The organism is Micromonospora sp. SYSU B005, assembly GCF_055362685.1.
This window is the reverse complement of sequence record NZ_JAXCFU010000022.1, coordinates 4,028-52,206: the sequence shown is the minus strand read 5'-3', so window position 1 is coordinate 52,206 and position 48,179 is coordinate 4,028. Positions and strand designations below refer to the sequence as shown.

The 48,179-nt window shown below is 72.1% G+C and carries 46 protein-coding genes, 1 other RNA gene and 2 pseudogenes; 30 read left to right on the top strand and 19 right to left on the bottom strand.

The genetic code is table 11. The annotated features are described in order from the left end of the window. Nucleotides 1-148 precede the first annotated feature (148 nt). Together SM452_RS28770 and SM452_RS28765 are read right to left on the bottom strand one after the other, a co-directional pair. Nucleotides 149-706 (bottom strand): hypothetical protein, encoded by a 558-nt coding sequence (locus SM452_RS28770; protein ID WP_357209469.1) that lies wholly within the window; start codon nt 704-706, stop codon nt 149-151. Between the two features lie 135 nt (nt 707-841). Beyond that, the gene (locus SM452_RS28765) at nt 842-1,600 is read right to left on the bottom strand and encodes a helix-turn-helix domain-containing protein (protein ID WP_355508217.1); all 759 of its coding nucleotides are present in this window, start codon (nt 1,598-1,600) and stop codon (nt 842-844) included. Nucleotides 1,601-2,134: 534 nt separating this feature from the next. Here SM452_RS28765 and SM452_RS28760 point away from each other — a divergent pair. Beyond that, nucleotides 2,135-2,353: pseudogene (locus SM452_RS28760) on the top strand (hypothetical protein). Next, nucleotides 2,350-2,589, top strand: a complete 240-nt coding sequence (locus tag SM452_RS28755; RefSeq protein ID WP_402811431.1) for a hypothetical protein — start codon at nt 2,350-2,352, stop codon at nt 2,587-2,589. Before SM452_RS28760 ends, SM452_RS28755 begins: the two are co-directional and overlap by 4 nt. 4 nt (nt 2,590-2,593) lie before the next feature. On the opposite strand, the gene SM452_RS28750 is transcribed toward SM452_RS28755, so the two are convergent. The 4 genes from SM452_RS28750 to SM452_RS28735 all read right to left on the bottom strand — a co-directional run bounded on the left by SM452_RS28750 (nt 2,594) and on the right by SM452_RS28735 (nt 8,068). After that, nucleotides 2,594-3,103 carry a DUF3592 domain-containing protein gene (locus SM452_RS28750; RefSeq protein WP_357209471.1) on the bottom strand — a complete coding sequence of 170 codons (510 nt, stop codon included), beginning with the start codon at nt 3,101-3,103 and terminating at the stop codon, nt 2,594-2,596. Between the two features lie 132 nt (nt 3,104-3,235). Then, on the bottom strand, nt 3,236-4,987 hold the full coding sequence (locus tag SM452_RS28745; RefSeq protein ID WP_463841081.1) for an ABC-F family ATP-binding cassette domain-containing protein: 1,752 nt from the start codon (nt 4,985-4,987) through the stop codon (nt 3,236-3,238). Between the two features lie 201 nt (nt 4,988-5,188). Beyond that, nucleotides 5,189-7,036, bottom strand: coding sequence for a glycoside hydrolase family 15 protein (locus SM452_RS28740; RefSeq protein ID WP_355508209.1), 1,848 nt, complete (start codon nt 7,034-7,036; stop codon nt 5,189-5,191). A 75-nt stretch (nt 7,037-7,111) separates the two neighbouring features. After that, a complete protein-coding gene (locus SM452_RS28735; RefSeq protein ID WP_463841080.1) occupies nt 7,112-8,068 on the bottom strand; it encodes an NAD(P)/FAD-dependent oxidoreductase in 957 nt (318 codons plus the stop codon). An 80-nt stretch (nt 8,069-8,148) separates the two neighbouring features. Between SM452_RS28735 and SM452_RS28730 the strand changes: the two genes are divergently transcribed. Beyond that, complete coding sequence (locus tag SM452_RS28730) at nt 8,149-8,733, top strand: helix-turn-helix domain-containing protein (protein ID WP_091421325.1); 585 nt, start codon at nt 8,149-8,151, stop codon at nt 8,731-8,733. A gap of 56 nt (nt 8,734-8,789) precedes the next feature. Next, nucleotides 8,790-9,587 carry an alpha/beta fold hydrolase gene (locus SM452_RS28725; protein WP_355508205.1) on the top strand — a complete coding sequence of 266 codons (798 nt, stop codon included), beginning with the start codon at nt 8,790-8,792 and terminating at the stop codon, nt 9,585-9,587. Between the two features lies 1 nt (nt 9,588). Here the strand turns inward: SM452_RS28725 and SM452_RS28720 are convergent, their stop codons facing one another. Beyond that, nucleotides 9,589-11,016 (bottom strand): MFS transporter, encoded by a 1,428-nt coding sequence (locus SM452_RS28720; RefSeq protein ID WP_463841079.1) that lies wholly within the window; start codon nt 11,014-11,016, stop codon nt 9,589-9,591. Nucleotides 11,017-11,090: 74 nt separating this feature from the next. Continuing rightward, a complete protein-coding gene (locus SM452_RS28715; protein ID WP_355508202.1) occupies nt 11,091-11,549 on the bottom strand; it encodes a MarR family winged helix-turn-helix transcriptional regulator in 459 nt (152 codons plus the stop codon). Nucleotides 11,550-11,653: 104 nt separating this feature from the next. Between SM452_RS28715 and SM452_RS28710 the strand changes: the two genes are divergently transcribed. From SM452_RS28710 to SM452_RS28690, 5 genes are all read left to right on the top strand, one after another. After that, nucleotides 11,654-12,529, top strand: coding sequence for a universal stress protein (locus tag SM452_RS28710; RefSeq protein WP_355508200.1), 876 nt, complete (start codon nt 11,654-11,656; stop codon nt 12,527-12,529). A 442-nt stretch (nt 12,530-12,971) separates the two neighbouring features. Beyond that, entirely contained in the window at nt 12,972-13,703 is a 732-nt protein-coding gene (locus tag SM452_RS28705) for an NUDIX hydrolase (RefSeq protein ID WP_355508198.1), read from the top strand. Then, nucleotides 13,700-14,854 carry a 5'-methylthioadenosine/S-adenosylhomocysteine nucleosidase family protein gene (locus SM452_RS28700; protein WP_355508196.1) on the top strand — a complete coding sequence of 385 codons (1,155 nt, stop codon included), beginning with the start codon at nt 13,700-13,702 and terminating at the stop codon, nt 14,852-14,854. The genes SM452_RS28705 and SM452_RS28700 overlap by 4 nt, the downstream gene beginning before the upstream one ends. Further along, a complete protein-coding gene (locus SM452_RS28695; RefSeq protein WP_355508194.1) occupies nt 14,854-16,875 on the top strand; it encodes a hypothetical protein in 2,022 nt (673 codons plus the stop codon). Before SM452_RS28700 ends, SM452_RS28695 begins: the two co-directional genes overlap by 1 nt. A gap of 153 nt (nt 16,876-17,028) precedes the next feature. Then, entirely contained in the window at nt 17,029-18,243 is a 1,215-nt protein-coding gene (locus tag SM452_RS28690; RefSeq protein WP_355508192.1) for an ROK family transcriptional regulator, read from the top strand. A 195-nt stretch (nt 18,244-18,438) separates the two neighbouring features. On the opposite strand, the gene SM452_RS28685 is transcribed toward SM452_RS28690, so the two are convergent. Both SM452_RS28685 and SM452_RS28680 read right to left on the bottom strand, forming a co-directional pair. Further along, the gene (locus tag SM452_RS28685; RefSeq protein ID WP_463841078.1) at nt 18,439-19,371 is read right to left on the bottom strand and encodes a phosphotransferase family protein; all 933 of its coding nucleotides are present in this window, start codon (nt 19,369-19,371) and stop codon (nt 18,439-18,441) included. Nucleotides 19,372-19,412: 41 nt separating this feature from the next. After that, nucleotides 19,413-19,988 (bottom strand): dihydrofolate reductase family protein, encoded by a 576-nt coding sequence (locus tag SM452_RS28680; RefSeq protein WP_463841077.1) that lies wholly within the window; start codon nt 19,986-19,988, stop codon nt 19,413-19,415. Between the two features lie 92 nt (nt 19,989-20,080). Here SM452_RS28680 and SM452_RS28675 point away from each other — a divergent pair, with 92 nt between their 5' ends. Together SM452_RS28675 and SM452_RS28670 are read left to right on the top strand one after the other, a co-directional pair. Beyond that, nucleotides 20,081-20,659: a TetR/AcrR family transcriptional regulator gene (locus SM452_RS28675; RefSeq protein WP_463841076.1), complete on the top strand. Its 579-nt coding sequence runs from the start codon at nt 20,081-20,083 to the stop codon at nt 20,657-20,659. A gap of 74 nt (nt 20,660-20,733) precedes the next feature. After that, nucleotides 20,734-21,879: a polysaccharide pyruvyl transferase family protein gene (locus SM452_RS28670; protein ID WP_114921088.1), complete on the top strand. Its 1,146-nt coding sequence runs from the start codon at nt 20,734-20,736 to the stop codon at nt 21,877-21,879. A 9-nt stretch (nt 21,880-21,888) separates the two neighbouring features. Here the strand turns inward: SM452_RS28670 and SM452_RS28665 are convergent, their stop codons facing one another. Next, nucleotides 21,889-22,095 carry a hypothetical protein gene (locus SM452_RS28665; protein WP_355508184.1) on the bottom strand — a complete coding sequence of 69 codons (207 nt, stop codon included), beginning with the start codon at nt 22,093-22,095 and terminating at the stop codon, nt 21,889-21,891. An 85-nt stretch (nt 22,096-22,180) separates the two neighbouring features. On the opposite strand from SM452_RS28665, the gene SM452_RS28660 reads away from it, so the two are divergent. Continuing rightward, nucleotides 22,181-22,702 (top strand): DinB family protein, encoded by a 522-nt coding sequence (locus tag SM452_RS28660; RefSeq protein ID WP_355508182.1) that lies wholly within the window; start codon nt 22,181-22,183, stop codon nt 22,700-22,702. Nucleotides 22,703-22,706: 4 nt separating this feature from the next. Here the strand turns inward: SM452_RS28660 and SM452_RS28655 are convergent, their stop codons facing one another. Continuing rightward, the gene (locus SM452_RS28655) at nt 22,707-23,567 is read right to left on the bottom strand and encodes a carbohydrate kinase family protein (protein WP_357209482.1); all 861 of its coding nucleotides are present in this window, start codon (nt 23,565-23,567) and stop codon (nt 22,707-22,709) included. 86 nt (nt 23,568-23,653) lie between these two features. Here SM452_RS28655 and SM452_RS28650 point away from each other — a divergent pair, with 86 nt between their 5' ends. Further along, nucleotides 23,654-26,920, top strand: coding sequence for an SNF2-related protein (locus SM452_RS28650; protein WP_463841075.1), 3,267 nt, complete (start codon nt 23,654-23,656; stop codon nt 26,918-26,920). Further along, nucleotides 26,917-27,888: an SWIM zinc finger family protein gene (locus SM452_RS28645; RefSeq protein ID WP_463841074.1), complete on the top strand. Its 972-nt coding sequence runs from the start codon at nt 26,917-26,919 to the stop codon at nt 27,886-27,888. The genes SM452_RS28650 and SM452_RS28645 overlap by 4 nt, the downstream gene beginning before the upstream one ends. Before the next feature lie 20 nt (nt 27,889-27,908). Here the strand turns inward: SM452_RS28645 and SM452_RS28640 are convergent, their stop codons facing one another. Next, on the bottom strand, nt 27,909-28,166 hold the full coding sequence (locus tag SM452_RS28640; protein WP_018787065.1) for a DUF3040 domain-containing protein: 258 nt from the start codon (nt 28,164-28,166) through the stop codon (nt 27,909-27,911). 446 nt (nt 28,167-28,612) lie between these two features. Between SM452_RS28640 and SM452_RS28635 the strand changes: the two genes are divergently transcribed. The 5 genes from SM452_RS28635 (at nt 28,613) to SM452_RS28615 (ending at nt 34,880) form a co-directional block, all read left to right on the top strand. Further along, complete coding sequence (locus SM452_RS28635) at nt 28,613-30,661, top strand: DUF1800 domain-containing protein (protein WP_355508174.1); 2,049 nt, start codon at nt 28,613-28,615, stop codon at nt 30,659-30,661. A 14-nt stretch (nt 30,662-30,675) separates the two neighbouring features. After that, nucleotides 30,676-32,049 carry a DUF1501 domain-containing protein gene (locus SM452_RS28630; RefSeq protein WP_355508451.1) on the top strand — a complete coding sequence of 458 codons (1,374 nt, stop codon included), beginning with the start codon at nt 30,676-30,678 and terminating at the stop codon, nt 32,047-32,049. Continuing rightward, the gene (locus SM452_RS28625; protein WP_366621221.1) at nt 32,046-33,461 is read left to right on the top strand and encodes a ferredoxin reductase family protein; all 1,416 of its coding nucleotides are present in this window, start codon (nt 32,046-32,048) and stop codon (nt 33,459-33,461) included. Before SM452_RS28630 ends, SM452_RS28625 begins: the two co-directional genes overlap by 4 nt. A gap of 13 nt (nt 33,462-33,474) precedes the next feature. Further along, on the top strand, nt 33,475-34,071 hold the full coding sequence (locus SM452_RS28620; protein ID WP_357210383.1) for an FMN-binding protein: 597 nt from the start codon (nt 33,475-33,477) through the stop codon (nt 34,069-34,071). Nucleotides 34,072-34,148: 77 nt separating this feature from the next. Beyond that, complete coding sequence (locus tag SM452_RS28615; RefSeq protein ID WP_463841082.1) at nt 34,149-34,880, top strand: FAD:protein FMN transferase; 732 nt, start codon at nt 34,149-34,151, stop codon at nt 34,878-34,880. A 429-nt stretch (nt 34,881-35,309) separates the two neighbouring features. On the opposite strand, the gene SM452_RS28610 is transcribed toward SM452_RS28615, so the two are convergent. Beyond that, nucleotides 35,310-35,981, bottom strand: a complete 672-nt coding sequence (locus tag SM452_RS28610) for a bifunctional DNA primase/polymerase (RefSeq protein WP_135241424.1) — start codon at nt 35,979-35,981, stop codon at nt 35,310-35,312. Nucleotides 35,982-36,230: 249 nt separating this feature from the next. On the opposite strand from SM452_RS28610, the gene SM452_RS28605 reads away from it, so the two are divergent. The 7 genes from SM452_RS28605 (at nt 36,231) to mctP (ending at nt 42,900) form a co-directional block, all read left to right on the top strand. Then, nucleotides 36,231-37,460 (top strand): helix-turn-helix domain-containing protein, encoded by a 1,230-nt coding sequence (locus SM452_RS28605; protein WP_355508168.1) that lies wholly within the window; start codon nt 36,231-36,233, stop codon nt 37,458-37,460. Beyond that, nucleotides 37,457-38,038 (top strand): flavoprotein, encoded by a 582-nt coding sequence (locus tag SM452_RS28600; protein ID WP_355508166.1) that lies wholly within the window; start codon nt 37,457-37,459, stop codon nt 38,036-38,038. The genes SM452_RS28605 and SM452_RS28600 overlap by 4 nt, the downstream gene beginning before the upstream one ends. A gap of 95 nt (nt 38,039-38,133) precedes the next feature. Next, nucleotides 38,134-38,991 (top strand): Nif3-like dinuclear metal center hexameric protein, encoded by an 858-nt coding sequence (locus SM452_RS28595; RefSeq protein WP_120568674.1) that lies wholly within the window; start codon nt 38,134-38,136, stop codon nt 38,989-38,991. Beyond that, complete coding sequence (locus SM452_RS28590) at nt 38,981-39,718, top strand: zinc ribbon domain-containing protein (protein WP_114921079.1); 738 nt, start codon at nt 38,981-38,983, stop codon at nt 39,716-39,718. Before SM452_RS28595 ends, SM452_RS28590 begins: the two co-directional genes overlap by 11 nt. Before the next feature lie 5 nt (nt 39,719-39,723). Then, nucleotides 39,724-40,878: a bifunctional RNase H/acid phosphatase gene (locus SM452_RS28585; protein WP_463841073.1), complete on the top strand. Its 1,155-nt coding sequence runs from the start codon at nt 39,724-39,726 to the stop codon at nt 40,876-40,878. 127 nt (nt 40,879-41,005) lie between these two features. After that, entirely contained in the window at nt 41,006-41,248 is a 243-nt protein-coding gene (locus SM452_RS28580) for a DUF3311 domain-containing protein (RefSeq protein WP_013475661.1), read from the top strand. Next, on the top strand, nt 41,248-42,900 hold the full coding sequence (mctP, locus tag SM452_RS28575; RefSeq protein ID WP_463841072.1) for a monocarboxylate uptake permease MctP: 1,653 nt from the start codon (nt 41,248-41,250) through the stop codon (nt 42,898-42,900). The genes SM452_RS28580 and mctP overlap by 1 nt, the downstream gene beginning before the upstream one ends. A gap of 54 nt (nt 42,901-42,954) precedes the next feature. On the opposite strand, the gene SM452_RS28570 is transcribed toward mctP, so the two are convergent. Further along, the gene (locus SM452_RS28570; protein ID WP_355508160.1) at nt 42,955-43,422 is read right to left on the bottom strand and encodes a MarR family winged helix-turn-helix transcriptional regulator; all 468 of its coding nucleotides are present in this window, start codon (nt 43,420-43,422) and stop codon (nt 42,955-42,957) included. Between the two features lie 56 nt (nt 43,423-43,478). Here SM452_RS28570 and SM452_RS28565 point away from each other — a divergent pair, with 56 nt between their 5' ends. Then, nucleotides 43,479-44,702, top strand: coding sequence for an MFS transporter (locus SM452_RS28565; protein ID WP_355508158.1), 1,224 nt, complete (start codon nt 43,479-43,481; stop codon nt 44,700-44,702). Between the two features lie 11 nt (nt 44,703-44,713). Here the strand turns inward: SM452_RS28565 and SM452_RS28560 are convergent, their stop codons facing one another. Next, the gene (locus SM452_RS28560) at nt 44,714-45,475 is read right to left on the bottom strand and encodes a sulfite exporter TauE/SafE family protein (RefSeq protein ID WP_463841071.1); all 762 of its coding nucleotides are present in this window, start codon (nt 45,473-45,475) and stop codon (nt 44,714-44,716) included. A 124-nt stretch (nt 45,476-45,599) separates the two neighbouring features. Between SM452_RS28560 and rnpB the strand changes: the two genes are divergently transcribed. Continuing rightward, nucleotides 45,600-46,008: RNase P RNA component class A (rnpB, locus tag SM452_RS28555), an RNA gene on the top strand. Between the two features lie 27 nt (nt 46,009-46,035). Here the strand turns inward: rnpB and SM452_RS28550 are convergent. After that, nucleotides 46,036-46,380 carry an Imm1 family immunity protein gene (locus SM452_RS28550; RefSeq protein ID WP_355508154.1) on the bottom strand — a complete coding sequence of 115 codons (345 nt, stop codon included), beginning with the start codon at nt 46,378-46,380 and terminating at the stop codon, nt 46,036-46,038. Between the two features lie 176 nt (nt 46,381-46,556). Between SM452_RS28550 and SM452_RS28545 the strand changes: the two genes are divergently transcribed. Further along, nucleotides 46,557-46,883 (top strand): DUF6331 family protein, encoded by a 327-nt coding sequence (locus SM452_RS28545; protein WP_135241414.1) that lies wholly within the window; start codon nt 46,557-46,559, stop codon nt 46,881-46,883. Between the two features lie 71 nt (nt 46,884-46,954). Here SM452_RS28545 and SM452_RS28540 read toward each other — a convergent pair whose 3' ends face one another. Continuing rightward, on the bottom strand, nt 46,955-47,287 hold the full coding sequence (locus SM452_RS28540; protein WP_135241413.1) for a zinc finger domain-containing protein: 333 nt from the start codon (nt 47,285-47,287) through the stop codon (nt 46,955-46,957). 64 nt (nt 47,288-47,351) lie between these two features. Between SM452_RS28540 and SM452_RS28535 the strand changes: the two genes are divergently transcribed. Continuing rightward, the gene (locus SM452_RS28535; RefSeq protein WP_135241412.1) at nt 47,352-47,747 is read left to right on the top strand and encodes a VOC family protein; all 396 of its coding nucleotides are present in this window, start codon (nt 47,352-47,354) and stop codon (nt 47,745-47,747) included. 162 nt (nt 47,748-47,909) lie between these two features. On the opposite strand, the pseudogene SM452_RS28530 reads toward SM452_RS28535, so the two are convergent. Further along, nucleotides 47,910-48,179 (bottom strand): annotated as a pseudogene (locus SM452_RS28530) (hypothetical protein); the annotation flags it as partial.

Below are 48,179 nucleotides of genomic sequence, written 5' to 3'. Positions count from 1 at the left end.
ACTTCCCCGACCAGCACAACCCGGCCACCCGCGAGGCAGGCCCAGGACGAGCGACCGCAATCACCCCGGCAGTTGCCGGTTACTGAGACACGCTCCTAGGCGATGTACGAGGGCAGCGTCGGCCGTCGCGGTGCGGTGTGGTGACGGGTCAGCGGATGCCCGCGGCGTGGAGGCGCCGGGTGGCGTCCGGGTCGATGCTGGTCCGCACGAGCGAACCGGGTGCATCCGCGGAACCGGTACTGAACGCGCTCACCACCAGCACGACGGACAGGACCGGCATGAACAGCGTCCGGACCAGCATGGCCCAGCACGCCTTGACGCCGATCCGTCCGCCGTCCTTGGCCCGCACGAGCTGCGTGCCGGTGAGGACGCCGCCGAGCGCCCGGCCGTTGCCGTAGCAGAGGCCGTAGAGCACCGGCACCAGTACGAACAACGCGAGCACCGCCCCGGCGAGGGCGCCGCCGGAGAGGGTTACCGCACGGTCCACCACGGACAGGGCGACGACACCTACCGCGACAGCGAACAGGCACACCACGAAGTCGATGAGCCAGGACATGACCTGCGCCATCGTGCCGGCCTTGACATACAGCGTGCCGTTGCCGAACATCGCGATCCGCTTGGCCTTCCGGGCACCGAGCACGTGCTCTGCCTGCGCCTGGGCGGCTTCCAGTCGGGTCAACGGCCGGCCCATGGCGCGGACTGTCACAGCGTTCTCCTGTTGTCGTCGCGAGCACGATGTGCGCCTCGCCTGGATGCGAACACCCTGCCGTGCCGCATTCCGCTGCAGAGTAGTCGACACGAACACCGTTCACGCCCGCCAGCCGAGGCGATGGTGCGGCCTCTACGTCGCTGACGTGTTGTACCGGTCCAGCGTCGCCTTGGAGGTCGACGCGTCGCGGAAGACGAGCTCCCACGGGCCGGTGTTCACGGCCATGTCCTTGCCGAATCCGACCCACTTCCCAGCCATCCGTCGGCCCGTCGGCTCGGCCAGAAGCTGGATCGCCCCGTGATAGCGGGCGCCCCGGTAGTAGCCGGCCGGGTCGGTCTGCTCCACCCACGTGCCGGTGATGACGGCACCGTCCACGGTCAGGTCCAGCGACAGAGACGAGGACGCCGATCCGGGCAGGCTGCGCGCGGTTAGCCTGTCGCCGTGCTGGAGCAGGACGACGAAGTGTTGTCCGGCGAAGGACTCCTCCCGGCCGCTGGAGTAGTACTGGTAGCGGCTGAGCCACACGCCCTCGTACGACCTGTGGGCCGTGGCGGGCTTGGGCGTCGGCGTCGGCGTGACCAGGCTCGATACGGGTGAGGTCAGGTCGTGGCCGCCATGTTTGTCGTCGGCCACGTGTCCACCGGGCACCGCGGCGAAGCCGAGCAGTGAGATGGGCAGACCGGTGACGACCTCCAGGGCGCGGGCATAGACGGGGCGCGGTGCGGCGATCACACCGGACTCCCATCGCTGGACGAGTCGCTTGTTGGCGTCGTTGGGCTCGCCGACGCGGTGGCCGGCGGCTTGGAGCGCGCGGGCGAAGTCGTCCTGGCTCATGCGCATTCCGGTACGGACGCCGCGCAGAACCGTGTTGGGGGCGGTCATGCCCGCCACGATAATGCTATGTCGCCTGAATGTCGCCACCTATGTGGTCGGCTTGTCGGCTCTTGTGCCGTCGCGATCGGTGCCACCGAGACGTCACTGTGGACGGGCAGCGGCTGAAGATGGCCGCGTGTTTTCCCTGACGGAGGTGGAGATGCCGAGCACTGGCGACGAACCGTCGATGAGCCGTAGCGAACAGATCCACGCGGTGGACCGAGAGGCGACAGAGAGGCGACCTCTCGCCGCTGCTGAGGCGGCTCTCGGCGAGGGCGTCGGTGGGCTCAGGACCGCACTGTCCCGGTTCGGGATTCCCTTGCTTCTGCGGCGGCTCGTCGGTCGGTACCTTCCGTCGTCGGCGGTGTCCGGTTTCGGCGAGCGCCTCCAGGCGATGGAGCAGGAGATCGCCCGACGGCGCTTGCTGGACCAGGCGCGAGGCGGACAACGGCCCCCGGCAGGCGACGCCTCGCGAGAGCGGGAGCGCCGCGTCTCGTACGACGCGTACCTGTCCGCCGCTGCGTTGACGTTCGCCCGGCGGCATCGGCCGGTCTGGTGCTGGCGACGGTGGAGACGGGTCTGCCGGTGCGGCGCCGACCTGCCCTGTCATTCGCGGCACCGGCTTCCGATCAATCGTGGTCACTGGCCGCAGGGGAGTGACGAGTGATCGGCGGGCCGGAGGAGACGCCGTACCCCTGCTGGCAGGTGGAATGGGCGACCAGCCGGCAGGCGCGGGCGGTCACCGCGCGGTTCCTGGAGGGCGCGCGGTGACCACCCACGGCCCGGTCATGCCGGTCTGGACCTGCGGCGGCTGCGACGGGCCCTGGCCCTGCGCGACGCGCAAGCGTGAGCTGCGCGCGGAGTACGCCGGTGCGCCGGTGTCGCTGGCCCTCTACCTCGGCGCCTACCTCGTGCAGGCCTCCGAGGACATGCCCTGGGCGCCGGCCGGTGCACTGCACCGCCGCTTCGTCGGATGGACCCGGGAGGCCGGTCCGCAGGGGCGGTGACTGCTCAGCCGCGCCGCTCCCACAGCCGCCGCCGGAACCGCATCCATTCCGCCGGTACGACGAGGCAGCCCGCCACGGCCGGCGGCACGGTCACCAGGAAGTCCGGCCACCGCCAGATCGGCGCGTCGGCTTCCCGCAGGTGGGTGGGGTGCCGGGGGTCGTAGCGGACCGCTATCACGTCGCCTGCGGCCGGCCGGTGCGCCGGGTTCTCCAGGATCGCCGTCGTGCCCACCGGTCCCGACATGTAGACGACGTTCAGGGACTTGCCGCGCCCCTCGTAGTTGGCGCGCACCACCTGCGCCTCGGCGATCCGGCCCCTGGTCTCCAGCATGCGGTTCTCCCACACCTGCCAGCCGACGAAGGTCAGGAACAGCCCGGTGAACAGGGACGTGACGAGCAGCCAGAGGCCGGCTGTCAGCGCGGTCGCCCCGTCGCCCCGCAGCAGGCCGAGGACGGCCTCCTCGTAGCGCGAGGGGCGGCCGACGTGCCCGGCGTCCGCTCCGTCGACAGCCATCCCGCCGCTCCTTCGCTGACTGTCCCGGGACCCGACGGTAGCCAGCCGGTCCAGCCCGGTGAGGACGTGGTGACGAGAAGTGAGTATGCCTGAGAGGCATGTTTATGACTCTCAGGCATATCGCTCGGAGTATCACTCTTCCGGAGACGCATGACCCTCTGTGATCGAACGACCTGGCGGCGTCGGAGGGGCGAACGCCGCCACCCGCCGGTCCGGGACCGGGGCGGCGAGCGGCAGCGTGGGCCAGGCCGCCAGGTCGTGGAGCATCTGCCGGTCGTGGGTGGCGACTACTACCGCCGCCCGGGTCGTCAGCAGGGCCGCGGTGAGGTCGTCGACGAGCGGCGCGGACAGGTGGTTCGTGGGTTCGTCGAGGATCAGCAGGTCGGGACGTTCGGCCAGGCGCAGCGCCAGGTTCAGCCGCCGTTGCTGTCCGTGCGACATCCGGCCGACCGGGGTACGCCGGGCCTCGGCGTCGAGCAGGTTCGTCGCGCCCAGCGGCAGGGCGGTGCCGGAGCCGAGACGCCCGGTGGAGTGGAGCCGTCCCACGTGCTGCTCGTACAGGTCGTGGGCGCGCATCGCCTCCGGCCAGTCGGGCACCTCCTGACCGAGGTACGCCACCCGCGCGCCGGACGGGTGACGGACCTCGCCGGTCGACGGCGCGAGGTCGCCGGCCAGCACGGAGAGCAGCGTCGACTTGCCCGCGCCGTTGGGCCCGGTCACCAGCAGGCGGTCCCCGCCGTCGAGCGTGAGCGTGACCCGGGTACGCAGGCGCCCGGTCACCGTCACGTCGTGGCACCGCAGGATCGGCAGTCCGGCCCGGGTGTCCAGCGGCGGCCAGCGCAGCGGCTGCGGCGGCTCCGGGACGGTGATCCGGTGCTCGTCGAGCGCCTCCTGCCGGCGACGCAGCGCCTGGACCAGGCCGGGCGCGCGGGACTGGCGCTGGTGCTTGCCGTGGCCCTTCTCCGGACGCCAGCCGGTGCTGAGCCGGCCCTGCGCCTCCCGTACCGCGTCGGCCAGCCGCTGGTGCTCGGCCTGCTGCGCCTCGTGGTCGCGTACCCAGTGCGCGAAGTCGCGGCGGCGCCCGTCCTGCCAGGCGGCGTAGTCCCCGGCATAGCGGCGCGGTCGCCCGTCCGCGCTGGGGTCGAGGTCCAGGAACTCCGTGGCCACGTCCCGCAGCAGGGCGCGGTCGTGGGTCACCAGCACCACGCCGCCCGGGTGCTCGCGCAGCCGCGCGGTGAGGAAGGCCAGGCTGTCCGCGTCGAGGTGGTTGGTCGGCTCGTCCAGCATCAGCAGGTCGACCCGCGCCCCGAGCAGGCACGCCAGCCGGACCCGGTAGCGCTGGCCGACCGACAGCGTCGCCAGCGGGCGGTCCCGGTCCGGGCAGGCGTCGAGACCGGCCAGCGCCACGTCGACGCGACGCTGCGCGTCCCAGGCGTCCAGCCGGGTCGCCGCGTCGAGCGCTGCCGCGTACGCGTCGTCCGCGCCCGCCCGGCCCTCGGCCAGCGCGTCGGCGGCGTCGTCCAGTGCCCGCAGCGCGCGTTCGGACTCCCGGATCGCCCCGTGGACGAGCGTGCCCACCGTCTCGCCGCTGCGTGCCTCCAGGTTCTGCCGGGCGACGCCGATCGTGCCCAGCCGTTCCACGGTGCCCTGGTCGGGCACGAGGATGCCGGCCAGCACGTGAAGCAGTGTGGTCTTGCCGCGGCCGTTCTCGCCGACGACCGCCAGGCGGGATCCGGCGGAGACGGTCACGCCGACGTCGGACAGCACGACCCGGCCGCCGCGTACGACGCGGACGCCGTCGGCCCGGACGTGCGCCCGGTGCCCGGCGGGCAGCAGGCTGTTCGAGGCGAACGGGGATGAAGGGATGTTGTCGAGGTTGTTCACAGTCCGCTCTTCGGCTCGTCGTGGAGCCGGGCAGCGCGAGGACACCGCCCGGCGGGAACGCCAGGACGGCGGAGCAGAGCTGGTACGTCAGAAGAAGCCGGTCACCCTGCCGCCGTCAGCGGAGGGACCAGGGCTTCATGACGGCGGCGTGGAACCTCATGCGGTCGACACTACCCGGAGCAGGACCGGAGATCACCGGGATTATCGGCGCAGGCGGGCGGAGGCCTCGGCGTCGAGCAGGTCGTTCACCGCCAGCGCCGAGTTGATCAGCGCGAGGTGGCTGAACGCCTGCGGGTAGTTGCCGATCTGCTCACCGGTGGAGGCGATCTCCTCGGCGTAGAGGCCGAGGTGGTTGCTGAAGGTGAACATCTTCTCCAGGGTGAGTCGGGCGTCGTCCAGCCGGCCGGAGCGGGCCAGCGCCTCGACGTACCAGAAGGTGCACATGTTGAACGTGCCCTCGTGGCCGGGCAGCCCGTCGGGGGAGTGCAGCGGGTCGTACCGGTGGACCAGGCTGTCCGAGACGAGATCCCGCTCGATCGACTCCAGCGTGGACAGCCAGAGCGGGTCGCTGGGCGTGACGAAACCGACCGCCGGCATGTAGAGCAGCGCGGCGTCGAGCACGTTCTCGTCGTACGCCTGCACGAAGCTGCCGCGTTCCCGGTGGTAACCGCGGGCCATGACCTGGTTGTAGATCCGGTTGCGCTGCTCGGTCCAGCAGTGCATGTCCCCGGGCCGGCCGGTGCGGGTGGCCAGGCGGATGGCCCGGTCCAGCGCCACCCAGGACATCACCCGGCCGAACGTGTAGTTGCGGGGGTGGTGGCGGCTCTCCCAGATCCCGGCGTCGCGCTGGTCCCAGTTGTGGCAGAGCCAGTCGATCAGGCGCACGGTGCTCTTCCACACCTGGTGCGACACACGGATGCCCTGCTCGTCGGCGAGGTGCATGGCGTACAGCGCCTCGCCGTGGATGTCGAGCTGGATCTGGTCGGCCGCGCCGTTGCCGATCCGCACCGGGCGGGAGCCCCGGTACCCCTCCAGGTGGTCGAGCACCTCCTCGTGCAGGTCCGAGGACCCGTCCACCCGGTACATGATCTTCAGGGGGTCCTGGTGGTCGCCGGCCTCGCGGATGCGCTCGTCGAGCCAGTCCATGTACCGGCTGACCTCCTCGGTGAACCCGAGGCCGAGCAGCGCGTGCACCGAGAACGAGGTGTCGCGTACCCAGGTGTAGCGGTAGTCCCAGTTGCGGGAGCCGCCGACCAGCTCGGGCAGCGCGGCGGTCGGGGCGGCGATCATCGCGCCGGTCGGCGCGTACGTCATGAGCTTGAGCGTGATCGCCGAGCGCTCGACCATCTCCCGCCAGCGGCCGGTGTAGCGGGAGCGTTCGACCCAGCGCCGCCAGTAGTCCCGGGTCCACTCGAACATGCCCTGGACCTCTTCCTGCGGGATGGTCCGGGGTTCCTCACTTCCGGTCTCCAGGATCACCCCGCCGGTGTCGCCCTCGTTGAGGGTGCCGTACGCGATGAGGTCGCCGCCCTCCATGCGGATCTCGCCGGTCTGGGCCCACAGCTGCCGAACCGGGTCGATCGGGTTGAAGGTGAGCGTCGCGGACGGGCTGCGGAACAGGTAACCGTTGCGGTGCCGCTCCAGCTCGTGGCTCTGGCGTGCGTAGTCGAACCGGGGCCGGCACTCCACCCGGAAGCGCATGCTGCCGCGCACCATGTTGACCATGCGCACGACGCGGTGCGAGTCGGTGACCCGCTCGCCGGTGACCGGCATGAAGTCCATCACCTCGGCGACGCCGTCCGCGCTGATGAACCGGGTGATCAGGATCGGTGTGCCGGGCAGGTAGAGCTGCTTGGTGACGTACCGGACCTCGTGCGGGGCGATCTGGAAGAAGCCGCCCTTGTCCTTGTCGAGCAGCGCGGCGAAGATGCTCGGCGAGTCGAAGCGTGGCGCGCAGAACCAGTCGATCGTTCCGTCACAGGTCACCAGCGCGGCGGTCTGCAGGTCGCCGATGAGCCCGTGATCCTCGATCGCCGGATAGCCCTTCACATCGCCCCCCAGGTTCCGACTGCCCTCTCCGACTCAACCTAGGGGAAGAATTGTCAGGTTAGGGATGATTCTTGGTCACCCACCCGCCCGCGCGCCACGGTGCGCCTCGACCGCCCGCCGGGTCTCCGCCTGCACCAAATCCGCGTTGATCATCGCCGCGGTCCAGGCGCCCGCCGCCGCGGCGGCGCCGACCTGCGCCGACAGGTTCGTCACGTTGCCCGCGACCCACACCCCGGGCACATCGGTACGCCCCGACTCGTCGGCCGGCAGGTACTCGCCCATCCCGCTGGGGTGCGGTTGCGGGCGCAGGCCCAGCCCGGCCAGGAACCCGGCGCGCGCCACCATCCGGGGCGCGACGGTGAGCACCTCGCGCTCGACGGTTCGGCCGTCGCGCAGGCGTACCCCGGTCAGCCGGTCCCCGGCCGTCTCGACGGCCGCGACCTCGCCCTCGACCACCGGCACGCCGCGCGCGGCGAGCTGCTCGGCCTGCTCGTCGGTGAGCGGCGGCGCGGTGTGCCGCAGGTAGACCACGTCGTCGCTCCACTGCCGGAACAGCAGCGTCTGGTGCACCGACATCGGGCCGGTGCCGATCACCCCGATCGGCCGCTCGCGCACCTCCCAGCCGTGGCAGTACGGGCAGTGCACCACGTCCCGCCCCCAGCGCTCGCGCAGGCCGGGCACGTCGGGCAGCTCGTCGATCAGGCCGGTGGCGACCAGCACGTGCCCGGCGCGTACCCGGCGGCCGTCGGCGAGCGCCACCGCGAACCCGTCGCCGTCGCGGTCCACCGTCTCGACCCGGCCCTCGGTCAGGTGCCCGCCGTAGCGGCGCACCTCGTCGCGGCCGCGCGCCAGCAGCTCGGCCGGCGGCACGCCGTCGTGCCCCAGCAGGGCGTGCACGCCGTCGGCGGGCGCGTTGCGCGGCTCGCCCCCGTCCACCACCAGCACCGACCGGCGTGCCCGGGCCAGCATGAGCGCGCCGTTGAGCCCGGCCGCGCCGCCGCCGATCACCAGTACCTCGTAGTTCTCGGTCATCGTGACCACCTCCGCGACCAGACTGCGGCGAGGTCCAGCAGAACTGCAAACTCTGTTGCTGATGTGGCAAACTCATGGGCATGGACGACGACCTCGATCAGGCCCTCGACGCGGTCGGCCCCCGGCTGCGCGCGCTGCGCCGCGAGCGGGAGACCACGCTCACCGACCTCTCCGCCGCCACCGGCATCTCGGTGAGCACGCTGTCCCGGCTGGAGTCCGGCGGCCGCAAGCCGACGCTGGAACTGCTGCTCCCGCTGGCCCGCGCGCACGGCGTCACGCTCGACGAACTGGTCGGCGCCCCACCAACCGGCGACCCCCGCGTCCACCTGCGGCCGGTCGCCGCGTTCGGGATGACCATGCTGCCGCTCACCCGCCGCGCGGGCGGCATCCAGGCGTACAAGCTGATCATCCCGGCCGGTGGGCGGTCCGAGCCCGAGCCGAAGACCCACGAGGGGTACGAGTGGGTCTACGTGCTCAACGGGCGGCTGCGGCTCGTGCTCGGCGAGCACGACCTGGTGCTCGAACCCGGTGAGGCGGCCGAGTTCGACACCCGCGTACCGCACTGGTTCGGCCGCGCCGACAGCGAGGGGGTGGAGTTCCTCAGCCTCTTCGGCAGCCAGGGTGAACGCGCCCACCTGCGCGCCCGCCCCCGCGCGTCCCGCTGATACCGGCGCGCCGGTAAACGCGCCCGCCACGGCGCCGGGGGCGCGACGATCGGCGGGTGACCTATGCGGACGTCGGCGGGCTGCGGATCTGGTACGAGGAGCACGGCGTCGGCAAGCCGCTCGTCCTGCTGCACGGCGGATACGGGTCGGCGGAGACGTTCGCGCCGGTCCGGCAGGCGCTCGCCGCGCGCCGCCGGCTGATCGCCGTCGACCTGCGGGGCCACGGCCGCACCGGTGGTCTGGACCGGCCGCTGCGGTACGAGTCGATGGCCGACGACGTGGCCGGGCTGCTGCGTCACCTCGGCCTGCCGAACGCCGACGTGCTCGGCTACTCGCTCGGCGGCGGGGTGGCCCTGCGTACCGCGATCCAGCACCCCGCCCTGGTCCGCCGCCTGGTGCTCGTCTCCACGCCGTTCCGGCGGCGCGGCTGGTACCCGGAGACGCTCGCCGCGATGTCCGCCCACGACGAGCGCGCCGCCGAGCGCATGCGCGGCACCCCGCCGTACGAGCGGTACGCGCGGCTGGCGCCCCGCCCGCAGGACTGGCCGCTGCTCTGGACCCGCAACGGGGAACTGCTGCGCCGGGACTACGACTGGTCCGCCGAGGTGGCCGCGTTGCCCATGCCGGTGCTGCTGGTCTTCGCCGACGCGGACGAGATCCCGGTGAGCCACGCGGCGGAGTTCTTCGGCCTGCTCGGCGGCGACCACCGGGACGCGGGCGGCGACGGTGCCGCCCGGCCCGCGTCCCGGCTCGCGGTGCTGCCGGGGCTCACCCACTACGACGTGGTGGCCTCGCCCGCGCTGCCGGCCGCGGTGCTGCCGTTCCTCACCCATCCGGCGCGCGCCCCCGGCTGACTCACCCCACGAGCGCCGGGGCGTCGGCGCGCTCCGCCGTGCGCGGGCGCAGCAGCGCGTACGCGAGCACGACGGCGACCACCACGAGCCCCGCGCCGACCGCGAACGCCGCGTGGAAGCCGCTGGTCAGGGCGGCGGCCCGGTCGTCGCCGAGCGCGACCCGGTCCGCGGTACGGGCGGCGGCCAGCGTGGACAGCACCGCGACGCCGAACGCCATTCCGAGCTGCTGGGTGGTGTTGAACAGCCCGGAGGCGAGACCGGCGTCCTCGGCGCGCGCGGCGGACATGCCGAGCGCGGTGAGCGCCGGCAGCACCAGTCCGAACCCGCCGGCGAGCAGCATCACCGGGAGCACGTCGGGCAGGTAGCGGCCGTCCGCAGGCACCCGGGCCAGCAGCGCGAACATGGCGGCGAGCAGCGTGAGCCCGGCGATCAGCACGGCCCGCTCGCCGAAGCGGGCGTTGAGCCGGGCCGAGACGCCGAGCGACACCGCGCCGATGACTACCGCTGCCGGCAGCAGCGCCAGCCCGGTGCCTGTGGCGTCGTAGCCGAGCACCTGCTGAAGGTAGAGCGTGACGAGGACCTGGAACGCGAACGTCGCGGCCACGGTGAGGATCTGCACCACGTTCGCCACGGCGACGCCGCGCGAGCGCAGCAGCCGCAGCGGCATGAGCGGACGGCGCGCGGTGGCCTGCCGGACCACGAACCCGGCGACCAGCGCGGCGGCGAGCGCGCCCAGGCCGAGCGTGTGCGCGGACGTCGCGCCGTACCGCTCGATCGTGACCACCGTGTAGATGCCGAGCACCAGCCCGGCGGTGACCAGCACCGCACCCGCCACGTCGGCTCCGGCGGCCAGGCCCAGGCCCCGGTCGGCGGGCAGCGTACGGACCGCGAGCGCGATCGTCGCAAGGCCGATCGGCAGGTTGATCAGGAAGATCCAGTGCCAGCCCAGCGCGTCGGTGAGCAGGCCGCCGGCGACCTGACCGATCGCCGCCCCGGCCGCGCCGGTGAACGCGAACACGGCGAACGCCCGCGCCCGCCCGGCGGCCTCGGGAAAGAGCGTGACCAGGATGCCGAGGCTCACCGCCGTGGCCGCCGCGCTGCCGACGCCCTGGAGGAAGCGGGCCGCGACGAGCGTGGCGCTGTTCGCCGCCACCCCGGCCAGCACGGAGGCGGCGGTGAACAGCGCGGTGCCGCCGAGGAACATCGTCCGGCGCCCGATCAGGTCGCCGAGCCGGCCGGCGAGCAGGAGCAGGCTGCCGAACGCGATCAGGTACGCGTTCACCACCCAGCTCAGGCCGGCGGGGGAGAAGCGCAGGTCGCGCTGGATGGCCGGCATCGCCACGGTGACGATGCTGCCGTCGAGGATGGTCATCAGGGCGCCGGTGGCGAGCACGCCGAGGGCGACCCGCCGGGAGCGGGGAGCGGACATGGAGTCCTCCTGTCGAGAGGTGCGACAGGAGAGACCGTAGCGGATAGTTCCGTTACAGACAATCTATTGAGGGACTATTGGCGGGCGCGGCGGGCCGGTTTCGGGCTCTGCACCGGCGTGGCCAGGTGACCGGCGGCCAGGCGCTCCAGCGCGCGCAGGAAGACCTTCCGCTCGTCCTCCGGCAGGCTCGCGAGTGCCTCGGCGTGCACCCGGTCGACGATCTCCTGACTGCGCGCGGCGACCCGGGCACCCTCCTCGGTGACCGCGATGATCCGCGCCCGCCGGTCCGTGCGCGCCGGACGCCGCTCGGCCAGCCCGGCCCGCTCCAGCGCGTCGACCGTCACCACCATCGTCGTCTTGTCCATGTCGCCCATCTCGGCGAGCTGGATCTGCGTACGCTCCTCGGGCAGCGCGTGCGCGAGCACGCAGTGCATCCGTGCGGTCAGCCCGATCTCGGCGAGCGCCGCCGCCACCCGGGTACGCAACACGTGGCTGGTGTGGTCGAGTAGGTACGACAGGTCCGGGGTGCTCATCCGCCCAGCGTACCGATGATTCCGTGGCGGATGATCCGGCTCGGACGCGGTCCGGGCCCGGATACGATCTTGTGAGATGTCGTCGGTGAGAGAGGTTGGGTGCGGTGAGCGACGAGCACGGCAGGCAAGTGGTGGTGGGTTACGACGGGTCTCCGGCCGCTAGCGCCGCCATCGAGGTGGGCGCGCTGCTGTTCCCCGGCGCGCACGCGTGGATCGGGCATCTGTGGACGCCTCCGTTCGCCAGCGAGGAACTCCGCAAGCGGCTCTGGACCGGCACCCGCAACATCAACGTGTTCGTCGAGGCGATCGAGCGCGAGGGCGGCCGGGAGGCCGACCGGATGACTGCGGTCGGCGTCATGCTGGGCCGGGCCGCCGGCTGGGACGCCGAGCCGCTCGTGTGCCGCAGCTACGGCGGTGAAGGGCTCCGCCTCGCCGAGCTGGCCGACGAGAAACAGGCCGACGTGCTGCTGCTCGGTTCGCGGGGCCTCGGCGGCGCCCGCGCGGTGCTCGGCAGCGTCTCCGACATGGCCGTGCACTACAGCCCGCGTCCCGTGCTGGTCGTGCCGCACCCGCTACTGACCGACGAGTACGACGCGCTGGCCGCCGGGCCGGTGGTGGTCGGCTGGGACGCCTCGGGCGGATCCGAGGCCGCGCTCGCCGCCGCCCGCCGCCTCTTCCCCGAGCGGGAGATCGTCCTGGCCGCCGTGGACGGCGACGAGGGGGACACGCCGGACACCGTCGACGGGCAGCCGGTGACCACCGTGCGCGTGCGCGCCGGCGGCGGTGCTCCCGGCCGCGCGGTGGCCGACGCGCTCTCCGCCGTCGCCACCGAGCGCAAGGCGAGCCTGGTCGTGGTCGGCTCGCGCGGCCGCACGGCGGTCCGCAAGATCCTGCTCGGCAGCGTCGCGATGGCCACGCTGCACCGCGCCCACCGGCCGGTGATGGTGGTGCCGCAGAGCCCGGTCCGCGAAGCCGAGTAGTCCTCCGGCGCGCCCGTCCGCGCCGACTGGAACATCACGGGTGTCTCCCGGCCTGCGGGAGACACCCGTGACGTTCCACCCGCCCTCCACCGCCAGCCCAGCCGGCTGGCCCGCTCGCCGTCGTGCCCAACCCGGCAGTCAATGCGGTGGAGGTAGTGCCCGCCCGGCCCGGGTGACCTCGGTGTGTTCGCAACCCTCTCCGCTCAACCTGCGGCGAACCAGTCTCAGCGAGCCGCCCGGCAGTCAGGTGCCCGTTGCGGCCAGCCACCCACGCTCGTCTTGGCCTGATGGGCCGCCATCTGTTGAGGGTGGACGCCGATCGAGTGTCGACCTCCTTGCCCGCCATCGGCGTCGAAGACGCAACCTCCTTCCCGGTGCCCCCGCTGAAATCCGACAGTCGGCCGCCTTCCTGTCAGAGTGACAGTAAGTCTATGGTCGATTCATGTCTGACGATCGCTGGGTTCCCCCGGCCGTTCTTCTTGCGGTTGACCTCGTCATCCTCACTTTGCGGGAATCCTGCCTACAGGTGCTGTTGATCGAGCGTGGGATCGAGCCCTACCGAGGTGCCTTGGCCCTGCCCGGCGGGTTCCTTAACCATGAGAAGGAAGATCTCGTAGAGGCTGCCCAACGAGAGCTTGCCGAGGAGGCTGGCTTGGGGCCACATCAACTGCACCTCGAGCAACTCGGCGTCTATGGTGCGCCGGATCGTGACCCGCGAGGGCGGGTAATCTCGGCGGCTTACCTGGCCATCGCGCCTCGATTGCCCGAGCCGATTGCCGGCACTGACGCCTCACAGGCGTGTTGGATCCCTGTGGCGCAGGCGTTGTCAGATGAGACACAGCTCGCCTTCGATCATGAGCAGATCCTCGCCGACGGTGTCGAGCGGGCGCGCGAAAAGCTGGAGCGCTCCGCGATAGCCACTGCCTTCTGCGGCCCGACTTTCACGATCGCAGAGCTCCAGGAGGTCTACGAAGCGGCGTGGGGCGTGCGACTGGATCCACGGAACTTCTACCGGAAAGTGCAGAGCGTGGACGGCTTCATTGTCCCGGCTGGCCCGACTTACAAGAAGCCCGAAGGGGGCCGTCCCGCTCGGCTTTTCCGTCCCGGCCCTTGCACGACTCTCCACCCCCCGATGACCCGACCCCATGGTCTGGAAAACAAGGAGACAACGTGAGCACGAACAGCGGCCTCGTCGTGATTCTCACGGCACTGGACCTTGAGTATGAAGCGGTTCGCGATCAACTGGTCGACCTCCAGGTGCGCCGCCATCCGGCCGGCACCCGCTTCGAGGTTGGCGGGATCGACCAGAGCGGCTGCCGGATCGCGCTGGGTTTGGTTGGGAAGGGCAATCATCCGGCTGCGGTGCTCGCGGAGCGGGCGATGGCCGAATTCTCCCCGGCGGCGGTGCTGTTCGTGGGAGTCGCCGGTGGTCTGTGGCCCAACATCCGACTGGGCGACGTCGTCGTCGCCAGCAAGATCTATGCCTATCACGGCGGTACCAGCGAAGACGACGGCTTGAAGGCCAGGCCGAAGGCGTGGGAGATCCCACATGAGGCCGACCAGATCGCCCATCACGTCGCCAGGTCCAGTGTTTGGCGTCGCAGTCTTCCCCCAGGATCAGATCCCTTCGTCCATTTCGGCCCGATCGCTGCGGGAGAGGTGGTCCAGGACTCGGGCATCTCCGAACAGGCCCGCTGGATCCGTCAGCACTACAACGATGCTGTCGCGATCGAAATGGAGGCGGCTGGCGTGGCCCAGGCTGGCCATCTCAACCGTGCCCTGCCCGTGGTGGTCGTTCGTGGCGTTAGCGACCATGCCGACGGCAGCAAGGCAGCCACCGACGGGCAGGACTGGCAACGAAAAGCCGCACGTCACGCCGCCGTCTACGCCACCGCGTTGGCGCGAGAACTGATCATCGATGGATCTGCCAGCCAAGGCGGTTCCGAGAGTGACAGGAGCTCCACGATGTCGATCAACAATCGCAACGTCGCCACCGGCAACGCCCGTGTCGGGGTACAGGCCGGGCAGATCAATGGCAACGTCACTATCGGCGGCGGGGCCGATGAGTCGATCGACCTGGCAGCCAGCATCGCGGAACTGCGAACCCGTCTCAAGCAGGCCCACCTTGACGGGCAACTGAACGAAGAAACCTATGCCGCAGCCGAGTCGGAACTGGAGACGGCAACCGCATGCGTCTCGGCAGGCACAACCGAGAAGAGGAGTGGTCTGATGGTCGCGCTCCTGCGGTTGCGGGGCTTAGTGGCCGACGTGTCTGAGTTGGCGGTGCGGCTCGCGGCGATCATCGCTGTGGTGCGGGAGATGTGATGACTGCCTCGACTACGACAAACGTCGCGAAAGGGAATGCCCACGTCGGCGTGCAGGCGGGGGTAGTTCATGGCGACATCAACTTCTACCGGGTGCCGCCGGGCTCCAGCCCTGAAGAGGAGTTCACCCTCGGGCTGAAGTATCTCGATGGGCGGGTGCGTGACCGGGCGCGGATGCTCATTGAGAAGGCGGTCGCCAGGGGCTATCTCACGACGGAAGTCCAGTTCTACCGGCTTATCGCCCTGTTGAGCGGACGCACGCTGCGTCAGCTGTCCGACCAGGAGCTGGAGCATCTCGAGGCCGTCTGCGCCGGTCTGTCCCGCCTCGACGATCATGATGAATGGGCAGCAGGCTCGAGTGTGATCATCCATCACCTCCTGGCTCCTGCTGGCGTCGCGGAGACGGATCGTGCAGTCAAGGAAATCGACGCGTTGAAGCAGCGTCAGCGCGACGAGATCTACGGCCATCTTGAGGCACTGCTCGACGGCGCGATACAGGAGGCCATGTGGCGAAAGTCCGTGGCGCTGGCCGAATCGCAGCGCACAGCCGGGAACCGACTCAACCGGGTTTGGAAATTCTTCCATCCCACACCCGCCCAACCTCGGACATTGCCAGTGCGGCCCGCTGCTGTCCCTCTTCGTGATCAGCTCCGCGCTGGTATCGGCGCCGCTGCGTTCACCCTCGCGGTGGTGCAGATGATTGTGCTCGTCGCGGCTCGCGGCATGCTCGACCCGCTGCTCGGACTGCTCGCCGGCTTGGTCGGACTGGGCGCCTTCTGCCTCGGCGGGGCGGAGCGGTACTACCGCGCGGCGCGGCTGCGCGCGAAGGAAGCAGAGATCCGTCCACCCCGGCAACGGGGGCGAGAAGCGCCCCAGGGAGGCTTCGCCCGCAAGATGGACGTGCTTTTCAATCGCTATTTTGGTCGATATGTTCCCGATGGAACTGACCGGACCTACTGGCGCTCCCAGACAGCGGGCATCCAGCGGCACCTCCGCGACGAACTAGTCGAGCTTTACCGTGAGCAGCGTATCGACGCCAACCGCGTCGCCTGGCTCGTTCGGTATCTCGTCGGCGACGTGCGAAGGCAGTGGGAGCAAGACACTCTGACGGCCTATCGTCAGGCACTGCGCACGCCGGTCAAGTCCAAGGCGCTCCAGGTCGGCGGGCTGGCTCTGCTCGCCCTCGGAAGCCTCTGGTTCGTCCCGGCCGTCGTGACAAGCGCTCCTCTGACGGGCGCAGGATGGATCCTGCTCGCGGCGGCGTCTGCCGTGCCAGCGGTGCGGTCCTCGTTCCGCATCGTCGCCGAGCGACGTAGGGTCGCCGACGATCAAGCGGAGAGGGAAGTCAAGGATGCGGCACGCTGGGCGGCGTACCACCGATGGTGCGAGAAGCTGTCCGACAAGCCGTCAGACACAGAGATGGCTGCCTGGTTGGAGAGCGACCGGAAAGTCTTGGTCGATAAGGCCATGCGGCAATACCGGCTCCACCCGAGCCAGATAATTGCACACGCCTTCATCGAGGCGCCTGCTCCCCCTTGTAAGAAGGCACGGTACCCGCAAGGGCCGTGGCGTTACTCGCGATACCGTCTGCTGCTGTTCCTGCTGACAGACGACGGCGTGCGGCAAGTAAATATCGACCTCGACTTCGAGACGGTCGTCAGCCGCGTCACCCAACGGCTCAACTATCGTTTCGATGCCGTCGCCGCGGTCCGGATCGACGGCATCGCCAAGCAGCAGCAGGTATTCGAACTGACGTTGTTCAGCGGAGAGCCGATCTCGCTCCGAGTGAGCGAACCCGAGAACGAAACCCTCCAGTACGACGAGAGCGCCACCAAGATCGCCGAGCTGTCGCTCGACGCCGCTGGGCTTGGGAACACCTTGCACGTACTCGAAGGTGTTGCTGCCGAAGGCAAAGAATGGGTGAAGCACCGACGCCGCCGTGCCGACGAGAGACTCGCGGAACTCGGCAGCGCTATCCGTGGATCCGATGACAAGGCTCGTCGGAAGCGCGGCACAAAATAGTCGAGTTTGTCAATGGGTCGTCGTGGGCTCTTTGGTCGTCGGAAGCAACTCCGACGTTCGGCGGGGCCGTACTCCGGGTATGCGCTGGCAGCGGTCAATGTATGGCCACTACCCTGGGGGCCACGAGCCAGTCGCCATCCGACGGAGTGGTCGATGCTGAAAGGTCTGGCAGCGGACCGGCACGCGCAGGGGGACAGCCGCCGGCTCAACCTCGGCGCGCTGCTGCGGCGCGTCCACCTGACCGGCCCGGTCACGCGCGTCGAGCTGGCCGAGTGGATGGGCGTCAACCGCAGCACGGTCATGGCACTCACCGCGGAACTGGCGGCGGCCGGCCTGGTGCGCGAGGTGACGGCGAGCGGCAGCGGTCGGGCCGGGCGTCCCTCGCGTGTGGTGCGTCCCGCCTCCGACACCGTCTACGTCCTCGCCTTCGACATCGCTGTGGACCGGCTCGTGGCCGCCCGCGTCGGGCTCGGCGGTGTGGTGGCGGCGCGGCTGGAGGCGGAACGGCCACGGGCCGGTGCCGACCTCGACTCCGTGGTCTCGGTGCTCGCCGACTTCGGGCGGGCCCTGCACCATGCCGCGCCACCCGGATCGGTCTGCGTCGGCGTGGGCGCCTCCTACTGCGGCATGATCCGGCCGGGCGACGGCATGGTCCGCTTCGGACCGGACATGGGGTGGGTCGACCAGGCGTTCGGTGCCGAGCTGGCCCGGCGGCTGGACCTGGGCCTGCCCGTCCTGGTCGGCAACGAGGCACACCTCGGGGCGCTGGCCGAGCATCAGCGCGGCGCCGGGGTCGGCGTGCAGAACCTCGTCTACCTGCACGGGGACGTGGGTGTCGGCGGCGGGATCATCGTCGGCGGGGAACTGCTCGACGGCGACGGCGGGTACGCCTCCGAGGTCGGGCACATGCTCGTGAACCCGTACCAGGGGCGGCCGTGCGGCTGCGGCTCGCGCGGGTGCCTGGAGGCCGAGGTCGGCGAGCGGGCGCTGCTCGACGTCGCGGGCCGCCCCGCGCGGGAGAAGGGGCGCGAGGCGGTACGCGCCGTGGTCGCCGCCGCCGCTCAGGGGGAACCGGCAGCGCAGGAGGCGCTGCGGCACATCGGTGACTGGCTGGGCATCGGCGTGGCAAACGTGATCAACCTGTTCAACCCCGGCGTGGTGATCTTCGGAGGCACGCTCAGCGAGGTCTTCCCGGTCTGCGCCAGTCACGTCCGCAGCCGGATCGCCGCGAACGTGCTGCCCATCTCCCGCGACAAGGCCCGGCTGCGTGTGTCCGCGCTCGGCTACGACGCGACGTTGATCGGCGCCGCCGAACTGGGCTTCGCACCCTTGTTCGCCGACCCCCTGCGCGTCCCCGCTTCCAGCTGAGGCCGCGCCGTCCGCGCCGCCGCGCGTCCGCGCCTCGGCGATCTTGAAGTTGTGGCACCTCATAAGGCGCGCAAAAAGGATATCCGGGGCGCCATAACTCCAAGATCGGCGGAGGTGGGCGCTCGGCGACGCGAGCGGCCGCGGAGGACGGCCGCCGGGGGTGCGCCTGGGCGGGGGCGGGGGCGCGAGGGCGGGTCAGGTCTTCAGGCGGTGGGTGAGCCAGGGGAGCAGTGCTTCGCCCTGCAGGCGCTGGAACGCCCGCACGGTCGGGATGCCGGGTGGGGGTGGCTGGCGGGCGCCGTCGAGGAAGAACCCGGTGAACCCCGCGAGCACTCCGGTCAGGTCGGCCGGGTCGGCACCTGCGGTCAATGCCTGGGCGGCCAGCAGCGCGTCGGGGTCGTGTCCGCCGTACACCTGCACGTTGACGACGGTGAGCAACGTGTCCAGCCAGGCCGGCCCGCGGCAGGCCCACGGCCAGTCGACGACGGTGACCGACCCGTCCGGGCCGAGCAGCAGGTTGTCGGCGCGCACGTCGACGTGGCAGAGCGTGCCGCCGTCGAGCGCGGCCAGTCCCCGGTCGGCGGCGGCGCACAGTTCGGGCAGGTGGGACCGGGCCCACGGGTCGAGGTCGGCCGGCGGGTCGGCCGCGAGGCGCCGCCACCCGCCGAAGTCGTGGGCGAGCCGTTCGGCGGCGGTGGGTGTGGTCGCGACGGCGGGTGCCGGGGTGAGCGCGGCGGCCATGGTCTCCAGCGTGGACAGCACGGCGGCCAGCTCGCCGGCCCGCCACGGGGTGACCGGGTGCCGGCCCTCGACGTCGGCGAAGACCAGCGCGATCCAGTGCCCGTCGTCGTAGCTGCCGAGCAGCCGGGGCGCGGGCGTGTCCGGCGGCAGGGCGGCGGCGATGCGGGCCTCGGCGCGGTGCAGGTCGGGGCTGCGGTCGTTCTGCGCCGGGCTGACCGCCTTGACGAAGGCCCGGCCACCGCCTGCGGTACGGACGCGGTCGGCGGTGCCGGGGGAGAAGCCGCCCGGCTGCGACAGCGCCGCCACCACCCGGTCGCCGAGGACGGCCTCGACCCCGTGGCGGACGTGTGCGGGTAGTTCGTGCCAGTGCAGCCGGGTCTTCGTCACCGCTCCACGGTGCGTGCCGCCCGCCGTCCGGGGCAACCGGGTTAATCGTTGCGCGTGTAGTGCAGGACGACCACGCCGGCGTCGAACGGGCGCGCCGAGGTGAGCGTGAGCCGGCGTGGGTCGAAGCCGCTGTCGACGAGCTTGATGCCGCTGCCGACGATCACCGGGTTGAGCTTGACCACCAGCTCGTCGATTTCGTCGAGGAGCTGACCGGCGAGCTGCCCGCCGCCGCAGAGCCAGATGTCGCGTCCGGGCCGGGTCTTCAGCTCGCGGACGAGGTTGGCCGGGTCGCCGTCGACGACGTGCACGTCGGGGTAGTCGGCAGGGGGCAGGGAGCGGCTGAACACGTACTGCTCGAGGTGGGCGTACGGGCTGGTGGCACCGAGCTTCAGGCCCGGCTCGTAGCTGCCGCGGCCCATCAGCACGGTGTCGAAGCGGCCGGTGGGCGGGGAGTCGATGCCGAGCTGGGCGTGGGCGAACGTGGGCAGCGTCTGGGGCCACTCGGCCACCAGGTGGGGCGCCAGGTCGGGCGTCAGGGGGAGGAAGTCGAACGACCCGTCGGGTGCGGCGATGAAGCCGTCGAGGGTGCTGGCGACGAAGTAGACGAGCTTGCGCAAACCGGCTCCGATGTCCGAGGTGATCCACGACGGCTGTCGTGGTTCGACGATGAATGTACAACACCTGTCGTGGTTGTTGCTAGTGTGTTCGCGTGGCCAGGAATCCGGAACGCCGTACCCTGCTCGCCGACGCCGGGCTGCGGGTGCTCGCCGACGCGGGCGCACGGGGGCTGACCCACCGGGCGGTCGACGCCGAGGCGGGCGTGCCCACCGGCACCACCTCGAACTACTTCCCGTCCCGCGCGGCGCTGCTCGCCGGCCTGGCCGAACGGATCTTCGACCGGATCGCGCCCGACCCGGCCGTGCTGGCCGACCTCGGCCGCCGCGAGCCGTCGCTCGCGCTGATGACCGACTACCTGCGCGACATCGTCGCCCGCACCACCCGCGAGCCGGGTCTCACTCGGGCGCTGTTCGAGCTGCGGCTGGAGGCCGCGCGCCGCCCGGAGCTGCGGGCCGCGCTCGGCGGCGTGCTGCGCCGGGGGTACGCCGACGACGTCGCCCACCACGTCGCCGCCGGACTGCCCGGCGGGGCGTACGAGGTGGCGCTGCTGCACTACGCGGTCGACGGGCTCCTGCTCGACCTGCTCACCACCTCGATCGACGCCGGGTTCGACACCGATCAGGTGGTCTCGGACCTGGTCTCCCGTCTGGTCGGCGACGCCGCCGATTGAGCCTCCTCGCCCTGCGTTAACCCGGGGCGGCCAGCGGGAACGCTGGCGCGGACGCCCCTGGGAAGGAGCAACGGATGAGGGAACGCACCGGACTGACCATCGGCGTGCTCGGCTCCTACGGCGGTCGCAACCTCGGCGACGAGGCGATCCTCACGGGTCTGCTGGACGATCTGCGCCGCCACGAGCCCCATGCCCGGATCATCGTCTTCTCCCGCAACCCGGCGCACACCGCGCTGGCCCACCCCGAGGTCGAGGCGGTGCCGTGGGAGGGCGTCAGCCGGGTCGACTCGTCCCCGGTGCTCAACCAGCTCGACCTGCTCATCCTCGGCGGCGGCGGGATCCTCTACGACAAGGAGGCCCGGCGTTACCTGCGGGTGGTCCGGGTCGCCCAGGAACGAGGGCTGCCGCTGATCACGTACGCGGTCGGGGTCGGCCCGCTCACCGACACGCTGGACAGCGGCATGGTGCGCGAGACGCTGGCGCAGGCCGTCGAGGTGACGGTCCGCGACCAGGAGTCGCGGATGGTGCTGGAGGAGGCCGGCCTGGTGAACCCGATCACCGTGACCGCCGACCCCGCGTTCCTGCTCGAACCGGAGGAGTTCCCCCAGCAGTGGCTGCGCGAGGAGGGCGTACCGGCCGGCTCCCGGCTGGTCGGGCTCAGCGTGCGCGAGCCGGGCCGGGCCGCCGAACGGCTCGACGTGGACGGCTACCACCGCCTGCTCGCCCAGATCGGTGACTTCCTGGTGCACCGGATCGACGCGTACGTGCTGTTCGTGCCGATGGAGCGCGACGACATCCGGCACTCCCACGGCGTGCTGTCGCACATGACCGCCGCCGACCGGGGCCGCATCCTGCACGGCGACTACCGCCCGGCGCAGATCCTCGGCCTGATGCGCCACTTCGACCTCGCGGTCGGCATGCGCCTGCACTTCCTGATCTTCGCGGCCATGATGGGCACGCCGTTCCTGCCGCTGCCGTACGCCGGAAAGGTCTTCGACCTGGCCCAGCGCCTCGGTGTGCCGGCGCTGCGCGGCGTGGAACGCGAGGTGGAGGGCCCGTTGCTGGCCGAGGTGGACCGGCTGTGGGACGAGCGGGAGGCCCGGGCCGACGCGACCGCGCGCCGGGTCGCGGAGGTGTGCGAGCAGGCGCGCGGCACCTCGCAGGTGACCCGCAGCGTGCTGGACAGCATCCGGGCCCGCACGCTGACGCACGCGCTGTGAGCCGGGCCGTCAGACCGCCGGGCCGCGCCAGGCGTAGACCCACTCCCGGCCCGGCTGGTCGTCCGACTCCAGCTCGTAGATCTGCGCCTCCGCGAGCCCCTTCGACCCGAGGTGGTGGTGGGTCAGCGGCGGGCGGCCGTTGACGTCCAGCTCGACGGTGACGGTCTCGCCGTCGGCCGTACCGCCCACCAGGGGGATCTGCACCGTGGAAGCCATGCGCCCATCCTGCCCCGGCCGGCCCGCCCGCGCAGGGGATCACGCGGGGCAGCGGGGTGGGCACACCGCGTACTAGGGTCCGGGGATGGCGCACCCGACGATCGATCCGACACTCGGTCCGGTCCTCGCCCGCACGGGCGGCGAACGGGCGATCCTCGACGCGTTCCTCGACTTCCACCGGGCCACAGTGCTGCGAAAGACGCGCGGCCTGACCGACGCCGACGCCACCCGGCGCCTGGTGCCCTCGCTGACCACCCTGGCCGGACTGCTCAAGCACCTGACGCTGGTCGAGGGGAACTGGTTCCGCTGCCTGTTCGCCCCCGAGCCGGGCGACGTCTACGTCACCTCACAGGACGACGCCGACGCCAGCTTCGCGCTGGGCGCCGGCGACACCGTCGAGTCGCTCGTCGCCGCGTACGAGGCGGCCTGCGACGAATCCCGCCGGGTCGCCGCCCGGTTCGACCTCGACCACGTGGTGCCGCACCCGCAGCTCGGCGAGGTGTCGCTGCGCTGGGTGCTGGTGCACCTGATCGAGGAGACCGCCCGGCACGCCGGGCACGCCGACATCCTGCGCGAGCTGACCGACGGCGAGACCGGCGCGATCTGACCGGTCACTCGCGGGGCAGCAGCCCGTCCGGATACTCCATCCCGTCGTGGGTGCAGGCGGCGGCCGCCACCCGGGCGGCGTACCGGGCCGCGTCGAGGACGCCCGCGCCGCGCAGCCGGGCGGCGATCACCCCGGCCGCGAACGCGTCCCCGGCGCCGTTGGTGTCCACCACCGGCCCCGGCGGGGTGGCGGCGGGCACGTGCGTCGGCGGCACGCCGGGCGTGTGCAGCGTCGCGCCCGCCGCCCCGCCGGTGACCAGCACCGTGCGCGGCGCCAGCTCGGCGGCCTCCTGCGCGGCCCGCTCGCCGAGCCGCGTGTCGCTCACGAAGACCAGGTCGGCGATCCGGGCGAACGGACGGTGGTAGTCGTTCTCGCCGTCCCAGTCGTGCAGGTCGGTGGAGACCGACGTGGCGGCGCGCAGCACCCCCAGCGAGTCCCGGGCCCAGTCCATGATCGACAAGTGGACGTGGGTCGCCTCGGCGACGAGAGCGGCCAGCTCCGCCTCGCCGAAGGGCACCGGCCCCGACCACGGACGCGGATCGTGCAGCGACATCCGCCGCCCGGCCGGATCGACCAGGTTCACCGAGCGGCGGGTACCGGCCGGCGCGCCGGCGAGCGTGGTCCGGATCGAGGTACGCGCCAGCGCCGCCCGCACCACGTCCCCGGCCGCGTCGGCGCCCAGCACGTCGACGAGCGCCACCCGCAGGCCGAGCGCGTGCGCGGCCAGCGCCACCCCGGAGCCGGTGTTGCCGATCCGCAGGTCGATCGGCGGCACCAGCAGCGAGTCGGCGACGGGCGGCGGCAGCGCGGGCACCTGGACCCGGACGTCCACGCCCAGCCCGCCGATCACGAGAAGGTCGACCATGTCGCCGACGATAGCGGCGCCCGGCGGCCTATCCTGACTCCCCGGGCGCCGTCTTCCGGCCCCGGGGGCGCCGTCGAGGGGGAGCAGTGCTGGTCATCCACGGGTTGTGGCTGCCCGGCGCCGGGCTCGCCCTGTGGGCCGAGGACAGCACGCTCCCGGCCCGCGCGCCCCGCCGTCCCGGCCGCGTCCCGCGCGAACGCCCGCACCCGTTCGCCGCCGACCACGCCACGCTCGCCGCCGCCCTCGACGGCGTGCCCGGCGAGCCGATCTCCGTCCGGCTGGACCTGCCGACCCGGGCCGGCTCGCCGCTGGACTCGCCGGAACTGGTCCGGGCCACCGTCGAGGAACCGGTTCGCGGCCCGGTCACCCGCGCCGGATGGCGGGCACCCGCCCTGGGGTACGCCCCGGACGACGCGTACGCGCTGCTGCGAGCCCCGATGCCGGGCCCGGTCGGGGCGAGCCTGCGTCACCTGTGCGAGCTGGCCGACTTCGCCGCCGACCTGGTCGTACGCGGCCGGCTGCTGCCGGTCGTGCTCGAGGCGTACCCCGGTGGTGGTGGATCCGACGGCGGGTCGGCCGCGACCGGCCGGCGGACCTCGGCGCGGCGGTCATCGGCGGCCTCGGGCGCGGGTGTCGCGGGGGCCGGGCGGCGGCTGCGGGCCGTTGGGGTGGACGACGTGGCGACCGGGTGGGCGCTCTGGCGGCCGCTGCTCACCGGCACCGATGCGGGCTGGGCGCGCGACCTGGCGACGGCGTCGCCACCGGCGGCCCGCGCCGCCCGGGAGTGGCGGCCCGAGCCCTGGGGCGCGCCGGCGGCCGCGGCGGCGGCGTCGGCCGGTGCGGGCGGTCCGGCGGGCGGTGCGGGCGGTCCGACGGGCGGCGCGTGGAGCGGGCGGGTCGACGACATCGGGGCCGGTGAGCTGGTCGCGGAGGCGCTGGACGCGCTCGTCGACGCCGCCGCCCGGGTGGCCTTGACCGACACCCGGCTGCACCGGGGGATGCGCCCGGTCGGCGCGGTGCCGCGCTGGCTGGCCGCGCTCACCGGCCCGGAACGCGCCTTCCCGGCCGAGCCGGAGGCGCTGGCGACGCTGCGCGACGAACTGGACGCCTGGCAGCGCGACGCCGCGGGCGGCGCGGTACGGGCCACGTTCCGACTCGTCGAGCCGGCCGTCGATCCGGTCGCCGAACTGGTCGAGGACGCCGTCTGGCGGGTCGAGTTCGGCCTGCACCCGGCCGACGAGCCGGGACTCGTGGTCGACGCCGCGCACATCTGGCAGCGGCCCGCACCGGCGCTCGCCGCCCGGGGCGTGGAGCCGCAGGAGACGCTTCTCGCCGAGCTGGGCCGGGCCAGCCGGCTGTGGCCCGAGGTGGACGCCGCGCTGCGTACCGCCGCGCCCGAGGGCATGGAACTGGACGCCGAGGGCGCACACCGGTTCCTGCGCGAGGGCGCGCCGGTGCTGCACGCGGCCGGGTTCGGGGTGCTGCTGCCGTCGTGGTGGCGGCGTTCCTCGTCGCGGCTGGGGGCGCGGTTGCGGGCGCGCAGCCGTACCGCGCCGGGTGCTGTCGCCACCACCGCCGGGAAGCTGGGGCTGGACGCGCTCGTCGACTACCGCTGGGAGTTGGCGCTCGGCGACGAGCCGCTGACCGCCGAGGAACTGGCGTCGCTGGCCGACCTGAAGTCGCCGTTGGTCCGGCTGCGCGGCCGGTGGGTCGAGCTGGACCCACAGCGGCTGGAGGCCGGGCTGAAGCTGCTGCGGTCCTCCGGCGAGCTGACGGTGGCCGACCTGCTCCGGATGGGACTGTCCGGTGACGACAGTGCCGGTGAGCTGCCGGTGCTGGACGTGGTCGCCGACGGCGCGCTCGGCGAACTGCTCGCCGGTGAGGCGGAACGGCGGCTCACCCCGGCCGACCCGCCGCCGGGGTTCACCGGGACGCTGCGGCCGTACCAGCGGCGCGGGCTGGCCTGGCTGGCGTTCCTCCAGTCGCTCGGGCTCGGCGGCATCCTCGCCGACGACATGGGCCTCGGCAAGACCGTGCAGCTGCTCGCGCTGCTCGCCGGGGACCCGCCGGAAGCCGGGCCCACGCTGCTGGTCTGCCCGATGTCGCTCGTCGGCAACTGGCAGCGCGAGGCGGCGAAGTTCGCGCCCGGGCTGCGCGTCCACGTGCACCACGGCGCCGAGCGCGCCCGGGGCGAGAGCTTCGCGACCGCAGTGGGCGAGGCGGACCTGGTGCTCACCACGTACTCGGTGGCCGCCCGGGACGCGTTCGAGCTGGCCGGCGTCGACTGGCACCGGGTGGTGGTGGACGAGGCGCAGGCGATCAAGAACGCCGCCACCCGCCAGGCCGAGGCGGTCCGGTCGCTGCCCGCGCGGCACCGGGTCGCGGTCACCGGTACGCCGGTGGAGAACCGGCTCGCCGACCTCTGGTCGATCATGCAGTTCGCGAATCCGGGGCTGCTCGGCCCGGCCGCGACGTTCCGCAAGCGCTTCGCCGAACCGATCGAGCGGCACGGCGACGCCGAGGTCGCCGAGCGGCTGCGCCGGATCACCGGCCCGTTCGTACTGCGCCGCCTCAAGACCGACCCGACGATCATCACCGACCTGCCGGAGAAGCTGGAGATGGAGGTGGTCTGCAACCTCACCGCCGAACAGGCCGCCCTCTACCAGGCCGTGGTCGACGACATGATGGCGAAGATCGAGTCCAGCGACGGCATCGAGCGGCGCGGACTGGTGCTGGCCACCATGACCCGGCTCAAGCAGGTCTGCAACCATCCCGCCCAGCTGCTGCACGACGGATCCGCGCTCGACGGCCGGTCCGGCAAGCTGGAACGCCTCGACGAGATCGTCGACGAGGTGCTCGCGGCGGAGGAGAAGGCGCTGCTGTTCACCCAGTACGCCGAGTTCGGCGGCATGCTGCGCGGTCACCTGTCGGCGCGTACCGGCCGGGAGGTGCTGCTGCTGCACGGCGGCGTCGGGAAGGCCGAACGGGACGCGATGGTGACCCGGTTCCAGACGCCGCAGGGTCCGCCGCTGTTCGTCCTGTCACTCAAGGCCGGCGGCACCGGGCTCACCCTGACCGCCGCCAACCACGTGGTGCACGTGGACCGGTGGTGGAACCCCGCCGTCGAGGACCAGGCCACCGACCGGGCGTTCCGCATCGGACAGCGCCGCCGCGTCCAGGTACGCAAGTTCGTCTGCGCCGGCACCGTCGAGGAGAAGGTGGCCGCGATGATCGCCGACAAGCGCAGCCTGGCCCGGTCGGTGGTGGGCAGCGGCGAGCAGTGGGTCACCGAGCTGTCCACCGACACGCTGCGCGACCTGTTCCGGCTGGAGTCCGGGGCGGTGGTCGAGTGAGCCCGTTCAACCGGTTCGAGGACTACGGGCCGCCGGTACGCGTCGAGGGCGGCTTGCGGGCGCGCAGCACCAGGGGCGCGATCGGTCAGTCCTGGTGGTCCCGGCGCTTCGTGGAGGTGCTGGAGTCGTTCGCGCTCGGCTCCCGGCTCACCCGCGGCCGAGCGTACGCGCGCCGGGGCCAGGTGCTCCGGCTGGACGTGTCGCCGGGCGAGGTCACCGCCGAGGTGCAGGGCTCCCGGCCACGGCCGTACCCGGTGCGGATCGGGCTGGCCGCGTACCCGGAGAAGGTGTGGCGGCGGATCGAGGCCGAGCTGGCCGGGCAGGCGTTCTTCAGCGCCCGGCTGCTCGCCGGTGACCTGCCGGCCGAACTGGAGGAGCTGTTCGCCGAGGCGGGCGCGCCGCTGTTCCCGGCCGAGATCGGCGAGCTGGACCAGCGCTGCGGCTGCCCCGACTTCGCGGTGCCGTGCAAACACCTGGCGGCCACGTTCTACCTGCTCGCCGAGGCGTTCGACGCGGACCCGTTCCACCTGCTGCACTGGCGCGGCCGATCCCGCACCGAGCTGCTGGACCGTCTGCGTACGCTGCGCGCCGCCGATACCGGCAGCTTGGGCGGAGCCGGCGGTCCGGGCGGAGTCGGTGGCGCGGGTGCGGAGGCGGTGCCGGGTGCCGAGCCGGAGCCGACCGGTATGCCGGTGGTCGGCGCGGCGCGGGCCCTGGCCGGGTTGCCGCCGGTCGAGGCGGACGCCGAACCGGACCGGTTCTGGCTGTCGCCGGTGGCGCTGCCGGACCGTCCGCCCACGCTCGCCACCGGCCCGGAGCTGCTGCTGCGTCAGCTCGGTTCACCCGGTGCCGCGATCGGCGGGCCGGGCCTGGCCGAGCGGCTGCGCCGGGCGTACCGGGAGTTCGGCCGCGGCGAAGCCGCGTCCCCCCGGGAGTTCGGTCGCGGCGAAGCCGCAGGCGAGCGTTAACAAGGGGCCCTTCCTTGCACCTAAAGGAGGCGGCGGCGGAAGCGCCACATCACTGCGGCGTTGGCGACGAGCACCACCGCGCAGATCGCCCCGGCGAGCCGTCCGACGAGCACTGTCATCGCCGGCAGCGACGCCCACAGCACGATCGTCAACAGCATCATGTACCGGCCCCGGCGGCCCTTGATCCGGCTGTCCAACCGGGCGAAGAATCGTGGATCACTCTCTCGTAGATGGCGGGTGATCTGTTCGAACCTGCGCTGATCCTCTTGGCTGAGCATGGCGGTGCCTTCCCCTCACGGCTTCAGCGGTTCGGCGGCATACCCGGATCGGAGGCGGGTCACGCGCCGCCGCTGCTGCTGTTTCGCCGGACCGGACAGGCGGAACGAGGTTCTCAGCGCAGGCTTATCCGTACCTTAAGTTTCGGTGAGGCGATGAACGCTCCCGGCGGCGTCGCCGGGGTGCGAAACCTCGCATCCGGTCGGTGCGCGCCCGGGTCGGCCCTGCTCCGGAGGTCGCCGCGTCCCCGCCGCCCCGCCGGCTGCTTCGCGGCGGGCCTGAGCACCGTCTTAAGTGCGCTCACGAGCGCGTTCGGCGCGCCTTGAGCGCTCGGGACGGCATGGCTACTTTCCCGTAGGCAACTTCTCCGGCAACCGTCGCCGCCCCTGCGCCACCCGACCCCCCGGGTGGCAGGCGTGCCGGCGCTCGAAGAAAACGGGATAGGTACATGGCCGACCTGAACGTGCCACCGCGTCGCCCCCGGGACGACCGCGGCTGGGACGGATACCAGCACCCCCATCCGGACGGGTACCGCGACCCGCACGCCGCGCCGCACGCCGGCGCTCACCCGGCCGCGGGCCCGCAGTGGGTGGGGCCGAACGGCTTCGCCCCGGCCGCGCCGGCCCCCGCCGGCTACCCCCAGTCCGGCGGCTACGCCCAGCCCGCCGGTGGGTACGGCCCGCCGCCCGGCGGTGGACTGCCCGACCTGGACGACGACGGTGACGAGGCCCCGAAGCGGGGCCGCCGCCGGGCGCTCGCCACCCTCGGCGGTGCCGTGGTGGTCGCCGGTGGCGCCGCCCTGGCCATGTCCCCGCAGGTGCGCGGTCTGTTCAGTGACGCGCCGGCCGGCGACGCCACCGGCACGGTGACCACCGACGGCAACGCCGCCCGGCCCAGTGGCCAGCAGCCCAGCACGGTGCGGACCTACACCGAGCAGAACGAGAGCTACATGGGCTCCCGGGCCGGCGAGGCGCTCAAGCGCAACGCGCCGTCCGGCGGACGGCTCTACGGCAGCCCGGCCGAAGCCGCCGCGGCGACCAAGGTGACTGTGAAGACGGTCCTCGCCAAGGACCCGATCCGGCACCTGTTGAGCCGGACCACCTTCGGTCCGACGCAGAAGATGATGGCCGAGGTCAAGCGGGTCGGCATCGACGACTGGCTGCGTGGGCAGCTCCAGCCGGAGAAGCAGGCCCCGACGAAGGCCGAGCTGAAGCTGGCCGAGCTGCAGTCGCTCAAGCTGAGCCCGACACAGCTGCGCGACCAGCGCGAGCAGCTCAACGAGAAGGGCGTCGACCCGGCCCGGGAGACGGTGGACGCCACCATCGCCCGGCAGATCTGGTCCGACCGCCAGCTGTTCGAGGTGATGGTCGACTTCTGGAACGACTTCCTGCACGTCGCCGCCGACTTCGACGGCGGGGAGAACTACCGCAACGCGTTCGACCGGGACGTCATCCGCAAGCACGCGCTGGGCAGCTACCCGGAAATGCTCGTCGCCGCGAACAAGCACCCGGCGCTGCTGCTCTACCTGAACCAGGTCGACTCGCGCAAGGACGCCGTCAACGAGAACCTGGCCCGGGAGAACCTGGAGCTGTACTCGGTCGGCGTCGACGGCGGCTACACCGAGAAGGACGTCCGCCAGGCCGCACTGCTCCAGACCGGACGCGGTGTCGCCGACGGCAAGTACAAGTTCTTCGCCGAGCGGCACTACCTCGGCAAGGTGAAGATCCTCGGCTTCAGCCACGCCAACAACTCCGACGACCCGGTGGCCGCCGACAAGGTCATCGACTCGTACATCCGCTACATCGCGATGCACCCGTCGACCGCGCGGTACGTGGCACAGAACCTCGCCACCCGGTTCGTCTCCGACACCCCGCCGAAGTCCGTGGTGGACCGGCTCGCGAAGGCGTACACCACGAACAAGGGGCAGATCCGGCCGGTGCTGGCGACGCTGTTCAGCTCCTCGGAGTTCTGGGCCTCGGTCGGCCAGAAGGTACGCCGCCCGATGGAGTACCTGGTCGCCACCTACCGGGCGCTCGGCGTCTCGCCGGACGCGGCCCCCGACTACTCCGGTGACAACCGGCGCACCCCGTTCGCGCAGGGCCTGCGGCAGATCCAGGACAAGATGCGCGAACTCGGCCAGTACCCGATGGGCAAGCCCACCCCGGACGGCTACGCCGACGTCTACCTGGCCTGGACCTCCGCCGGCACGATGATCGACGGCTGGAACGAGGCCGGTGACCTGATCGCCGGCTACCGCAAGCAGTTCACCTTCGTCAAGCCGGAGAAGCTGGTGGCGAAGCCGCCGGCCACCGCCGGGGCGTACGTGGACGCGCTCGCCCAGCGGCTGGTGCACCAGAAGCTGAGCGCCAAGGAGAAGAAGCTCGTGCTCGCCGTCGCCGGTGTGGCCGAGAGCGCCAAGGTCGACGCCACCTTCAACGGGGCCATCGCCGCTGTCGCGCGGACGATCCTCGCGTCCCCCCAGCACCACCTCCGGTGAGGCATTCGATGGAGATGACCGTGAACCCGTACCCCCTGCACCCCGAATGCCCCGACCTGCGGCGGCTGGCCGACAACCCGGCCGAGGCGCTGCTGCGCGCGGAGGCGGACATCGTCGCGGCCGAGAACGCGGCCGAGACCGACAGGTACCGCCGGCTGGAGGAGATCGAGGAGGCGCAGCAGGACGGCCGGGGCGTCACCCGGCGTACCTTCGTCGCCGGCGCCGCCGCGACCGCGACCGCGCTCGCGACCGCGCAGTTCGTCACCACCTCGGCGTCGTTCGCCGCGACCAAGACCGGCACGCTGATCCACGTCTTCCTCTACGGCGGGCTGGACGGGTTGAGCCTTGTCGCACCGGCGAACGACCCGGTGCTCGCCAAGGCCCGCCCCGACCTGCTGCTCGGTGAGGACTCGCTGGCGCTGGCCCGCGGCTTCAAGCTGACCAGTGCGTTCGCGCCGCTGGAGAAGTGGCTCAAGGCCGGTCAGCTCGGCTTCGTGCCGGCCGTGTCCGACCCGCGGCTGTCCCGCAGCCACTTCCAGGCCGCCGATGCCTGCAACCTGGGCGGCCTGCCCGGCGAGACCGGCGGCCGGGGCTGGCTGGACAGCCTGGTCGACTCGCTCGGCAAGGGCACCGCGTTCCGCAGCGTCGGCATCGGCAGCACGCTGCCCCGCTCGCTCGTCGGCGTGAACGGCGCGATCTCCCTCAACAGCGTCGGCGACCTGCGGCTCAACGGCGACGACAAGTTCCGGGCGGCCACCGAGAAGGCGATCCGCGGCCTGTTCACCGGCATCAACCACCCGGTCGAGGAGGCGGTCATCGAGGGCATGGGCGCGCTCGCCACCGCCCAGAAGCTCGCCGCCAAGCCGTACGCCGCCGCCGAGGGCGTCGAGTACCAGGGCGTCGGGAACGCGTTCAAGCAGCTCGCCCAGCTCATCAAGGGCGGCGCGAACGTGCGGGTGGCGACCGTCGGCATGGGCGGCTACGACACCCACGAGAACCAGGGCACCCGCGAGGGTGGTCAGCTCTGGCGGCGGCTCAACGAACTCGCCAAGGCGATGGCCGCGTTCTTCACCGACCTGGGCGACCGGTCGGCGGACGTGACCATCATGGTGTCCAGCGAGTTCGGCCGCCGCGTCGGCTCGAACGGCGGCGGCACCGACCACGGGCACGGCGGCGTGGTCACCGTGCTGTCCGGCCGCAAGCTCGCGAACTCGCTGCTCGGCACCTGGAACGGGCTGGACAAGCTGGACAGCGGCGACGTGCCGGAATACAACAACATGTTCAACGTCTACGGATCCGTCGCGCAGGGCCGCTTCGGCCTGACCACCGCCCAGGTGGACAAGGTCTTCCCCCGGCAGAAGTTCACCCCGGTCAAGATCTACGCGTGACGTACCAGGACACCCGCGCCGCCGGCCGCCGTACCGGGCATCCCGCCCCGTACGGCGGCCGTCCGGCTGCCCCCGTACCCCCGGGTCGTCCGCGTCGCGGACCCGGCGGCCGGCGTGCGCTCGCCGCGCTCTTCTGGCTGGGCCTGGTCGCCGCGGTCGGACCGTGGTGGCTGGACACCCCGGCCGGATCGCTCGCCGACACCGCCGACCTGCTCACCGCGGGCGGCCGGATCACCGGGCTGATCGCCGGCTACCTGCTGCTGGTCCAGGTGCTGATGATGAGCCGGCTCGGCGTGCTGGAACGTGCGCTCGGCGGCGAGCGGATCTCCCGGGTGCACCGGGACCTCGGCGCGACGCTGCTGGTGGCGGTGCTCGCGCACATGTCGCTGCTGGTGGTCGGCTACGCCCGCCAGGAACGCAAGACGGTGCTCGGCGAGGTCGGCGCGCTGCTGACCGACTACGAGGACATGGTCACCGCGTTCCTCGCCGCGGGCATCCTGGTCACTGTCGCGTTCACCGCGGTACGCGCCGTGCGGCGCCGCCTGCCGTACGAGCTGTGGCACCTGCTGCACGCCGCCAGCTACCTCACGCTGCTGCTCGGGTACGCGCACCAGTTCAGCAACGGCGCACAGCTCTACGAGCCCGGGCCGGTGCGTACCGGCTGGATCGCCGCGTACCTGCTGGTCGTGGCCGCGCTGGTGTGGGGCCGGATGCTCGCGCCGCTGGCGTTCAACCTGCGGCACCGGCTGCGCGTCGCCGACGTGGTGGCGGAGAGCCCGGACACCGTCTCGGTCTACCTGACCGGGCAGCGGCTCAACCAGATCGACCTGCTCGGCGGGCAGTTCTTCCGCTGGCGTTTCCTGAACCCCGGCTGCTGGTGGCAGTCGCACCCGTTCTCCGTCTCCGCCGCCGCCAACGACCGCTGGCTGCGGATCACCGTCAAGGTCGTCGGCGGGTACACCGCCGAGCTGCGGGATCTCACGCCCGGCACCCGGGTCTGGGCGCAGGGCCCCTCCGGCACGTTCACCGCCGCGCACCGCACCCGGGAACGGGCGCTGCTCATCGCCGGGGGCAGCGGCATCGCGCCGCTGCGGGCGATGCTGGAGGAACTGCCGCCCGGCGCGGCGCTGATCTACCGGGCGCGTACCCCGGCCGACGTGCTGCTGCACCAGGAGCTGGACTGGCTCGCGCAGGCCCGGCACACCTCCGTCTGGTACGTCGTCGGCCGCCGCGACGACCCCGGCCCCCGCCAGGTGATGAACCCCGAGGGCCTGCGCCGGCTCGTGCCCGACCTGACCCGCCGCGACGTCTACCTGTGCGGCCCCGGCGGCCTGGTCGACGAGGCGGTCGCCGCGCTGCGGGCGGCGGGCGTGCCCCGCCGCCAGATCCACCTGACCGCGTTCGAGCTGTAGAGAGGCACTACCCATGCGTCGCGCGCTGCTCGCGATCACCGGACTGGCCGCCGGCACCACCGCACTGGTGGTGCTCAAGGGCGCGCCGGGCGCCGGGCAGGCCGGAGCGGACGTACCGGTCGCGTTGGCCCCGGTCGCCCCCGGCGGCTCGGCCGCGCCCGAACCGCCGTCGCCCACCGGCTCCGCGCCCGGCGACGTCACCCCGTCACCGCGCGCCTCGTCGAAGCCCACCCCGAAGCCGTCCGCCGACCGCAGCGCGGCCAGCCGGGGCGGCACCCGTACCACCACCGCACCCGCCGCGCCGCGGACCACCACCAGCGCGCCGAAGGTCACCACCCGCACGGTGACCGGGCCGTCGGTCACCTACGAGTACGGCTCGCTCCAGGTCCGGATCACGCTCAGCGGCAGCCGCGTCGTCGACGCCACCGCGATCGGACTGCCGCTCGGCGGGCAGTCCGGGCAGCGCAGCGACGACGTGCAGGCCCGCTACAGCGGCACCTCCGGCGAGGTGGTGGCCCGGCAGAGCGCCAACCTGAGCACCGTGTCCGGGGCCACCTACACCAGCACCGCGTACAAGCAGTCGTTGCAGGCCGCGCTGGACAAGGCGTGACCGTGCCGGCTCGTGCCGGTGCCGCCGTCGGTCCCGGTCCGTCCGCCCGGCGCGGCCTGCGCCGGGTCGAACACGTCATGGGTACGGCGATCAGCCTCGACCTGGCCGACGACCTGCCCTCGGCGACCCTGCACGAGCTGGCCGAGGACACGTTCGGCTGGCTGCGCGAGGTGGACGCGCGGTTCAGCACGTACCGCGACGACAGTGAGGTGTGCCGGCTGGACCGGGGCGAACTGCGGGCCGCGGACGCCTCCGCCGACCTGCGGGCCGTGCTGGCCGCCTGCGCCGACCTGTGGACCGCCACCGACGGGTTCTTCGACGCGTACGCGACCGGGCGCCTCGATCCGTCCGGTTACGTGAAGGGCTGGGCGGCGCAGGTCGCCTCGGACCGGCTGGTCGCCGCGGGCGCGCCGAACCACTGTGTGAACGCGGGCGGCGACGTGCGGGTACGCGGCCACGACGCGGCCGGCGAGCCGTGGCGGATCGGGGTGCGGCATCCCTGGGACGCGGCGGCGATCTGTCTGGTGCTGACCGGCACAGACCTGGCGGTCGCCACCTCGGGCGTGTACGAACGCGGCCACCACGTCGTCGACCCGCGCCGGGGCGTACCGGCGACGGGCTTGCGCTCGGTGACTGTGGTGGGCCCGGACCTGGGCGTGGCCGACGCGTACGCGACAGCGGCGGTGGCGATGGGCGAACCGGGTCTGGCCTGGCTGGACCGCCTACCGTCCCCCTGGCAGCACGCCGTGGTAACGGACGATGCTCACCAACACCACTCCCGCACCCTCCCCACCCTGCAGCCCTCCTGACCCGTCCTGCCAGCTCGCCCTCCGCCCGCCCCTTGCCCCGTCGATCATGAAGTTAGCGGCACCGCCGCCCGGGCGTGTCGCACCGCCAACTTCATGATCAACGGGGCGTCGGGCGAGGCGCGGGCTGGGAGGGAGAGGAGAGGCGGGGTCAGCGGAGGGGGCGGTGGAGGATGGCGGGGCGGGAGCCCGTCGGGCGAGGACGGCCGGGGCGGACGCCCAAGGGGCGCGTGAAGGCCCACGGGTGCACGCGGCGGCGGGGCCGCGCCGGCTCGGTACCGCCGGTGTGGCGGGCAGCGTCGTCCCTGGACATGGTCAAACCCCCGCTCTGGCGCAGACGCGCCCTCGCCAGGTTCAACGAGTCCGGTGCCGGTGAGGTCGCTGTCGGCCACCCGTCCGGGTCACCGGACCGACCATGATCAGGAGATGACGTCAGCGGCCGCGGCGGGGCAGCGGGAGATGGCCGGGCAGCAGTTCCGCGCCGAACGTGACGCCTGCCGCGCGTAACGCGGCGATCAGCGCGTTCTGCACCAGGTACGAGTCGGGTAGCTGCCACCGGGCCTGCTCGGGCGCGACCACCCAGCGCACCGTCCCCTCGGGCAGCCGGGTCGGCGGCGCCGGGACCCACGAGCCGGGTCCGTGGCGTACCACGTGGAAGCAGTGCTCCAGCTCGGGCCGCAGCGGGTCGCCGGGGCGTACCAGGAACATCCAGCGGCCGGTCGGGGTGACCAGCGCGGGCCCGCGTACGCCGAACCCGGCCGGATGGGTGGCGACCGCGTCCAGGACCTGCCGGCCCAGGTGGGCGGCGACCTCCAGGACGTCGAAGGCGTGGCCGGTGGGCAGCAGGATGCCGTGCGGGCGGCTGCGCCACCAGGTGGCTACCCGGGCCGGGTCGGCGCTGGCGGCGTGTTCCCAGTCCTCCAGCGCCGGGTGGCAGCCCACAGTGGGACAGCCGGCCCGGCCGCACACGAACCGGCTGTTCGCCAGGCAGGCGCCGGGGGTGACCGGCCAGCCGTGCAGCGCGTACCGCACCGCGACGCGCCGCAGCCGGACCCGTTCCAGCGGCGAGAGGTGAGCGACGCGCGGTCGGACGTTCCTCCACATGTCTGTCGTCCCCTCTGGTCCCGCCGAACCGTCCACAAGCTCGAACCGCTCACAAGCCGAACCGTCCACAAGCCACACGTTGAAAGCCGTCACTGCCGTAACCCACGCTCGTTGAGGTGACTAACGGTCGGTGCAACTTGCACGAAAACTACGAGAACTGGCTGGACGGTGGACGCACAACCTGTGCGATCGGCGCGAGCCTGGGGACGTGGGGGGACCGGCCGGCGCCGCGAGGGGGAGGGAGCGGGAATGGACGAACTGCCCATAGGCCGGCGGGTGGCGTACTGGCGGAGTCGCCGCAAGATGTCCCAGCAGGTCTTCGCCGACCGGCTCGGCAAGTCCAAGAGCTGGGTGGACAAGGTGGAGCGCGGCGTCCGCCGGCTGGACAAGTTCTCCGTGCTCTACGAGATCGCCGACATCCTCCAGATCGACGTGCAGTTGCTGCACGGCAAGGACCCGGAACGGCGTACCGACGCGCTCAACTGCATCGACCAGGTCGAGGTGGAGGAGATCCGCACCGCCCTGGAGCGGTACGACTCGATGAGCGCCTACTTCGACGCGGCGCCCTACCCCCCGCCGCTGGCCGACATGCGCAAGGCCGTGAACCACGCCTGGCTCACCTATCAGTACGGCCGTTACGGCATGCTCACCCGCGCGCTGCCGAAGCTGCTGCGCGACGCCCAGGCGGCGGACGCCGGCTACGCCGCCGGCGACCAGGTACGCGAGGCGGCCCACCTGCTCGGGCAGGTCTACCAGATCGCCTCCTCGGTGCTGCGCAAGCTCGGCGAGTGCGACCTCGCCTGGCTCGCCGCCGACCGGTCGATGGCGGTGGCCCAGCGCGCCGACGACCCGCTGCTGGCCGGCATCGCCACCACGCGCGTCTGCAACGCGCTCGTCGCGATGGGCCGCCCCCGCCCGGCGCTGGAGCTCAACGTCCGCATCGCGGGCCGGCTCGCGCCCGGCGGCGACAACGACGTCCGCCCGGAACGGCTCTCGGTGTACGGGATGCTGCTGCTCCAGGGCGCCATGGCGGCCGCTCGGATCGGCGACTCGGCGACGGTGGACGACCTGCTCGCCGGCGCCGACGAGGCGGCCAAGTTGCTCGGCGGCGACCACAACCACTACTGGACCTCCTTCGGCCCGACCAACCTGGAGCTGCACCGCGCGGCGGCGGCGGTCGAGCTGGGCGACGGCGGCCGGGCGGTGGAGACCCACATGCGGCTGGCCGAGCCCGCGTTCAACGCGCTGCTGCCGGAACGGCGCGCGCACCACCTGCTCGACCTGGCCCGGGGCTACTCCCAGATCGGTGACGTCGCCAACGCCGGGGACATGCTGCTGCGCGGTGACCGGCTCGCGCCCTCAGAGATCCGGTGCCGGCCGATAGCGCACGAATTGATGTCCGAGATTCTCCGTCGCACACGTGGTGCGCCGCCTCCGCCGATCGCGGAGTTGGCTGAGCACATGGGAGTCGGAGTATGAGCGGTCCGGAGACCGCAAACGGGCACCGGCGAGTGCTCTACGTCATCGCCTGCGGTTCGCCGCTGGCCCGTCACGTCGGCCGGCTGGTCGACCTCGCCCAGCGGGAGGACTGGACGGTCTGCGTGGTCACCACGCCGGACGGCGCGAAGTTCGTCGACCGGGCGGCCCTGGCCCGGCAGACCGGCCACCCGGTGCGAACGCACTACAAGAACCCGGGTGACCCGGACGTGCTGCCCCCGGCCGACGCCATGCTGGTGTGCCCGGCCACCGTCAACACGATCAACAAGTGGGCGGTCGGCATCACCGACACCCTGGCGCTGGGCCTGCTGGTCGAGGCGCAGGGGATGGGAGTGCCGATCGCTGCCGTGCCGTACACGAACGAGGCGATGGCCGGGCACCCGGCGTTCCGGGCCAGCCTCGACCTACTGGTGCAGTGGGGCGTCCGGGTGGTGTTCGGTGACCACGTCGTACGCCTGCACCCGCCCGGCACGGGGGAGCGGCGCGCGGACGCCTTCCCCTGGGACGCCGGCCTGGCCGCCCTGCGCGGCGCGGACCGGCCGGTCGCCCCGGTCGGCTGAGAGGCGCGACGGGAAACGGTCCTCGGCATCTGCCGGGGGCCGGACCCGGCGGCGCTCGGCCCGTATCGGCACGGACGCCGGTAAGCTGGCCGCCCGTGAGTACAACCGTCGCCGACGTGGTGGCCGCGCTGGACCGCCGTTATCCGCCCGCCTGGGCCGAGGAGTGGGACCGGGTCGGCCTGGTGCTGGGCGAGCCCGACCACCCGGTACGCCGGGTCGCCTGTGTGGTCGACGTGGTCCCGGAGACCGTGGACGAGGCGCTCGACGCCGGCGCGGACATGATCGTCGCGCACCACCCGCTGCTGCTGCGCGGCGTCTCCTCGGTGGCCGCCACCACGTACAAGGGCCGGATCGTGCACCGGCTGATCAAGGCGGACGTCGCCCTGCACGTGGCGCACACCAACGCCGACGTGGCCGACCCGGGGGTGTCCGACGCGCTCGCCGCCCGGTTCGGGCTGACCGGGCTGCGCCCGCTGCATCCGCCCCGCCCCGGCTCGCCCGCCGCCGGGCCCGGCCGGGGCATCGGCCGAATCGGTGAGCTGCCCACCCCGATGACGCTCGCCGAGCTGACCCGGCTGGCCGCCGCCGTGCTCCCGGTCACCGCCTGGGGAGTTCGCGCCGCCGGGGATCCCGGGCGTATGGTTCGTACCCTCGCCGTCAGCGGCGGCTCGGGGGACGGCTTCCTCGCCGAGGCGACCGCGGCCGGGGTGGACGCGTTCCTCACCGCGGACCTGCGCCACCACCCGGCCGGGGAACACCTCGCCGCCGGTGGCCCGGCGCTGCTGGACGCCGCCCACTGGGCGACGGAGCGACCCTGGCTGGACGACCTGGCCGCCTACCTGGCCGCCGAGCTGGACGTCGAGACCGTGGTGTCCGACCTGGACACCGACCCGTGGACCGTGCACGCCGCCGCGCCCCGGCCGGACGACAAGGAGCCCCGACGTGAAGGCTGACCCGAAGGTGCAGCGCCGCCTGCTCGACCTCCAGGCGATCGACACCGCGCTGGCCCAGCTCGCGCACCGCCGCCGCACCCTGCCGGAGCGTGCCGAGCTGGAGGCCCTGGCGCGTGAGCTGTCCGCGCTGGAGGACGAGCGGGTCCGCGCCCAGGTGGCAGTCGACGACCTGGATCGGGACATCGCCCGGATCGAGAAGGACGTCGACCAGGTACGGGCGCGCAAGAGCAAGGACGAGGCCCGGCTGGCCTCGGGCAGCGGCCCGGCCCGCGAGCTGGAGGCGATCCAGCACGAGCTGGTCTCGCTGAACCGCCGGCAGAGCGACCTGGAGGACGCCGAGCTGGAGCTGATGGAGCAGCGGGAGACCGCGCAGGGCGTGCTCGACGGCATCGAGAGCCGGCTCGCCGAGGCCCGCGAGCGCCGCGCCGCGACCGAGCAGCGCCGCGACGACACCCTGGCGGAGATCGCCAAGGAGGAGGAGTTCAAGCGCACCGCCCGCCAGCCGCTCGCCGGTGACCTCCCGGCGGACCTGATCGGCCTCTACGACAGGATCCGCGAGGACACCGGCATGGGCGCGGCGCTGCTCACCGGTGGCCGCTGCGGCGGTTGCCGGCTGGAGATGTCCGGCGCCGACCTGGCCCGCATCCGCAAGGCCGACCCGGACGACGTGGTCCGCTGCGAGGAGTGCCGGCGGATCATGGTCCGGACCAACGAGTCGGGGCTGTAACCGCCGTGGCGGTGCGCGCGGTAGTGATCGAGGCCGACGGCGGCTCCCGGGGCAACCCCGGCCCGGCCGGCTACGGCGCTGTGGTCCGGGATCCGGAGACCGGCGAGGTGCTGGCCGAGCGGTCCGAGTCGATCGGTACGGCGACGAACAACGTGGCCGAGTACCGGGGCCTGATCGCCGGGCTGGAGGCCGCCGCCGAGCTGGGCGCGGCCGAGGTCGAGGCGCGGATGGACTCCAAGCTGGTGGTCGAGCAGATGTGCGGCCGCTGGCAGATCAAGCACCCCGGGCTGCGTCCGCTCGCCGCCCAGGCGGCCGGGCTGGTCAGCCGCTTCGCCGCCGTACGGTTCATCTGGGTGCCGCGGGAGCGCAACCGCCACGCCGACGCCCTGGCCAACGCGGCCATGGACGCCGCCGCGTCCGGCGCCGCGCCGGCGGCCGCCCCCGTGAAGGCCGCGGCGCGGGAGGCGACTGTCGTACGGGCCACCGGCACCGACCCGGCCACCACGCCCGCCTCCTGGGAGCCGCGCCCGACCGAGGAGGCCACCCGGCTGATCCTGGTGCGGCACGGCGAGACCGAACGCACGGTGCAGAAGCGCTACTCCGGCCGGGGCGACGTGCCGCTCACCGAGCGCGGCCGGGCCCAGGCCCGGGCCACCGCCGCCCGGGTGGCCGCGCTGGCCCCGTCCGTCGCGGCGGTGGTCAGTTCCCCGCTGTCGAGGTGTACGGCCACCGCCGAGGCGGTCGCCGCGCAGGTCGGCAACCCGCCGGTACGCACCGACGACGACCTGATCGAGTGCGACTTCGGCGTCTGGGAGGGGCACACGTTCGCCGAGGTGCGCGAGGGCTGGGCGGCCGAACTGGACGCCTGGCTCGCCTCCACCCGGGTCGCGCCGCCGAAGGGCGAGTCGTTCGTGACAGTGGCCGAGCGGACCGGGCGGGCGGTCGACCGGCTGCGGTCGGCGTACCCGGGGGAGACGGTCGTGGTGGTCTCCCACGTCTCGCCGATCAAGCTGGTGCTGCGCGACGCGCTCGCCGCAGGCGACGCGTTCCTGCACCGGCTCTACCTGGACACGGCTGGTATCTCGGTGCTCGACCTGTACCCGGACGGCGGCGTCGCGGTCCGCTCGGTCAACGACACCTCGCACCTCACGGACGTCTGACGGCCGCTCGGCGCATGCCGGCGGCCGTTCGGCGCATCGACATCACCCGATCGGACGTGACCCCCGTCACAGGGTCGTAGCCTCCGGCCGTCACATGGCCCGCTACGAATGCCCGGAGGGGTGTCACATGTCCGCACCGGAACCGGAGGCGCTCGACACGGCGCGATCCAGGGCGAAGGACAAGAGTCCCTGGAACTGGTTGCTCTTCATCCCGATCGTGGTGCCGCTGATCCCGGCACTGTTCAACGCCGACTCGCCCCGGCTGTTCGGCTTCCCGCGCTTCTACTGGCTGCAACTGGCCTGGATCCTGCTCGGCGTCGGCACCACCACGCTGGTCTACCAGATGACCAAGAAGCGGGGTGACCACTGATGTGGCGGGACCACCTCACCGAGATCATCGTCTTCACGCTTCTGTTCCTGCTGGTCAGCGCCATGGGTTTCGTGGCCGCCCGGTGGCGCAGACCGACGGACATGGCCCACCTCGACGAGTGGGGGCTGGGCGGGCGCAGCTTCGGCGGCTGGATCACCTGGTTCCTGGTCGGCGGTGACCTCTACACCGCGTACACGTTCGTGGCGGTCCCGGCGCTGATCTTCGGGGCCGGTGCGGCGGGCTTCTTCGCCGTGCCGTACACGATCGTCATCTACCCGCTGGTGTTCCTGGTGCTGTGCCGGCTCTGGTCGGTCTCGCACCGGCACGGGTTCGTCACCCCGGCCGACTTCGTGCGCAACCGGTTCGGCTCGCCGATCCTGGCGCTGCTGGTCGCGATCACCGGCATCGTCGCCACCATGCCGTACATCGCCCTGCAGCTGGTCGGCATCGAGGCGGTGCTCAAGACCATGGGCGTGACAGGGGACAGCGCGCTGGCCCGGCACCTGCCGATCATCATCGCGTTCGCGATCCTGGCCGCGTACACGTACCAGTCCGGGCTGCGCGCCCCGGCGCTGATCGCGTTCGTCAAGGACTCGCTGATCTACATCGTGATCCTGGTCGCGGTGATCTGGCTGCCGTACAAGCTCGGCGGCTGGGGTGCCATCTTCGACGCCGCCGACGCGAAGTTCCAGGCGTCACCGGCGCCCGGCGACGGCATCCTGCTGAATCAGAACAACCAGATCCAGTACGTGACGCTGGCGTTCGGTTCGGCGCTGGCGCTGTTCCTCTACCCGCACAGCATCACCGGTGTGCTGGCCAGCCGGAACCGCGACGTGATCAAGCGGAACATGTCCGCGCTGCCCGCGTACAGCCTGCTGCTGGGGTTGATCGCGCTGCTCGGCTGCATGGCCATCGCGGCCAACGTGAAGCCGCTGCCCGGCGCGAAGGAGGGCACCACGGACGGCAACACTGTGGTGCCGCTGCTGTTCGACCAGCAGTTCCCGGACTGGTTCGCCGGGGTCGCCTACGCCGCCATCGGCATCGGCGCCCTGGTCCCCGCGGCGATCATGTCGATCGCGGCGGCGAACCTGTTCACCCGCAACATCTACAAGGAGTACCTGAAGCGGGACGCCACCCCGGCGCAGGAGGCGAACGTCTCGAAGATCACCTCGCTGGTGGTGAAGGTCGGCGCGGTGGCCTGCATCGTCTTCCTCGACCCGCAGTTCTCCATCGACCTGCAGCTCATCGGCGGCGTGATCATCCTCCAGACGCTGCCGGCGGTGGCGCTGGGCCTCTACACCCGCTGGTTCCACAGGGGCGCGCTGATCGCCGGCTGGGCGGCCGGCATGGGCCTGGGCATGTGGATGCTCTACCAGATCGGCAACCCGGCGACCGGCAAGAAGCACTTCGCCGGATCGGCGTTCCCGCTGGAGAAATTCGGCTTCGACACGCCGAAGACCATCTACGTGGGCATCGTGGCGGTGCTGGTGAACCTGGTGGTGGCCGCGCTGCTCACGCTGGTGCTGCGGGCCGCGAAGGTGGCCGACGGGCCGGACGGCACCACGCCGGACGACTACTTCGCCGACGAGGGCGACCCGCGCGTCACGGCCTCCGCCGACCGCGCCGAGTCCGCGCCGGAACCGGTCGCGTGAAAGGAAGGGCCCCTTATTAACGCAATCTGCATAATAAGGGGCCCTTCCTAACACTCAGCGGCGGCGGTTGCGCGCGTCGAGCGCCTCGTTGAGGCGGTGCAGCATGTCCGCGAGCGTCTCCCGGTCCGCCTCGGGCCAGGCGGCGAGGATGTCGCCGTACAGCCGGGTGCGGGCCGCCCGGACGGCGGCCATCCGCTGGAGCCCGGCCGCCGTCGCGGAGATCACCGTGCCGCGCCCGTCGGCCGGGTCAGGGGTACGCGAGATCAGGCCGTCGCGCTGGAGCGCGGAGACCTGCCGGGTGACTGTGGAGCCGTCCAGGCTCAGCCGTGCGGCGAGCGCCGAGACGTTCTGCGGACCGGCGGCGTCCAGGTGCCGCAGGATCACGTACGCGGCGCGGTCCAGCAGCCGGTGCTCCATCGTGCCGGTGCCCCGGCGGGTGGCCTCGCCCAGGCGCATCAGCAGCGCGACCTCTGTTTCGATCCGGCCGAGGGTGACCTCGGCGGCGTGGACGTCCTCGCTCATAGCTGTATGATACAAGAAAAATACCTGTACGATACAGCTATCTGGGAGGTTGCGGAGTGGATCGCCGATCCGAGCCCAACCGCAGTGCCATCTACGCCACCACGCTCGTGGCGTTCCTCGCCATCGCCGGCATCGCCGTGGTCGACCCGATCCTGCCCGCAATCGGCGAGGCCATCGGCGTCACCGCCTGGCAGGTCGAGATGCTCTTCACCGCGTACATCGCGGTCATGGCCGTCGGCATGATCCCGGCGACGCTCGCCAGCGGACGGTTCGGTTTCAAGCCGGTGCTCGTCACCGGCGTCTCCGTCGTCGGCCTGGCCGCCATCCTCGCCTCGTTCAGCAACGACATCGTGCAGCTCTCCGTGCTGCGCGGCGTCTGGGGCCTCGGCAACGCGATGTTCTTCGCCACCGCCATGGTGGTGCTGGTCAACCTGGCGAACGACAGGGAATGGGTGGTCGGCCTGTTCGAGACCGCCCTCGGGCTCGGCTTCGCGGTCGGCCCGCTGATCGGCGGCCTGCTCGGCGAGGTGAGCTGGCGGCTGCCGTTCTTCGTCTGCGGCGTGTTCATGGTGCTGGCGCTCGGCGTCGCCGCCCGCAAGTTGCGCGAACCCGCCCACAAGCAACAGCCGGTACGCGTCGGCCAGATCTTCGCCACCTACCGCAGACCCGCGTTCGTGACGCTGTGCGTGGTCACCGCCGCGTACAACTTCGTCTTCTTCGTCGTACTCGGCTACACGCCGCTGTTCCTGCGCCTCGACGTCATCCCGCTGGGCCTGGCGTTCACCGGCTGGGGCCTCGGCCTCGCCGCCGGCATCCTCCTGATCGGGCACCGGCTCGCCCACCGCATCGGCGCGGTGCAGACCGTCGGCGTCGCACTGCTCGGCCTGCTGGTCTGCATGGTCCTGTTCGCCACCTCCACCGGCACCGCCATGTCGCTCGTCGTACTCGTCGTCGCCGGCCTGTTCATGGGCCTCGCCAACGCCAACCTGACCGATTTGGCGCTCGGGCTCGGCTCCGCCGACCGGCGCGTCGCCACCGGCGCGTTCAACCTGGTCCGCTGGGGCGCCGCCGCGCCCGCGCCGATCATCTCCGGCAAGCTAGCCGAGCACAGCCTGGCGCTGCCGTTCTGGGTCGGCTTCGGGGTGCTCGCCGCCGGCGTGCTCGCGTACCTCGCGTTCGGTCACCTGATGGCGGCCGGCTACGGCGAACGGGTCATCTGGAACCGGGCCGCCCGCCGCGCCGAACACGCCCCGGAGGAGCCGGTGGGGGAGGCGTACTGACCGCTCGTCGGTCAGTTCAGCGCGCGCCACAGCAGGTAGAGACCGATGGTGGTGCCGAACACCACGATGATCGTCTTCAACACCACCTGCGGGAGCCGGCGGGCCAGCCGCGCGCCCGCGTACCCGCCGAACAGGGTGGCCGGCGCGACCACCGCGACGGCCGCCCAGTTCACCGGGCCGAACAGGGCGAACACCACGAGCGTGGTCAGCCCCACCACGGCGGAGAGCAGGTTCTTCACCGCCGACACCCGGGCCAGCGTCGCGTCCAGCACCAGCGCCAACCCTGCCACCAGCATCACCCCGAGGGCCGCGCCGAAGTAGCCGCCGTACACCGTGCCGAGCGCGACCATGGTCTGCACCGTGACGGTACGGCGGCGCGCGCCCAACCGTTCCGGATGGCCGACCAACCGGCGCAGCGGGCCTTGGAACGCGAGTACGGCGGTAGCGCCCAGCACGAGAAACGGCACCACCAGCTCGAACGCGCGCGCCGGAGTCGCCAGCAGTAGCGCGCACCCGGCGATCGTGCCGAGTACCGCGGTGGGCAGCAGCGACCACAGCTCCCGCCCGCGCGGCAGGTCCACCCGGCTGCCCGCCACGCTCGCCACGTACCCGGGGAAGACCGACACCGAGTTGGAGACGTTCGCCGCCACCGGCGGCAGGCCGGTGGCGATCATCGCCGGGAACGTGATCAGGGAGCCCCCACCGGCTACCGCGTTGACAGTGCCTGCGGCGAGACCGGCGGCGAGCAGGAGCGCGGCGTCGGAGAGATCCATGGTCCCCCGAGGCTAGTCGGTCCGGATCCCGGGCCGGGTAGTGGCCGGGCGGGCGTGCGCACCATGGCGGACCGGGGTGGAAATGGGCGCGGCGGGTGCGTCGTTAGGATGAGGGTGCGACGGACGAGTCGACCGGGCGGTCGCGTCGACGGGCTCCGGCCCGTCGCCGAGGAACGTCCGGACTCCACAGGGCAGGGTGGTTGCTAACGGCAACCCGGGGTGACCCGCGGGACAGTGCCACAGAAAACAGACCGCCGGCCCGTCACGGGACGGTAAGGGTGAAACGGTGGGGTAAGAGCCCACCAGCACCCCGGGTGACCGGGGTGGCTCGGTAAACCCCACCCGGAGCAAGGCCAAGAAAGGGCCGTCACCGCAAGATGACGACCCGCGCAGACGCTTGAGGGCTGCCCGCCCGATGTCTGCGGGTAGGCCGCTGGAGCCTGCCGGCAACGGCAGGCCGAGATGGATGGCCGCCGCCGGTGCGCCTACGGGCGTGCCGGGCACAGAATCCGGCGTACAGGTCGACTCGTCCGTCGCCCACCAGCTCAGAGCCACCGGCGCTACAACTCGCGCCACTCTCCTGCGCGGCGAGCATCGCCCGTACTGACGAACTCCTCGAGGACCTGCCAGGCGCGTTCGAGGTCGAGAACGACGTCTGCGGTGAACTCGACCGGGTCGTCCAGCACCAGCACTTCCGCATCGGTGCCCGCGGGCTCATCGGCCGCCAGCAGGGACGCGGCGTCCTCGTCCGTTATCAGATGGACGACCGCCGCGGACCCCGCGAACCCGAGCGTCAGCACCGGGAATGCGGCGTCGCCCCGCACTTCGAGGTAGCCGCGCCCCTGGGCACGCAGATCATCGAACCGCTCGATCAGACCGGCGACGTCCGACCGCTCCGTCGGCACGAACCTCCCTGACGTGAGAGACGTGGCACTCCACGAAACGTTCACCCGCCCAGCCTCCTTGACGACCATGGCTATGGCTCCGGGCGGCCGCCGAATTCGGAGGAGCGCGCCCTGGCGCAGGGGCTAACATCGGCTACCCGTCGTCACCGTAGCGGCGGCTCGGGGAGGAGTCGGCGATGGCGGACGTATCGGTCGATGTGCCGTCGCCCCTGCGTAAGTGCATCGCCTTCTGCGAGGTCGAGTGCGTTCTCGGGTGCTGCGGGATCGATGCCGTCTCCACCGACCCCGACCTGATCGGGGCCTGGTGCCGTCAGGTGGACCAGGACGCGGTGATCGAGGCTCGGCTTCAGCTGGCCGAGCTGATCGAGGTGGTCGAGAACCGCTCCCGTTGCATCACGTCGGACTTCCTGAATCACCGCACACATGACGAGGCCGCACGGCGTGAGCTGCTGGCCTTCTTGGCCGCGCTCGGCGCGGGACTGGCGGCTGGCGACGCGCCCTGAGTGGTCGAGGCTGTCGAGCCGACCTCGGGATCGCTGGTGAGAAGCGCGTCGACGTTCGACCTCGAACCAGGTCACTCGTCCCGCAGCGGCGGGGGAAGCGATGCTTCACCCCTCAGTACCAGGTCGGCCAGCTCGACACGTTCCGGATGGAGGAGGTCGTCGCGGAGCGGGTGGCTCGGTACGTTGATGCACCGTTGACCCGCCACCGCTTCACAGACCGGGCACTGGAGGAACAGGCCGCATTGCGGCACAAGCTCGCCGCCCTGGGCGAGCGCACCCCGGCCGATCTTGACGATCGCCCGGTACAGGTCTTCGTCCTGATGCCGGGCGGCGCCGGCTGCCACCTCCCGCATGCCCTCCCAGAACAGTTCTGCGGCCCGCGGCTCGTCGATGTCGATACGCATGATCGGGAGTACCCGCCCTCGGCGCGGTGGAACATCTCCGGCCGGACCTTGCGATGATCCGGTGATGACCTCCTACGTGTCCCACACCACCGTGGACTGTGCCGACGCCTACGCCCTGTCCCGCTGGTGGGCATCGGTCCTCGACTACCGCGAGGACCCGGACGACCCGAACGAGCCGGGCCACGAGGAGTGCATGATCTACTCGCGGGACGGGCAGCACCGCCTGCTCTTCATCGAGGTACCGGACGCGAAGCAGGTCAAGAACCGCATCCACCTCGACCTGCGCCCGGCCGAGGGGACGCGCGACGAGGAACTGGCACGGCTGACCAGGCTGGGCGCGGCAGTGGTGGCCGACCGGCGTGAGCCCGACGGCACCGGCTGGGTGGTGCTCGCCGACCCAGAGGGCAACGAGTTCTGCATCCTCCGCAGCGACGCCGAGGTGGCCGCCACGCAACCGTGACAGCGCCAAGAATGCCTCGGTGCAGCGGCAGGCTGTCCGGCTCGTAGGGACGCGGTCGTCCCGTGGTGGGGTGGTGACAACGACGCAAGCCTCTGGCACGTACAGCGCAGACAGACGGACACCGCGCCCGGCTGGAGCCGGGCGCGGTGTCGGATCGTGCTGTCAGATGATGGGGCTGAAGCCACTCCAGTTGGTGCCGATCTGCCGGTTGTCGCTGTACGGCACGCCGTCGCGTCCGATGTTGTTGGAGAAGAGCCAGAGGGTGCCGTCGGGCTTGCGCGCCACGAGGTCGGTGAAGCCGTCGCCGGTCACGTCCGCGCCGACAAGGGTGTCGAAGCCACTCCAGTTGGTGCCGATCTGCCGGTTGTCGCTGTACGGCACGCCGTCGCGTCCGATGTTGTTGGAGAAGAGCCAGAGGGTGCCGTCGGGCTT

Coding starts and splice junctions, on each gene's coding strand:
- SM452_RS28655 (WP_357209482.1), bottom strand. CDS start 23,567: ATGGTCGACCTTCTCGTGATCGGCGGGCTGGGCGTGGACGTCCGGGTC.
- SM452_RS28640 (WP_018787065.1), bottom strand. CDS start 28,166: ATGCTCAGCCAAGAGGATCAGCGCAGGTTCGAACAGATCACCCGCCAT.
- SM452_RS28630 (WP_355508451.1), top strand. CDS start 30,676: ATGACCGTGAACCCGTACCCCCTGCACCCCGAATGCCCCGACCTGCGG.
- SM452_RS28635 (WP_355508174.1), top strand. CDS start 28,613: ATGGCCGACCTGAACGTGCCACCGCGTCGCCCCCGGGACGACCGCGGC.
- SM452_RS28730 (WP_091421325.1), top strand. CDS start 8,149: ATGGACGACGACCTCGATCAGGCCCTCGACGCGGTCGGCCCCCGGCTG.
- SM452_RS28720 (WP_463841079.1), bottom strand. CDS start 11,016: ATGTCCGCTCCCCGCTCCCGGCGGGTCGCCCTCGGCGTGCTCGCCACC.
- SM452_RS28545 (WP_135241414.1), top strand. CDS start 46,557: ATGGCGGACGTATCGGTCGATGTGCCGTCGCCCCTGCGTAAGTGCATC.
- SM452_RS28605 (WP_355508168.1), top strand. CDS start 36,231: ATGGACGAACTGCCCATAGGCCGGCGGGTGGCGTACTGGCGGAGTCGC.
- SM452_RS28735 (WP_463841080.1), bottom strand. CDS start 8,068: ATGACCGAGAACTACGAGGTACTGGTGATCGGCGGCGGCGCGGCCGGG.
- SM452_RS28715 (WP_355508202.1), bottom strand. CDS start 11,549: ATGAGCACCCCGGACCTGTCGTACCTACTCGACCACACCAGCCACGTG.
- SM452_RS28560 (WP_463841071.1), bottom strand. CDS start 45,475: ATGGATCTCTCCGACGCCGCGCTCCTGCTCGCCGCCGGTCTCGCCGCA.
- SM452_RS28665 (WP_355508184.1), bottom strand. CDS start 22,095: ATGGCTTCCACGGTGCAGATCCCCCTGGTGGGCGGTACGGCCGACGGC.
- SM452_RS28570 (WP_355508160.1), bottom strand. CDS start 43,422: ATGAGCGAGGACGTCCACGCCGCCGAGGTCACCCTCGGCCGGATCGAA.
- mctP (WP_463841072.1), top strand. CDS start 41,248: ATGTGGCGGGACCACCTCACCGAGATCATCGTCTTCACGCTTCTGTTC.
- SM452_RS28615 (WP_463841082.1), top strand. CDS start 34,149: ATGGGTACGGCGATCAGCCTCGACCTGGCCGACGACCTGCCCTCGGCG.
- SM452_RS28620 (WP_357210383.1), top strand. CDS start 33,475: ATGCGTCGCGCGCTGCTCGCGATCACCGGACTGGCCGCCGGCACCACC.
- SM452_RS28695 (WP_355508194.1), top strand. CDS start 14,854: ATGACTGCCTCGACTACGACAAACGTCGCGAAAGGGAATGCCCACGTC.
- SM452_RS28610 (WP_135241424.1), bottom strand. CDS start 35,981: ATGTGGAGGAACGTCCGACCGCGCGTCGCTCACCTCTCGCCGCTGGAA.
- SM452_RS28690 (WP_355508192.1), top strand. CDS start 17,029: ATGCTGAAAGGTCTGGCAGCGGACCGGCACGCGCAGGGGGACAGCCGC.
- SM452_RS28750 (WP_357209471.1), bottom strand. CDS start 3,103: ATGGCTGTCGACGGAGCGGACGCCGGGCACGTCGGCCGCCCCTCGCGC.
- SM452_RS28705 (WP_355508198.1), top strand. CDS start 12,972: ATGTCTGACGATCGCTGGGTTCCCCCGGCCGTTCTTCTTGCGGTTGAC.
- SM452_RS28670 (WP_114921088.1), top strand. CDS start 20,734: ATGAGGGAACGCACCGGACTGACCATCGGCGTGCTCGGCTCCTACGGC.
- SM452_RS28660 (WP_355508182.1), top strand. CDS start 22,181: ATGGCGCACCCGACGATCGATCCGACACTCGGTCCGGTCCTCGCCCGC.
- SM452_RS28600 (WP_355508166.1), top strand. CDS start 37,457: ATGAGCGGTCCGGAGACCGCAAACGGGCACCGGCGAGTGCTCTACGTC.
- SM452_RS28580 (WP_013475661.1), top strand. CDS start 41,006: ATGTCCGCACCGGAACCGGAGGCGCTCGACACGGCGCGATCCAGGGCG.
- SM452_RS28540 (WP_135241413.1), bottom strand. CDS start 47,287: ATGCGTATCGACATCGACGAGCCGCGGGCCGCAGAACTGTTCTGGGAG.
- SM452_RS28535 (WP_135241412.1), top strand. CDS start 47,352: ATGACCTCCTACGTGTCCCACACCACCGTGGACTGTGCCGACGCCTAC.